This is a genomic window from Klebsiella indica (genome assembly GCF_005860775.1).
Classification (GTDB): Bacteria; Pseudomonadota; Gammaproteobacteria; order Enterobacterales; family Enterobacteriaceae; genus Klebsiella; species Klebsiella indica.
On sequence record NZ_VCHQ01000026.1, the window covers coordinates 1 to 57,671 of the forward strand.

Annotated in this window: 52 protein-coding genes and 2 pseudogenes (1 of these 54 running past the window's edge); 25 read left to right on the forward strand and 29 right to left on the reverse strand. The window is 53.7% G+C overall.

Annotated features, from left to right (window positions below; translation table 11 throughout):
* A partial coding sequence (locus FE839_RS17895; RefSeq protein WP_171034911.1) for a fumarate hydratase occupies nucleotides 1-539 on the reverse strand: 539 nt, incomplete at its 3' end.
* A gap of 54 nt (nucleotides 540-593) precedes the next feature.
* Nucleotides 594-2,099, reverse strand: a complete 1,506-nt coding sequence (locus FE839_RS17900) for an anion permease (RefSeq protein ID WP_138362134.1) — start codon at nucleotides 2,097-2,099, stop codon at nucleotides 594-596.
* A 627-nt stretch (nucleotides 2,100-2,726) separates the two neighbouring features.
* Here FE839_RS17900 and FE839_RS17905 point away from each other — a divergent pair.
* Both FE839_RS17905 and FE839_RS17910 read left to right on the forward strand, forming a co-directional pair.
* Nucleotides 2,727-5,504 carry a flavocytochrome c gene (locus FE839_RS17905; RefSeq protein WP_138362135.1) on the forward strand — a complete coding sequence of 926 codons (2,778 nt, stop codon included), beginning with the start codon at nucleotides 2,727-2,729 and terminating at the stop codon, nucleotides 5,502-5,504.
* Between the two features lie 70 nt (nucleotides 5,505-5,574).
* Complete coding sequence (locus FE839_RS17910; RefSeq protein WP_138362136.1) at nucleotides 5,575-6,525, forward strand: FAD:protein FMN transferase; 951 nt, start codon at nucleotides 5,575-5,577, stop codon at nucleotides 6,523-6,525.
* On the opposite strand, the gene dcuR is transcribed toward FE839_RS17910, so the two are convergent.
* The 3 genes from dcuR to FE839_RS17925 form a co-directional block, all read right to left on the reverse strand.
* Entirely contained in the window at nucleotides 6,506-7,225 is a 720-nt protein-coding gene (gene dcuR / locus FE839_RS17915; protein ID WP_138362137.1) for a two-component system response regulator DcuR, read from the reverse strand. The genes FE839_RS17910 and dcuR overlap by 20 nt on opposite strands.
* Nucleotides 7,222-8,835 carry a sensor histidine kinase gene (locus FE839_RS17920; protein ID WP_138362138.1) on the reverse strand — a complete coding sequence of 538 codons (1,614 nt, stop codon included), beginning with the start codon at nucleotides 8,833-8,835 and terminating at the stop codon, nucleotides 7,222-7,224. The genes dcuR and FE839_RS17920 overlap by 4 nt, the downstream gene beginning before the upstream one ends.
* 194 nt (nucleotides 8,836-9,029) lie before the next feature.
* Nucleotides 9,030-9,917, reverse strand: a complete 888-nt coding sequence (locus FE839_RS17925) for a LysR family transcriptional regulator (RefSeq protein WP_138362139.1) — start codon at nucleotides 9,915-9,917, stop codon at nucleotides 9,030-9,032.
* A 210-nt stretch (nucleotides 9,918-10,127) separates the two neighbouring features.
* Between FE839_RS17925 and FE839_RS17930 the strand changes: the two are divergent.
* The 4 genes and pseudogenes from FE839_RS17930 to FE839_RS17945 all read left to right on the forward strand — a co-directional run.
* Nucleotides 10,128-10,379: pseudogene (locus FE839_RS17930) on the forward strand (SDR family oxidoreductase); the annotation flags it as partial.
* Between the two features lie 410 nt (nucleotides 10,380-10,789).
* Nucleotides 10,790-11,695, forward strand: coding sequence for an N-acetylmuramic acid 6-phosphate etherase (locus tag FE839_RS17935; protein WP_138362140.1), 906 nt, complete (start codon nucleotides 10,790-10,792; stop codon nucleotides 11,693-11,695).
* Nucleotides 11,696-12,131: 436 nt separating this feature from the next.
* Nucleotides 12,132-13,787 (forward strand): malate dehydrogenase (quinone), encoded by a 1,656-nt coding sequence (gene mqo / locus FE839_RS17940; protein ID WP_138362141.1) that lies wholly within the window; start codon nucleotides 12,132-12,134, stop codon nucleotides 13,785-13,787.
* A 414-nt stretch (nucleotides 13,788-14,201) separates the two neighbouring features.
* Entirely contained in the window at nucleotides 14,202-15,137 is a 936-nt protein-coding gene (locus tag FE839_RS17945) for a LysR family transcriptional regulator (RefSeq protein ID WP_138362142.1), read from the forward strand.
* Here FE839_RS17945 and mdcH read toward each other — a convergent pair.
* The 9 genes from mdcH to FE839_RS17990 form a co-directional block, all read right to left on the reverse strand.
* Entirely contained in the window at nucleotides 15,118-16,020 is a 903-nt protein-coding gene (mdcH, locus tag FE839_RS17950) for a malonate decarboxylase subunit epsilon (protein WP_138362143.1), read from the reverse strand. The two genes, FE839_RS17945 and mdcH, sit on opposite strands and share 20 nt — an antisense overlap.
* On the reverse strand, nucleotides 16,017-16,637 hold the full coding sequence (locus FE839_RS17955) for a malonate decarboxylase holo-ACP synthase (RefSeq protein ID WP_138362144.1): 621 nt from the start codon (nucleotides 16,635-16,637) through the stop codon (nucleotides 16,017-16,019). The genes mdcH and FE839_RS17955 overlap by 4 nt, the downstream gene beginning before the upstream one ends.
* A 2-nt stretch (nucleotides 16,638-16,639) precedes the next feature.
* Nucleotides 16,640-17,599: an AEC family transporter gene (locus FE839_RS17960; RefSeq protein WP_138362145.1), complete on the reverse strand. Its 960-nt coding sequence runs from the start codon at nucleotides 17,597-17,599 to the stop codon at nucleotides 16,640-16,642.
* Between the two features lie 127 nt (nucleotides 17,600-17,726).
* Nucleotides 17,727-18,527, reverse strand: coding sequence for a biotin-independent malonate decarboxylase subunit gamma (gene mdcE / locus FE839_RS17965; RefSeq protein WP_138362146.1), 801 nt, complete (start codon nucleotides 18,525-18,527; stop codon nucleotides 17,727-17,729).
* Nucleotides 18,527-19,360, reverse strand: coding sequence for a biotin-independent malonate decarboxylase subunit beta (locus FE839_RS17970; protein ID WP_138362147.1), 834 nt, complete (start codon nucleotides 19,358-19,360; stop codon nucleotides 18,527-18,529). The genes mdcE and FE839_RS17970 overlap by 1 nt, the downstream gene beginning before the upstream one ends.
* Nucleotides 19,353-19,652: a malonate decarboxylase acyl carrier protein gene (gene mdcC / locus FE839_RS17975; protein WP_138362148.1), complete on the reverse strand. Its 300-nt coding sequence runs from the start codon at nucleotides 19,650-19,652 to the stop codon at nucleotides 19,353-19,355. The genes FE839_RS17970 and mdcC overlap by 8 nt, the downstream gene beginning before the upstream one ends.
* Nucleotides 19,653-19,669: 17 nt before the next feature.
* Complete coding sequence (locus tag FE839_RS17980; RefSeq protein WP_138362149.1) at nucleotides 19,670-20,512, reverse strand: triphosphoribosyl-dephospho-CoA synthase; 843 nt, start codon at nucleotides 20,510-20,512, stop codon at nucleotides 19,670-19,672.
* A complete protein-coding gene (gene mdcA / locus FE839_RS17985; RefSeq protein WP_138362150.1) occupies nucleotides 20,512-22,167 on the reverse strand; it encodes a malonate decarboxylase subunit alpha in 1,656 nt (551 codons plus the stop codon). The genes FE839_RS17980 and mdcA overlap by 1 nt, the downstream gene beginning before the upstream one ends.
* 292 nt (nucleotides 22,168-22,459) lie before the next feature.
* On the reverse strand, nucleotides 22,460-23,494 hold the full coding sequence (locus tag FE839_RS17990) for an AI-2E family transporter (protein ID WP_138362151.1): 1,035 nt from the start codon (nucleotides 23,492-23,494) through the stop codon (nucleotides 22,460-22,462).
* Between the two features lie 229 nt (nucleotides 23,495-23,723).
* On the opposite strand from FE839_RS17990, the gene FE839_RS24910 reads away from it, so the two are divergent.
* From FE839_RS24910 to mdtI, 3 genes are all read left to right on the forward strand, one after another.
* The gene (locus FE839_RS24910) at nucleotides 23,724-23,909 is read left to right on the forward strand and encodes a protein YdgV (RefSeq protein WP_241675643.1); all 186 of its coding nucleotides are present in this window, start codon (nucleotides 23,724-23,726) and stop codon (nucleotides 23,907-23,909) included.
* Nucleotides 23,910-24,026: 117 nt separating this feature from the next.
* Entirely contained in the window at nucleotides 24,027-24,392 is a 366-nt protein-coding gene (gene mdtJ / locus FE839_RS18000) for a multidrug/spermidine efflux SMR transporter subunit MdtJ (protein ID WP_138362152.1), read from the forward strand.
* Nucleotides 24,376-24,708 (forward strand): multidrug/spermidine efflux SMR transporter subunit MdtI, encoded by a 333-nt coding sequence (gene mdtI / locus FE839_RS18005; RefSeq protein WP_138362153.1) that lies wholly within the window; start codon nucleotides 24,376-24,378, stop codon nucleotides 24,706-24,708. The genes mdtJ and mdtI overlap by 17 nt, the downstream gene beginning before the upstream one ends.
* A 118-nt stretch (nucleotides 24,709-24,826) precedes the next feature.
* On the opposite strand, the gene FE839_RS18010 is transcribed toward mdtI, so the two are convergent.
* The 5 genes and pseudogenes from FE839_RS18010 to FE839_RS18025 form a co-directional block, all read right to left on the reverse strand.
* The gene (locus FE839_RS18010) at nucleotides 24,827-25,639 is read right to left on the reverse strand and encodes a trypsin-like serine peptidase (protein WP_171034912.1); all 813 of its coding nucleotides are present in this window, start codon (nucleotides 25,637-25,639) and stop codon (nucleotides 24,827-24,829) included.
* 694 nt (nucleotides 25,640-26,333) lie between these two features.
* The gene (gene ydgU, locus FE839_RS25195; protein ID WP_455551179.1) at nucleotides 26,334-26,417 is read right to left on the reverse strand and encodes a small membrane protein YdgU; all 84 of its coding nucleotides are present in this window, start codon (nucleotides 26,415-26,417) and stop codon (nucleotides 26,334-26,336) included.
* An 86-nt stretch (nucleotides 26,418-26,503) separates the two neighbouring features.
* Nucleotides 26,504-26,812, reverse strand: a pseudogene (asr, locus tag FE839_RS18015) (acid resistance repetitive basic protein Asr); the annotation flags it as partial.
* A gap of 175 nt (nucleotides 26,813-26,987) precedes the next feature.
* Nucleotides 26,988-28,475 carry a carboxypeptidase M32 gene (locus FE839_RS18020; RefSeq protein ID WP_138362155.1) on the reverse strand — a complete coding sequence of 496 codons (1,488 nt, stop codon included), beginning with the start codon at nucleotides 28,473-28,475 and terminating at the stop codon, nucleotides 26,988-26,990.
* A gap of 276 nt (nucleotides 28,476-28,751) precedes the next feature.
* A complete protein-coding gene (locus FE839_RS18025) occupies nucleotides 28,752-30,002 on the reverse strand; it encodes an MFS transporter (protein ID WP_138362156.1) in 1,251 nt (416 codons plus the stop codon).
* Between the two features lie 118 nt (nucleotides 30,003-30,120).
* On the opposite strand from FE839_RS18025, the gene FE839_RS18030 reads away from it, so the two are divergent.
* The 3 genes from FE839_RS18030 to bioD all read left to right on the forward strand — a co-directional run bounded on the left by FE839_RS18030 (nucleotide 30,121) and on the right by bioD (nucleotide 33,191).
* Entirely contained in the window at nucleotides 30,121-31,014 is an 894-nt protein-coding gene (locus FE839_RS18030; protein ID WP_138362157.1) for a LysR family transcriptional regulator, read from the forward strand.
* A gap of 133 nt (nucleotides 31,015-31,147) precedes the next feature.
* Entirely contained in the window at nucleotides 31,148-32,368 is a 1,221-nt protein-coding gene (gene mlc / locus FE839_RS18035; RefSeq protein WP_138362158.1) for a sugar metabolism global transcriptional regulator Mlc, read from the forward strand.
* Nucleotides 32,369-32,495: 127 nt separating this feature from the next.
* A complete protein-coding gene (bioD, locus tag FE839_RS18040; RefSeq protein ID WP_138362159.1) occupies nucleotides 32,496-33,191 on the forward strand; it encodes a dethiobiotin synthase in 696 nt (231 codons plus the stop codon).
* Here the strand turns inward: bioD and clcB are convergent.
* From clcB to FE839_RS18070, 6 genes are all read right to left on the reverse strand, one after another.
* Nucleotides 33,144-34,439 carry a voltage-gated ClC-type chloride channel ClcB gene (gene clcB / locus FE839_RS18045; protein WP_138362160.1) on the reverse strand — a complete coding sequence of 432 codons (1,296 nt, stop codon included), beginning with the start codon at nucleotides 34,437-34,439 and terminating at the stop codon, nucleotides 33,144-33,146. The genes bioD and clcB overlap by 48 nt on opposite strands.
* A 151-nt stretch (nucleotides 34,440-34,590) precedes the next feature.
* Nucleotides 34,591-35,196, reverse strand: a complete 606-nt coding sequence (gene dmsD / locus FE839_RS18050; RefSeq protein WP_138362161.1) for a Tat proofreading chaperone DmsD — start codon at nucleotides 35,194-35,196, stop codon at nucleotides 34,591-34,593.
* 34 nt (nucleotides 35,197-35,230) lie between these two features.
* Entirely contained in the window at nucleotides 35,231-36,088 is an 858-nt protein-coding gene (locus FE839_RS18055; RefSeq protein ID WP_138362162.1) for a DmsC/YnfH family molybdoenzyme membrane anchor subunit, read from the reverse strand.
* Nucleotide 36,089: 1 nt separating this feature from the next.
* Nucleotides 36,090-36,707 (reverse strand): DMSO/selenate family reductase complex B subunit, encoded by a 618-nt coding sequence (locus tag FE839_RS18060; protein ID WP_138362163.1) that lies wholly within the window; start codon nucleotides 36,705-36,707, stop codon nucleotides 36,090-36,092.
* Nucleotides 36,708-36,717: 10 nt separating this feature from the next.
* On the reverse strand, nucleotides 36,718-39,153 hold the full coding sequence (ynfE, locus tag FE839_RS18065) for a selenate/tellurate reductase subunit YnfE (protein WP_138362164.1): 2,436 nt from the start codon (nucleotides 39,151-39,153) through the stop codon (nucleotides 36,718-36,720).
* Between the two features lie 272 nt (nucleotides 39,154-39,425).
* On the reverse strand, nucleotides 39,426-39,677 hold the full coding sequence (locus FE839_RS18070) for a DUF1161 domain-containing protein (protein ID WP_138362165.1): 252 nt from the start codon (nucleotides 39,675-39,677) through the stop codon (nucleotides 39,426-39,428).
* Between the two features lie 127 nt (nucleotides 39,678-39,804).
* Between FE839_RS18070 and FE839_RS18075 the strand changes: the two genes are divergently transcribed.
* Nucleotides 39,805-40,491: a YnfC family lipoprotein gene (locus FE839_RS18075; protein WP_374043519.1), complete on the forward strand. Its 687-nt coding sequence runs from the start codon at nucleotides 39,805-39,807 to the stop codon at nucleotides 40,489-40,491.
* Here the strand turns inward: FE839_RS18075 and speG are convergent.
* Nucleotides 40,485-41,045, reverse strand: a complete 561-nt coding sequence (gene speG, locus FE839_RS18080) for a spermidine N1-acetyltransferase (RefSeq protein ID WP_138362167.1) — start codon at nucleotides 41,043-41,045, stop codon at nucleotides 40,485-40,487. The two genes, FE839_RS18075 and speG, sit on opposite strands and share 7 nt — an antisense overlap.
* Before the next feature lie 56 nt (nucleotides 41,046-41,101).
* On the reverse strand, nucleotides 41,102-41,443 hold the full coding sequence (locus FE839_RS18085; protein ID WP_138362168.1) for a DUF1283 family protein: 342 nt from the start codon (nucleotides 41,441-41,443) through the stop codon (nucleotides 41,102-41,104).
* A gap of 136 nt (nucleotides 41,444-41,579) precedes the next feature.
* Here FE839_RS18085 and FE839_RS18090 point away from each other — a divergent pair, with 136 nt between their 5' ends.
* The 8 genes from FE839_RS18090 (at nucleotide 41,580) to FE839_RS18125 (ending at nucleotide 49,871) form a co-directional block, all read left to right on the forward strand.
* On the forward strand, nucleotides 41,580-41,906 hold the full coding sequence (locus FE839_RS18090; protein ID WP_138362169.1) for a YnfA family protein: 327 nt from the start codon (nucleotides 41,580-41,582) through the stop codon (nucleotides 41,904-41,906).
* 241 nt (nucleotides 41,907-42,147) lie between these two features.
* Entirely contained in the window at nucleotides 42,148-43,362 is a 1,215-nt protein-coding gene (gene manD, locus FE839_RS18095) for a D-mannonate dehydratase ManD (protein ID WP_138362170.1), read from the forward strand.
* A gap of 11 nt (nucleotides 43,363-43,373) precedes the next feature.
* The gene (locus tag FE839_RS18100; RefSeq protein ID WP_138362171.1) at nucleotides 43,374-44,393 is read left to right on the forward strand and encodes a Zn-dependent oxidoreductase; all 1,020 of its coding nucleotides are present in this window, start codon (nucleotides 43,374-43,376) and stop codon (nucleotides 44,391-44,393) included.
* 64 nt (nucleotides 44,394-44,457) lie between these two features.
* Nucleotides 44,458-45,987: an MFS transporter gene (locus FE839_RS18105; RefSeq protein WP_138362172.1), complete on the forward strand. Its 1,530-nt coding sequence runs from the start codon at nucleotides 44,458-44,460 to the stop codon at nucleotides 45,985-45,987.
* A 24-nt stretch (nucleotides 45,988-46,011) separates the two neighbouring features.
* Nucleotides 46,012-47,028: a 3-dehydro-L-gulonate 2-dehydrogenase gene (gene yiaK, locus FE839_RS18110; RefSeq protein WP_138362173.1), complete on the forward strand. Its 1,017-nt coding sequence runs from the start codon at nucleotides 46,012-46,014 to the stop codon at nucleotides 47,026-47,028.
* Nucleotides 47,029-47,033: 5 nt separating this feature from the next.
* Nucleotides 47,034-47,495, forward strand: coding sequence for a NanQ anomerase/TabA/YiaL family protein (locus tag FE839_RS18115; RefSeq protein WP_138362174.1), 462 nt, complete (start codon nucleotides 47,034-47,036; stop codon nucleotides 47,493-47,495).
* A 201-nt stretch (nucleotides 47,496-47,696) separates the two neighbouring features.
* Complete coding sequence (locus FE839_RS18120; protein ID WP_138362175.1) at nucleotides 47,697-49,160, forward strand: mannitol dehydrogenase family protein; 1,464 nt, start codon at nucleotides 47,697-47,699, stop codon at nucleotides 49,158-49,160.
* A 279-nt stretch (nucleotides 49,161-49,439) separates the two neighbouring features.
* Nucleotides 49,440-49,871, forward strand: coding sequence for a universal stress protein (locus FE839_RS18125; protein ID WP_138362176.1), 432 nt, complete (start codon nucleotides 49,440-49,442; stop codon nucleotides 49,869-49,871).
* Nucleotides 49,872-49,933: 62 nt separating this feature from the next.
* Here the strand turns inward: FE839_RS18125 and FE839_RS18130 are convergent, their stop codons facing one another.
* Nucleotides 49,934-50,620, reverse strand: coding sequence for a GntR family transcriptional regulator (locus FE839_RS18130; RefSeq protein WP_138362177.1), 687 nt, complete (start codon nucleotides 50,618-50,620; stop codon nucleotides 49,934-49,936).
* Between the two features lie 90 nt (nucleotides 50,621-50,710).
* Nucleotides 50,711-51,460 (reverse strand): bifunctional NADP-dependent 3-hydroxy acid dehydrogenase/3-hydroxypropionate dehydrogenase YdfG, encoded by a 750-nt coding sequence (gene ydfG / locus FE839_RS18135; RefSeq protein ID WP_138362178.1) that lies wholly within the window; start codon nucleotides 51,458-51,460, stop codon nucleotides 50,711-50,713.
* Nucleotides 51,461-51,632: 172 nt separating this feature from the next.
* Here ydfG and dcp point away from each other — a divergent pair, with 172 nt between their 5' ends.
* From dcp to FE839_RS18155, 4 genes are all read left to right on the forward strand, one after another.
* On the forward strand, nucleotides 51,633-53,678 hold the full coding sequence (dcp, locus tag FE839_RS18140) for a peptidyl-dipeptidase Dcp (RefSeq protein ID WP_138362386.1): 2,046 nt from the start codon (nucleotides 51,633-51,635) through the stop codon (nucleotides 53,676-53,678).
* Between the two features lie 608 nt (nucleotides 53,679-54,286).
* Entirely contained in the window at nucleotides 54,287-55,180 is an 894-nt protein-coding gene (locus FE839_RS18145; protein WP_138362179.1) for a LysR family transcriptional regulator, read from the forward strand.
* 851 nt (nucleotides 55,181-56,031) lie between these two features.
* Entirely contained in the window at nucleotides 56,032-56,535 is a 504-nt protein-coding gene (locus tag FE839_RS18150) for a (2Fe-2S)-binding protein (RefSeq protein WP_138362180.1), read from the forward strand.
* A protein-coding gene (locus tag FE839_RS18155) for a xanthine dehydrogenase family protein molybdopterin-binding subunit (protein ID WP_138362181.1) crosses the window boundary here: on the forward strand, nucleotides 56,536-57,671 show its beginning. It continues 1,180 nt past the right edge of the window; only the first 1,136 of its 2,316 coding nucleotides appear in the window; its start codon is at nucleotides 56,536-56,538; the stop codon falls past the right edge of the window.

Here is a 57,671-nt window from a genome sequence, read left to right on the forward strand (position 1 = left end):
AACCTGTACTCGTCGCCATCAACGCTGTAGAGGTCGATTTGCGCCGGCAGGTTGGTGCCGGTATTGACCTCTTTATACATATCCAGCGGCGCGTTCTGCGAATAGCGCAGGTTGTCCTCGGTATAGGTGTTATAAACCCCCTGCGCCAGGGCGGCCTCATCGCCGCCGCCGGTCCATACGCGCTGGCCTTTCTTGCCCATAATAATCGCGGTGCCGGTATCCTGGCAGGTCGGCAGCACGCCTTTAGCGGCGATATCCGAGTTGCGCAGGAACTGCAGGGCCACGTATTTATCGTTTTCGCTGGCTTGCGGGTCGTTAAGGATATCGGCAACCTGCTGCTGATGAGCGGGGCGAAGCATAAAGGAGGCGTCGTGGAAAGCGTGTTGTGCCAGTAGCGTTAGCGCCTGAGGTTCAACTTTCAGAATCTCCTGGCCTGCAAATTCGGCGACGGAGACGTAATCACTGCTGAGAAGATAATACTCGGTATCGTCCTTTTCCAGTGGAAAAGGATCCTGATATACAAATGGTTTAGTTGACATTGCTATGCTCCCTAAGAGTAAAACCGCCGGGAGTTAGATCCCGGCGGTTATGAATCAGAACATCATGGACATCCACGGATAGCCAATCAGCAGCAGGGCGGCCAGGAAGATCGCGCCGAAGATAGTGCCAAGACGCCAGTAGTCTTTGGTCGGCAGATAGCCGCTGCCATAGTAGATTGGGCTGGGGCCGGTACCGTACGGCGTGATAATCCCCATCACGCCGAGCGAGGTCACCATCAGCAGAACGAATACCTGCATGTTCATGCCCGGAATCGTCGCGGCGATGGTCAGCATCGCGGGCAGCAGGGCGGTAGTGTGCGCGGTGGTGCTGGCAAACAAGTAGTGCAGCAGATAGAACGCCAGCAGCAGTACGACAGTCGCCACGCCGGGGGAGATACCGTTCATCAACGCGCCGCCTTCTTTACCCAGCCAGGCGATAAAGCCGGTGGAGGAGAGGCCGTCGGCCAGCGCCACAAGGGTGGCGAACCAGGCAAAGGTGTTCCATGCCGCTTTGTTGCTGGTGATATCGTTCCAGGAGAGCACGCCAGTCCACAGCATCAGCACGATAACCAGCAGGGCGGCCAGCGCCGGTTCAATCCACTGGGCGGCAAAGATCCACATCATCAGCGCACAGCAGACAAAGACCAGCAGCAGAATTTCATTACGCGACAGGCGACCGAGTTTTTCCAGCTCGCGGGCGGCCCACAGCGGCACTTCATCGTTGACCTTCACTTCCGGCGGATAGAACCAGTAGGCTAGCAGCGGCATGACCAGGATCAGCAGAATACCCAGCGGCAGGAAGGCGATAAACCAGGTGCCCCAGGAGATATTAATGCCGACGATGCTTTTTACCAGCGCCAGCGCCAGCAGGTTCGGCGCCAGCGCGGAGAGGAACATGGAACTGGTGATACAGGCGGCGGTGATCGCCACCCACATCAGGTAAGAGCCAATGCGGCGCGCGCTCGGGTCGTTGGGTTTAGAGCCGTACAGCGGCGGCAGGTTAGCGATAATCGGGTAGATGGTGCCGCCGCTGCGCGCGGTGTTGGACGGTGTAAACGGCGCCAGCAGCAGGTCGGCGAAAGTGATGGCGTAGCCCAGCGTCAGGCTGCGGCGGCCAAGATATTTCACCAGAATCAGCGCCAGGCGGCGACCGAACTGGGTTTTATCGTAGCCTGCGGCAAACATAAAAGCGCCGAAAATAAGCCATACGGTGGAGTTACCGAAGCCGCTCACCGCCCATTTAAAGGAGGCGCTGGCCAGTTTGAAGTTCGGCGCGGCCACCTGTTCCGGGCTGAACAGCAGCCACTGGCTGCACAGGGCAATCACCACCACCCCGGTGAGTCCAATAACCGCGCCAGGCAGCGGTTCGAAGATCAGGCCGACGATAACGCCGACAAAAATTGCAAAATAGTGCCAGGCATAAGGAGGCAGGCCATCAGGCACCGGGATAAACAGCAGGAGGACGGCGACGATAATGGGCATTGCCATCATCAGCAGACGTTTATAAGCAGCATTGGTGGCTGCACCGGCAGGCGGTATGGTTGTCTTTTTCTCTTTCATAATGCGTATCTGCAAGTAGTTAAAAATAGATTCTGGTTACCGGGAAAACGACCAATTTCTTTAGTTGCAAAACTTTCTTTAATTATTAATTGTTGGTTTTGGTCATTACGGTGATAGCTATTTAGCGCTGTTTAATTGAGCAATAAATTAAAATTCATGGTTATTTATATATTGCGCCTTCATGCTACATTGCAATTGATTGAGATCAAGAAAAACGGATTATTGGTTACTTTTTTATTATTTATAATAACCCTATATGATGATGTGGTTATTTTGTATAAAATATAGTTAGATGTTAAATAATAAAACAGATAAAAATTGAACTTCATTATAACACATTGATAATTATGTGTTTTATTGCTTATTTGTTTTTCTGATGCTATTAACAAAAGTTTCTGTTTTGTTATCATTCCTTGCAATCGTGTGAATGAATTATTTTTTATTAATAATACAATCGAGGTATTGGTGTTATTGCTGGTATTAAATAGTTTTTTAACTAATGTAATTGCTTTAGTAACTAAAAATGGCGCTATATTATGAGCATGACTTAAGGGGTTACCAAATAAAAATAAAAACGATTCCGTCACTCAATTTTGAATTTTTAATATTTAAATCTGGAGCGTCATTATGACCAGTAACCAACGAATTCTGCATCCTTTTACTTTACCGAACGGCACTGAACTTAAAAACCGCCTGTTAATGGCGCCGATGACGACCTGTACTGGTTATTTTGATGGTACCGTCACCAGCGAACTGGTGGAGTACTATCGTGCGCGTGCCGGAAGCATCGGCGCCATTATTGTTGAATGCTGCTTTGTTGATGATTTCGGTCTGGCATTTCCAGGCGCCATCGGTATTGATAATGATGAAAAGGTGGCCGGTCTGGCAAAAATCGCCGCTGCCATTAAAGCGGAAGGATCAAAAGCGATTCTGCAGATTTATCACGGTGGCCGGATGGTTGACCCGCAGCTTATCGGCGGACGCCAGCCCGTGGCGCCCAGCGCGATTGCCGCGCCGCGTGAGGGCGCAGCGACGCCGCGCGCGCTGAGCGCTGAAGAAGTGGAAGGCATGATCGCTAAGTTCGGCGAAGGCGTGCGCCGTGCGATCCAGGCCGGTTTCGACGGCGTAGAAATTCACGGCGCGAACACCTACCTGATCCAGCAGTTCTACTCGCCAAATTCCAACCAGCGCGACGATGAATGGGGCGGCAGCCGCGACAACCGCGCCAGATTCCCGCTGGCGGTGCTGGATATTACCCATAAAATGGTCCGCCAATACGCTGACGACGCCTTTATCATCGGCTATCGCTTCTCGCCGGAAGAGATGGAAGTCCCTGGCATTCGCTTCGACGACACCATGTATCTGCTGGAAAAGCTGGCTGCTCGCGGCGTGGATTATCTGCACTTTTCGGTTGGCGCAACTCTGCGTCCGTCGATTGTTGACACCAGCGATCCGACACCGCTGATTGAAAAGTATTGCGCCATGCGCTCGGAAACGCTGGCTCAGGTGCCGGTGATGGGGGTGGGCGGCGTGGTTAACGCCGCCGATGCGGAACAGGGGCTGGATCACGGCTACGATCTGATGGCGGTAGGGCGTGCCTGTATCGCTTATCCTGACTGGGCGGCGCGAATTGCCGCCGGCGAAGAGCTGGAGTTGTTTATCGACAGTACCCGGCGAGAAGCGCTGACCATTCCGGAACCGCTGTGGCGTTTTTCGCTGGTAGAGGCGATGATCCGCGATATGAGCATGGGCGACGCGAAATTCAAACCAGGGGTGTTCGTTGAAACCGTTCAGGACGATGTCAATGAACTGGTTATTAATGTCAGTCTGGAAAACGATCGCATTGCCGATATCGAACTGGCTGCCAGCCCGCGACAGACCGTCGAGTTCACCACCAGTTTTGAAGAAATCCGCGAGCGTATTCTGACCGCCAATACGCCGCACGTTGATGCCATTTCCGGCGCGACCAGCCAGAGCGAGGCGGTGAAAAAAGCCGTCTCCAAAGCGATGCTGAAATCGAGTAAAGCGTTGGCCGCTGAAGAGGGCGAAGGCGTGGTAACGCCGAAAAGCTACGATGTTGTGGTCGTCGGTAGCGGCGGGGCCGGACTGGCGGCGGCTATTCAGGCGCACGATGAAGGGGCCAGCGTGCTGATCGTCGAGAAAATGCCGACCATCGGCGGCAACACCATTAAGGCCTCAGCCGGGATGAACGCGGCGGAGACCCGCTTCCAGCGCGTGAAAGGTATTAAAGACAGCAAAGAACTGTTTTACCAGGAAACGCTGAAGGGCGGTAAAAACAAAAACAACCCGCAACTGCTGCGTTGCTTTGTGGAGAATGCGCCGGAAGCCATCGAATGGCTGGCACGGCGCGGCATTATGCTTAACGATATCACCACCACTGGCGGCATGAGCATTGACCGTACCCACCGTCCGCGCGACGGATCGGCGGTTGGCGGCTATCTGATCAGCGGCCTGCTGCGCAATATCACTAAACGCGGTATTGATGTTCTGCTGGACACTTCGGTGGAAGAGATCCTGATGACCGACGGTGCGGTGAACGGCGTGCGCCTGATCAACGATGAACAGGAAACGGTGTCGGTTCAGACGAAGAGTATTGTCGTCGCCACCGGTGGTTTCAGCGCCAACAGCGCGATGGTGGTGAAATACCGCCCGGATCTGGCGGGCTTTGTGACCACCAACCACAAAGGCGCCACTGGCGGTGGGATTGCGCTGTTAGAGCGCATCGGCGCGGGCACGGTGGATATGGGGGAAATCCAGATTCACCCGACGGTGGAGCAGCAAACCTCGTACCTGATTTCCGAATCAATTCGCGGCGGCGGGGCGATTCTGGTGAACCAGCAGGGCAACCGTTTCTTCAACGAGATGGAGACCCGCGATAAAGTTTCAGCGTCGATTATCGCGCTGCCGGAAAACTTTGCGTACATCGTGTTCGACGAGCACGTCAGGGCGAAAAACAGAGCCGCCGATGAATATATCGCCAAAGGCTTTGTTACCAGCGCCAGCTCGCCCCGCGAACTGGCAGAGAAACTGGGGATGGATTATCACGCTTTCCTTGCTACCCTGGAACGCTACAATGGCTTTGTTGAAAAACAGCATGATGATGATTTTGGTCGCACTACCGCACTGCGGGCGCCGATTAATGAAGGCCCGTACCACGCGATTCGCATCGCACCGGGGGTTCACCACACCATGGGCGGCGTGACCATCAACAGCGAAACTGCGGTGCTGAACGATGAGCATCAGCCGATCCCAGGGGCGTATGCGGCAGGCGAAGTGGTTGGCGGCATACACGGCGGTAACCGCATCGGCGGTAACGCGGTGGCGGATATTATTATCTTCGGCACTCTCGCGGGCCATCATGCGGCGAAATGTGCCAGAGGGTAATGTGTAAAGCGACACCGGCCGGGCAGGCAAATATGCGGCCCGGCTTATTACCTCTCTCAGGGAGTGTATTATGTCCGACAACCGCATCTACAGTTATTCCGCTGTTCTGATGGGATCTCCCATTCTGCTTAAGCTCTATGTTCATGATGAAGCCCTCGCGTCACGCGTCTTTCAGTTGATTAAAGGCTATGAAGATCTGCTTACCGTTAACCGCGCCCGGTCGCAGGTGATGGATATTAACCATGCCGCCGGGCGTCACCCCGTCACCGTAAGTCGGCCGGTCTATACGCTGATTAAATGCGCTAAAGCCGCCAGCATGGTGCGGGACAGTGCGTTCAATCTGGCGATAGGCCCGCTGGTGAAACTGTGGCGTATTGGTTTTCAGGGCCATCGTGTGCCTGCGGCGCAGGATATCGCCGCCCGACTGGCGTTAACGCGCCCGCAGGATGTGATCCTTGATGATGCTGCCGGCAGCGTCTATCTCGCACAGGCGGGAATGGAGATCGATCTTGGGGCCATCGCCAAAGGCTATATCGCCGATCGGGTGCGAGATTATTTGCAACAGCAGCGGGTGAGTGACGCGCTGATTAACCTCGGTGGTAACGTGCATACCCTTGGAAGATGGTCGATAGGGCTGAAAAAACCCTTCTCAACAACGGATGCGCTGATTGGCAGTATTGCGGTGACGGGGCAGTCGGTGGTGACATCAGGGATTTATGAGCGCTATTTTGAGCAGGATGGTCAACGCTGGCACCATATTCTCGACCCGCGTAGCGGCTATCCGCTGGATAACGAACTGGAAAGCGTGACGATTATTGCCACAAACTCTCTCGATGGCGATATCTGGACTACCCTGATTTACGGTCTTGGGGTGGAGAAAGGCTGCGCGGCCCTGCGTCAGCGTGAGGATATCGACGCGATTTTCGTCACTAAAAATCGCGACGTTATCCTCTCTTCACAGCGCGGTTTCCGCTTCCAGTTGCTGGATGATGGCTACCGGCTTATTGACTGTACTGCTTAAGCAGGCCGTACTGCTCGGCGATCAGATGATAGCGGTACACCGGGCGACCGGTGGCGCCATAGTGAATGTTGGTATACAGAATATTAATTTGTGCCAGCCAAATCAGGTATTTACGGCACGATACGCGGGAGATGTTCACCGCCGCCGCCAGTTCGTCGGTGGAAAATTCAACGTCCGGGTGAGCATCGATCCACTGGCACAGGGTGCGCAATGTCTGAGCGGTCAGGCCTTTTGGTAGTTTGCGCGCATCGGTGGCTTCCGCGACGCCGCCGTGCAGCAGTCGGTCAACATCCGCTTGCTCATAGTAAGGCTGGCCAATCATCAGTTTACGTTTTTCCCGCCAGGCGGTCAGCGCTTCTTCAAAGCGCGGAAACTGGAAAGGTTTGATCAGATAGTCGACCACACCATAGTGCATTGATGCCTGCACCGTTGCGGCGTCCGCGGCGGAAGTAATCATAATGACATCGATGGCGCGCCCGGAAGCGCGGATCGTGGGCAGCAGATCCAGACCGCTATCCTGCTGCATATAGACGTCGAGCAGCACCAGGTCTATCTCCAGCGTCTTGTCGTTAATCATCTCCCTGGCTTTACTCAGCGTAGATGCCGTGGCGATACAGCGAAAACCACTGACTCGCGCCACGTAGAGGCGGTTCAGTTCGGCGACCATGGCATCATCGTCAACAATTAATACATTTATCACGCACTGTTCCTTTTACTGTCCCAGGGAAGGTGAACAAAAAATTGAGTAAAAACGCCGGGTTCGGATTCGACAGCCAGCGATCCGCCCAGATCGTGAAGCTGCTGACTGGCAAGAAATAGCCCGACGCCGCGATTCTCGCCCTTGGTGGAGAAGCCTTTATTAAAGATATCTTCGATGAACGCTTCCGGGATCCCGGGGCCATCATCGCTGACCTCGCCGCTTAGCCAGCCATTCTGATAGTGCAGCAGCAGGCTGATTTCACCTTCGGCCTGGCCGTTCATGGCATCCAGCGCATTCTCGATCAAATTACCCAGTACGGTGACCAGCACGGTCACCTGTTTTTCATTCGGGCAGTCTGGTACCAGACTTTCGTCGGCGAGGGTCAGGGTAAACCCGCACTCTTTCGCGCGTTGAATTTTGCCAATTAAAAAACCGGCGACCACCGGTGATTTAATACGGTGCTGGATTTCACCAATATCCGCCTGATAAGTATGGGCGGTTTGCAGTACGTACTCTTCCAGCTTGTCGTAACGTTTCATATTCAGCAGGCCAAGAATCACGTGCAGTTTATTCATAAACTCATGTGAAGTGGTACGCAGCGCATCCACATAGTTTACCATCCCGTCCAGCCGTTGCAGTAGCTGGCTGACTTCGGTCTTATCACGGAAGGTGCTAATCGCGCCGACCACATCATTTTGGCTGCGGACGGGAACCGTGTTGCTGAGCAGTAAAAAGCCGTTACATCCCAGTTCCCGATCGTAAATAGGCTGTCCGGTTTGCAGAACTGCCTGCAGGTCCGCCAGCAGAGGCGTCTGAGAGATATCATTATCGGGGCCGCTAAACAGAATATTCCGTGCGGCAGGGTTAATCAGCGTCACCTGGCCGTCAGCATCCACCGCCACCACGCCCTCTTTTAGCGAATGCAGCATCGCCTGGCGCTGCTGGAACTGCGTTGAGATCTCTTGCGGCTCAAGCCCCAGCAGAACGCGTTTCAGGCCGCGGACCAGGCACCAGGTCCCCATCGCGCAAACCAGCGCGCTGAACAGCACGGTTAAAATCACATCCCAACGGCTGGCGGCGATTTGCTGGTCTACTTTGCTCAGTGAAATACCAATCGCCACCACGCCGATTTGCCGGTGGTTATCGTCAAAGACCGGCGTGAATACCCGCAACGCCGGGGCCAGGACACCGTGGTTGACGGCGACGTTTTCTCGGCCTTTCAGCGTTGGCAGGATATCATCGCCGATAAAGGGGTGACCGATCATCTGGCTATCGGGATGCGAATAGCGGATGCCGTCCATATTGGTGACCACGGCAAACAGCAGGCCATTGCGTCTGGCGGCGGCCAGCGCCAGTGGCTGAATGATGCCGCTGTCCGGCGACCGCGTAAGGCCGCGCTTTACTTCCGGCGTGTCAGCCAGCGTCCGCGCCACCGCAAGCGCCGTATCTTTTACACCGTCGCGGGTGGCATCGCCAATCTGCATAAACCACAGGATATAGACCAGGATCAGCACTGAACCGATCACGCTGCCAATCATTAAGGTGACGGCGGTACTCAGCTTCATACTCATTGAGCGTTTGCGTGCCGTCTGCTGTGCCAGTTCACTCATACCAACCCCATGGCAAAACGTATAGATGCGTATTATCGCTGAACGGGGGGCTTTCATAAAGCTGTGTAAAAAAACGAAATAAGATGGATGACAAAACTGTTTTACCTGTTGTCCTCGTTCTTTACCGGCCAGGCGGCGTCAAGGAAACCTGAGTTCGACAACCCGCGGATAATTCTCTCCGCTGCGTTTTTATCTCAGGTTCTCAGCAGAGAGTCGACAAATGCCCGCAGTGGTGTCGCCATGTGTTTTCGACTGGGGTAGTAGAGATAAAAGCCGGGGAAAGCAGGCGTCCATGTTTTGAGTAACTGAACCAGTTGACCTGTTTCCAGCCAGGGATCAACCTGATGGGCGAACTGATATGCGATGCCCACGCCCGCGAGCGCTAATGGCGTAAGCATGGCTGGTTCATCCACGATGATTGGCCCATTGACCGCAATCTCGCAGCGTTCGTCATGGCGCTGAAACTCCCATCGATAAACGCTGCCGTCGCTTGGTCGTCGATAAGTCAGGCAGGGGTGCTGCAACAAATCCTGTGGTTTGCGGGGAGGCGTCGCCTGCGCCAGATAGTGCGGCGATGCCACGACTTTCATCTCAAGATCGCCGCTTAGCCTGACGGCAATCATATCCTGATGAAGCTTCTCGCCCAGACGAATTCCCGCATCAAACCCTGACGATACGATATCAATCAGAGCATCATCGGTAATGATATCCAGCGTAATGTTAGGGTAGCGTTGCATAAAATCGCCCAGCATCGGGGCCAGATAATGAATAGCGGCGACGCGTGATACATTGAGCCGCAAACGCCCTGCGGGGGCGTGAGTCGTTTGTGCCTCGGTAACCGCGTCTTCCAGCGCAGTCAGTGCGGGGCCCAGCTGTTGCATCATACGTATCCCGGCCTCGCTGGGCGCGACGCTGCGCGTGGTGCGGTGCAGTAAACGCACGCCGATACGCGCTTCGAGCCGACGAATGGTTGCGCTTAATGTGGAGGTCGTAACACCAAGATGCGCGGCAGCACGGGTGAAACTGCCTTGCTCAACCACCATGGCAAAGGCGCGTAATTCAGCAAAATCACTTCCACGCATTATATCTATTTTCCCAAACAGTTCTGTTGATAATAGTAATATTATCAAATAGTCCTTCGCTGGTTACCATCTTGATGGATTTCATTAATTGACCACCAATGATCATCAGGGTAACGACAATGGCAAGATTTACTGCAAAAAACATTCTTATCACCGGCGCGACAAGCGGTATTGGGCTTGCCGGGGCAAAGATCATTGACCGCGAGGGCGGCGTCCGCGCTGGGCGCGAAAAATATTCGGGTTAACACGTTAGTTCCGGGACCGATTGATACCGATTTTCGCCATTTTATGCGTGAAGATGTTCGTCGCGAATTTGAAGCATCGGTGGTCAGTCGTCTGGCGCTTATCCGTCAGGGGACGGCGGTTGAAGCCGCGGAAGTGGCGCTTTTTCTTTTATCCGATGCCGCGTCATATGTCAGCGGAAGCCAGTACTTTGTTGATGGCGGCCTGACGCTGCGCTAATGATGCTATTGCATCTGAGGCTGATGACAAACCTGATTTAGATATTGTGCTCACATTTCTGCCGGGTGGCGGCTATCGCCTTACCTGGCATATAAAACGAATAATATCATTATGTTATGGGTTTTTCGTAGGCCCGCGCAAGCGAAGCGCCGCCGGGCAATTCCGGAAAAACGCACTTTGTCAGCAATCTGTGATGCTATTGCATCTTATCTCAATGCCATTGCCACTGGCTGGAAAACAGACAATCGACAGATGGAAAATTTCATCGGCGATAAAACTGTGACTACCGTGGAATTAAGCATGTCAGGAATGCTTTACACTTCCATTTATAACCATGGTTAATGAAAGGGTTTGCCCCAGGTTCTCACTTTCGCCCCTGTAAGTTGTTTCTGTGTTAAATGGAGGTTTTTATGAGCAGTAAGCCAACCGCTTCAATGATGGAACGACGCCACCCTGAAACCACCCATATTGATACGCTTGCCACACTCGATATGCTGGCGATGCTGGATAAGGATAATAAGCAGATTGTCGACGCTGTTGCGGCCTGTTTGCCGGAGATTGCCCGTCTGATTGATAACGCCACGGCGGCGTTGAGCCGGGGAGGGCGACTGGTTATTGTCGGGGCTGGCGCATCCGGGCGTGCCGCCGTGCAAACGGTAAATGAATTTGCGCCTGAGGGAAAACATGCTCTGGTTGCGCTGATCGCCGGAGGCGCGGCAGCCGCGCTCCAGGAGATGGAAACCGCCGCGAATGATTACGATCTTGGCGCCTTTGAGCTACAGGCCATACAGTTCAGCAACCAGGATATGTTGCTGGCGCTGACGGTAAGCGGCAAAACTCCGTGGGTGTGGGGAGCGATGCGTCACGCCTGGTCGCTCGGCGCGCCCATTGCGGTTGTGACGCAGGAAGCCGACAGTGAAGCCGCACAACTGGCGGATATCATTATTGCCCCGCAAACCGGGCCAGAGGCGGTAGCGGGTTTTGGTAATCCGAAAGCGCAAATCGCGCAGCGGCAGATCCTCAATATGCTGACCACCGGGCTGGCGATTCGCGAGGGGCGAGTCTACGAAAACCTGCGTGTCGATCTCCAGGCCAGTACACCGCGCTGGGCCGAGCGCCAGATTGCTATTGTGATGGCGGCAACGGCCTGTTCGCGCAGCGAAGCGAAAGCGGCGCTGACCAGTTGCAATCAGCACTGCCGGACGGCGATATTGATGATCATCAGCGGGCTTGATGCCTGGCAGGCGCGTGAACTGCTGGCAGAGAATAACGGTCATTTGCGCATTGCGCTGCGTGCGATGCAGCCGGTCGCGTAAACTCAGTCATCGGGCGTGTATTTTCGCGATACACGCCGAATGAATGAAAATAATCTTTTTCAGGGGGATATTATATCCACACGGTTGGTCTGTGCTTAGAGCCTATCCCATTAGGGCTATTTTGCTTGTCATTTTGAACCTGGGCAGTGCTCAGAATCCTCACGTACTAGGTGTACGCTCCGGTTCTTCCGCGCTGGCCGTGTTCAATCTGTCTGCGCCAATAACGCCTGGTGGGATAGGCTCTTATTCCGTTATTGTCTGGCCGCCCGCGAATTCCCCTGTCCCGTAATTTTTGTCATTATTTTACTTTTTTAAGTTAAAAAACCAGAATAATAATCATGACTGCGAGTGAATGTGTAAATGGCATTTTAAAATAAAGTAAAACTGCGTTAATATGCACATCCTTATTACACTTGTGCTATGTGATATTTTTATTATGCCTGCAATTAAAAAAACGATTATATCGATGACCGCATTAGCGATGCTGGTTAGCCCGATCGCTTTCGCCAATGACAATACCTCAAATAAAACCGATTTCCTGTTGATTGGCGGCGGCATTATGAGCGCGTCGCTGGGGACCTGGCTGCAAGAATTACAGCCGGAGTGGAAACAGGTGATGGTCGAAAAACTGGATGGCGTGGCGCTGGAGTCCTCGAACGGCTGGAATAATGCCGGTACCGGGCACTCCGCCAATATGGAACTGAACTATACGCCGCAACGCCCGGATGGGTCTATTGATATCAGCAAGGCGCTGAATATTAACGAACAGTTTATGATCTCCCGCCAGTTCTGGACGGCGCAGGTCAAACGCGGCATTTTGCACGATCCGCACTCGTTTATTAACTCCACCCCACATATGAGTTTTGTCTGGGGCGATAATGTGGATTATCTGCAAAAACGTTATGCCGCATTGCAACAAACCACTCTATTCCAGGGAATGAAATTTTCCACCGATCACGCGCAAATAAAACAGTGGGCGCCGCTGGTGATGGAAGGCCGCGATCCGCAGCAAAGCGTGGCGGCGACATGGACGCCGGTTGGTACCGACGTTAACTATGGGGAAATAACCCGTCAGTTAATCGGTAGTCTGAAAAAAAATAATAACTTCACGCTGCAAACTTCTTCCGAAGTCACCGATTTTAAACGTAATGCGGATAATTCCTGGCATGTGACGGTCAAAAACGTTAATAGCGGCGAAGAGCAGGCGATCGATGCAAAATACGTATTTATCGGCGCGGGCGGCGGGGCGCTGAAATTACTGCAAAAAACCGGCATCCCGGAAGCGGATAATTATGCCGGTTTCCCGGTTGGCGGCTCCTTCCTGATGACTGAAAACCCGGCAGTGACCAACGAGCACCGACAGAAAGTGTACGGTCAGGCCTCGGTTGGCGCGCCACCGATGTCGGTACCGCATCTTGATGCGCGTTTCATTGACGGTAAGCGGGTGGTGCTGTTTGGGCCATTTGCCACCTTCTCAACGAAGTTCCTTAAAAATGGCTCGTTCTTTGATCTGCTGAGCACAACCACCACCAGTAACGTGCTACCGATGACACAGGTTGGTCTGGATAACTTTGATCTGGTGAAATATCTTATTAGCCAGGTCATGCTGAGCGACGACGACCGTTTTGCGGCGCTGAAAGCGTATTATCCGGACGCGCGCAAAGAGGACTGGAAGTTGATTCAGGCCGGACAGCGTGTACAGATCATCAAAAAAGATGCGGAGAAGGGTGGCGTCCTGAAACTGGGCACCGAAGTGGTGGTCGATCAGCAGAAAACGCTCTCCGCACTGCTGGGGGCATCACCAGGGGCTTCCACCGCCGCGCCGATCACCCTGAATGTGCTTAAGCAAATGTTCCCGGAGCAGTTTAATTCACCGCAATGGCAAAGCCGCATTCGCGATATCGTGCCGAGCTACGGCCAGACGCTGAACGGCAATGTCGCGCTCACTCAGCAGGTCTGGGATGATACGGCGGCGGCGCTGCAGTTAACCAAACCGCCGGTGATTGAGATGAACGCGACCGCGCCGGTTATGACCGCCAAACCGGCAGCGCCGCAGGCGGAAACGTCACCGCAGCACGATATGGCGCTGTAAGTCCGTTTCGTTGAAATGCCCGGTGGCGTCTTACCGGGCCTACGGGATGGGTGTTGCAGGTCTGGCAAGGCGCCAGCCTCCGCCCGACAGCAATGCGAGCGTCATAGCCAAACGGTTGTTCGCCAGCCTCAGACCCCGCAAGTCGGGGTTTTTCTTTGCCCGCTTCGCTATGGATTAATTTGCGCTATCCGGCATCGGTCGTGAATGAATAAATCCTGCTCATTGCCGCAATCCTTTTACCCGGGATTATCTCCTCGCGACTGCCAGCCGGGCGAAACCGCTAAATTGCAATAAGTTATGTCTCTGCAGGCATATCCCGGTTCCGGCTAATTTTTTAATCGTCCATTGTGGTTATACTGTATTGAAATCACACATAAAAAAGATACTGAAGACGGAAACGTGGAGCGCAGGGCAATGAAAGACGATATTAACCAGGAGATCACTTTCCGCAAACTGTCGGTATTTATGGTGTTTATGGCGAAGGGCAATATCGCCAGAACCGCAGAGGCCATGCAACTGAGCGGCGTCAGCGTTCACCGGGCGTTGCATACCCTGGAAGAGGGCGTTGGCTGCCCGCTGTTTAGCCATAAAGGACGCAATCTGCTGCCGCTCCCGGCGGCATGGACGCTGCTGGAGTACTGCCAGGATGTGATAAATCTGATGAACCGCGGGCTGGAAGCGACACGTAAAGTCGCTGGTATCGGGCAGGGGCGACTGCGCATCGGCACGCTTTACTCACTGACTCTGGAAACCGTACCGCGCATTATCATGGGCATGAAGCTACGGCGTCCTGCGCTGGAATTAGATCTCACAATGGGGTCGAATCAGATGCTGCTGGATATGCTGGAAGATGACGCGCTGGATGCGATTCTGATTGCCACCAACGAAGGCGAGTACAGCCAGGCGGATTTTGATGTGGTCCCGCTGTTTGAGGATGATATTTTCCTCGCAGCCCCTGCGACGGAGCATCTGAATACCGCCGGGCCTGCTGAATTGCGCGATTATGCCGACCGTAAATTTGTTTCGCTGGCAGAAGGGTTCGCAACCTATGCGGGTTTTCAGGAGGCGTTTCAGGTAGCCGGATTTGAACCTGAAATCGTCACCCGGGTTAACGATATCTTTTCGATGATTAGCCTGGTGCAGGCGGGCGTGGGGTTTGCGCTGCTGCCAGGGCGAATGAAAAAAGTCTATGAAAATGACGTGCAGTTGTTAAAGCTGGCTGAGTGTTATCAGATGCGCCAGTCGATCTCGATTGTCTATTCACATCATCGCGAGCGTGACGCCGATCTGCTGGCGCTGGCGGCTGAAGGGAGAATGTATGCCCGCAGCCTCAGTCACTCAGCCGGGTAACCCGGTGACGCGCAACGCTGACGCCATTGTGCTCCAGCGAAATACACTCTCCTTGCCAGCCTGCCTGGCGGGTGAGGCCGGTCAGCACGCCGCCCGGCGGCATCTCGATCGCCAGACGCGCCTCCCGTTCATCAGCGGCAACCATCGCGTCCTGCCAGCGCACGGTTCGCGCCATATTTAGCGCCAGATCGTCAGCAATCTTTAACGGATCCCATAAAACGCGCGCCGTGGAGCCGCTTAAATACGCGCAGCGCGGTCGTCGGAGCGAGACGTCAGCGAAGGCCTTCGCCAGCGCTGACGCCGGTTTATCCAGTAGCGCGCAGTGTGAAGGGACGCTGACCGCCAGGCGCTGCGCTTTGGTTGCGCCCGCTTTCAGCGCCAGTTGGGCGACTCGCGCCATCTCTTCGTCACGTCCGGCAATCACAATCTGCGTTTCGGCATTCAGATTGGCGATATAGAGTTCGCTGGCGGCGATCAGTTTTTCTATGCGATCGACAGGCAGCCCCATAATAGCGGTGAGCCCGTAGCCGTGCGGCCAGGCCTGCTCCATTAAATCGCCGCGTAGCGCCACCAGCCGCAGGGCATCGGCGAAATCCAGCGCGTCGGCAATGACCGCCGCAGGGAAAGCGCCTATCGACAGGCCGCAGACTATATCCGGGTGCACACCTTCACGCTGAAGTTCTCGCGCCCAGGCGACGCCCGTAATCAGCAGGCAGAGCTGCACCGCGCGGGTGTGTTTTAATGCGGCGGCGCTATCCAGATGATCGACTTCCTCGCCGAGCACGGCCCGCGCGACGGTGAGAATATTCTGGCGATCGGGGATCGTGGCGAGCATACCCGGTCGCTGGCTTCCCTGACCGGGAAAGGTAAAGAGAATTTTCATACATCCTCCCTGGCCCATGGCGCAGTGGTCAGATATGCGCCGCGGGACGTTTTCAGCAGCGCTCGCCCCTCGCGCAGCCATTCATTGAGCGCGAAAGCCCCTTCAGGCGTTTCGACCTGAGTATCTACCCGGCAGGGGAGTTGCGCGACGCAGGATTGCCACGTGAGCAGTTCCGCGCGGGCGACGGGGAGCGGCGCGCGGATCAGCAGATCAAGATCGCTGGTCGCGTGTATAACGGGGATTTCGGTAGCCAGGGCATAGCCGGTACTGCCGGTAATGCCCCAGCACCATGGCCAGTGATGCCGAGTCAGGGTAACAGCCGCCTGTACCGGCGGCTGGGAGACAAATGGTGAACGCAGAAGCCGTTGCCGTTCGGCGAGCATTTCCGGACTGACAATGCGGATGATATTTTCTTCCTGTACCCAGCCGGCGGCACGCTGATCGCGTTTCATGCCCCTTACCCCCACAGGAATACGGGCGTTGGCGTCAACGTCGCGTCGCACCACCACCGGCAGGCTGATACGCCAGTGCTGTGCAACCCACAGTTCCTCAATTGCTTCCAGCGCGGCGGTATGATTCAACCAGACTAAATCGTGAGGACGCGGCGTTAATGACATTGTTAGATCCCTGACGTTAAAGTGATAAACAGCGGCAGTGACAGGATACACAGAACCGAGCTTAACAGCAGCACCGCTTCCGCATCCGGCGACTGTACGCCAAAACGGTTACCGAAGACCACGCCGAAGAAACCCGCCGCAAGGGCAATCATCAGAATGGCGGTAATGGCAATAGAACCCTGCAGACCCAGTATCATCACCAGACCCCAGGCGATAAAGGGTTGCACCAGCAGTTTAACGATGGTGGATGTGGCGATCAGCGTGTTGAGCTGCAGTTTACGTGCTGACAGAATCACCCCGGTCAGGAACAGCGCTGCGGCGGTGGCCGCCAGCCCCAGTGGTTTAATGGATGCCAGCAGGAGGTCCGGCATTTTGATTCCAATGGCGGAAAGCACCACGCCCAACAGCGGCCCCCAGACAATCGGTTTTTTCACCGAACGCCACATCAGCACCGGCAGCATCGCCAGCGTCGAACCGCTGTTTTCTCCTGCGGCGCATGCTTTTTCGCGTTCCAGGATCAGCAGGCAGAAGGGCGTCATCAGTACCGAACCGCAGGCGATGGAGACGGCGACCGAAAGCGATGTTGACGCGCCTTCGCCAAGTACGCTACCCAGAATGGGCAGACCAAGGGCAGCGTAGTTAGGCAACGCTACGGTAAGGGTCAGTACGGCAGCGTCCTGCGGCGTACGTTTAAAGACGCGGGTGGCAAGAAAATAGATAACCGCGTAGGTGATCCACATGGCCCCGGTGAGCACCAGGATCAGCGGCGATTGGGCGACAATACCGCGCCACGGCGTTTGAACTGTGGCGCTGAACAGTGCGGCGGGTAGGGCGAAATCCATCACGAAGATGTTGAGTAGCGAGACGTTTTTGTTGTCAACCATTTTGGCCTTACCGGCCCAGAAGCCCAGCAGCATGATGACAAAAATCGGCGCGAGGGCATGAATAATCACATAAGTCATAAATCACCTGTAGAGAGAATAAGGTACTGGCGCGATTGTTATATTTTCTAAAAGCAGCCTCTTTCTGAGGCACTCACCGAGTGCCTCAGACGACCGCTTCCGGCAGGTTTTTCTATTTATGAACTGACTACCAGCTGGCGCGCATACGATCGCGTACCTGTCGGGAACACCGGCGGTTCTCCGCGCCAAGTCGGCACTTCAGAGAGGCATCCTGACGCGCGTCAGCGATGGCGTCGCGCAGGGTGGCGGTGACCAGCGTCAGATCGCTGGCGGCCGGGGCATCCGGGTTACTGATGTCAAGCAGTGCGGAGAGCAGGCCAAGCGTCGCGTAGTTGCTGACGTCATAGGCCATTGGCGGGATGGTCGCCGCCAGTTTCTCCAGCGCGTCAACGGTACGCAGGGTGATGCGCGCAGCCGAGGCTTTGCCCATCGCGTGGACCTGTACGCCGCGATCGTTGAAGGCAATCAGACGGTTGGCCTGGTAACCGTGGGCCAGAAAAGCGCCGGACATGGCTTTGCCGACGATCAGGCCAATCACCGGATGCCCGGCAAGGCGTGCCTTTGCATACGCGCCTGCGGCACCGGCCAGCGCCTGATGAATTCCGAAGGCTTCTTCGCGGCGACCATAGGCCTGACTTGGCACATCAATAATTGCAATAATCGGGCGTTTCACCGCGTTATCCCCGTCAGCGTCAATGGTCTCATTGACCACTTTTGCCAGCGTCCAGCCTTCAAGCAGGCCGACTTCGCCTTTAGCGGCGCGCGGATAGTGGTTGTCAGCATCCGGCACCACGGCGATAAAACGCACGGTTTCGCCGTTCAAATCGGCGTCGGCAACCTGTACCGATGGGCACAGGCCGGCCATAAGCGGGGTATCCGACGCCAGCTGGTTTAGCCACAGCGCGGCACGGTTAGTGAACTGACGCATTATTTTTCCTCCCGGGCGAATAGCTGTTTGATCTGTGCGGCGTCTGCCTGCTGGCGGGTATCGAAGCGGGTCAGACGGCTCAGGAAATCATCATATTTGTCGCTGCGATGTTGGGCCGGTACGCCTTTGGCAATTGCCTCGTTCATGGCCGTTTTCACCGCATTGACGCCGTCAGCCACCAGGGCATCCACCAGGCCGCTGGCATAGCGAATTTCACCGCCGGTCATGCTCCAGATAAATGGCCGGTCGCGGGAGTCGTACTCTTCAATCCCGGCCTCCTGTTCGATAACCTGTGGCCCGTTGAGACCGAGGCGGGCTTCGCGGGTGACGATCAGGTAGCTGCACAGCGCCGCGGCGATGGACATGCCGCCGAAGCAGCCGACGGTGCCGGCGACAATACCGACCACCGGGGTATAGCGACGCAGGTCGACAATCGCGGCATGAATATCGGCGATGGCGGCAAGCCCCAGATTGGCTTCCTGCAGGCGCACGCCGCCGGTTTCCAGACACAGTACCGCCAGGGTGGGAATGCCGTTGCGGTTATCTTCCGCCGCCAGTTCAAGGGCGGCGGCCATTTTGGCGCCGGAAACTTCGCCCATGCTCCCGCCCTGAAAGGTTCCCTCGATGGCGACAACGACCGCCGGTCGGCCGTTAATGGTGCCTTTTGCCACCACCATGCCGTCGTCGGACTGCGGGACGATACCCTGCGCGCCAAGCCATGGCGACATAATGCCTTCGAACGGGTCCAGCAGTTCGCGATAGCTGCCGTCATCCAGCAGAGTACGGGCGCGTTCGCGGGCGCGCAGTTCAATGAAACTGCGATCGTTACGCATAAGTCACCTCCTCAAAAACCTGTTCAATACGGATCCGTGCGACGCCGGGGGTGGCGCCAAAGTCGTGGATGACCAGTTGTCCGCCGGGCAGGCCGTTAATCAGGTTCAGCCGTTCGAACAATGCGTGCCAGCGGGCCTGGCTGTTATCCACGGAGGTGGTGATCTCGATGTCGAGCGTATCGCTCTCTCCGGCGGTATAGAGCACTTCCATATCGCCAGAGCCTACAATGCCTGCCAGCGCTTTGCCGCTGAGGGCGCGGTTGGCAGGAAGTGAAAATTTAATCTGTTCCATAACATCCTCTGAATGCGTTAGGCGGAAACCCGATCGAGAAACAGGGTGGCGGCAAGGAGATCGGCCGCGCCACCCGGTGAGGCGTTCTGCGCCAGCATCTGCGCATCAAGACGCGCCAGCGCGGCCCGACCCGACGCCGTCGCACATCCTCCGGCGGCCAGCACTTCGCCCGCGCCGTACCGCATGGCTTCAAGGCCCGCCATTCCGGCGCGGGAGAGCACGCAGGTATCGCTAAGCGAAGTCATAATCGCCATCAGCGCGTCAAGCCGGGCCTGTGGCTCACTGGCCCCCTGAGCACGGCTGCGCAATAACTGCGGCAGCGCCAGGGTGGTGATGTGCGGAAACGCGCGCTGTGCTTCTTCCCGCGCGCCGGGTACCTGCCAGCGGCGGCTGGCGCGCAGACCCTTACTGAAGGTTTTTGGCGCGCAGACGTCCGGCAAACGGGCGAGGGCGGCGGCGGTTTCCGCTATCCTCTGTGCATGAGCGTCTCCCCCCAGCATGGCCGTGGCGCTGACCAGCAGACCGAGCGCCCAGATCGCGCCCCGATGGGTATTTACCCCCGACGTTACCTGCATCATTCGGGCTTCACCTTCGCGCCCCAGGCGACCAATCGTCTCGCGCAGGGCGACATCGGCCGGACGCAGCCAGCTTTGTTGGGCCAGGGCGTGAAACGTTGGTTTCAGACTACGGGCCGAGCGTTCCATCAGCGCCAGATTCAGATCCTGATGGGCACCGCTGCCGCGCCGATCGACCAGACCGGGTTTCGGACTCAGGCGGGCTTCGGCGACCAGACAGGCGCTGGCGGTATGCGCCAGCCAGCGGGTCCGCGATTCGGCGAATTGGGGAGAGAGTTTTTTCATTACCAGCTCCGGAATTTTGCCGGTGGGTTGTAAAGGCCGTCAGACCACTCCACCAGGTCGGCCACGCTACCGGCCGCGAGTAGCGAGCGGGTGGCATCACTGCGACGAATCGCGATATCTTCCGGATAGACGACTTTGCCGCTACGGCGCAGCCCGGCCACGCGTCTGGCGTCGACCCCGAGGCCGATATCGGTGATACCCGCGACGGCCGCAACCATTGCCCGGCGCTCTTCAAGGCTTTCCGCGCGATAGAGATAGGCAATGCCTTCCTCGGTCAGAACGTGGGTGACGTCATCGCCGTAAATCATTACCGGCGCCAGCGGCATTCCGGCGCTTCTGGCGACGTCAACGGCGTCGAGTTTTTCCACGAAGGTGGGTTTGACGCCCGCCTGGAAGGTTTCCACCATCTGTACGACCAGCTTTTTACCCCGCTGCATCGGGTCCGGTTCGGTGATCATGTTTAACCATGCCGGCGTGGCGTGGCGGCGGCCGTGCGGGTCGTGGCCCATATTCGGCGCGCCGCCGAAGCCGGAGAGGCGCCCGCGAGTCACGGTTGATGAATTGGCGTAGCCATCAATTTGCAGCGTGGAACCGATAAACATATCTACCGCGTACTGGCCCGCCAACTGGCAGAAGGCGCGGTTGGAGCGCATGGAGCCATCGGCGCCGGTGAAGAAGATATCCGGCCGCGCGCGAATATACTCTTCCATGCCCAGTTCGCCGCCGAAGCAGTGCACGCTTTCTACCCAACCGCTTTCGATGGCCGGGATAAGGGTGGGATGCGGATTCAGCGTCCAGTGTTTACAGATTTTACCCTTCAGACCGAGCTGTTCGCCGTAAGTAGGCAGCAGCAGTTCGATAGCGGCGGTGTTAAAGCCGATACCGTGGTTCAGCGACTGCACCTGATGTTCGGCATAGATGCCTTTAATCGCCATCATCGCCATCAGGATATGTTCTTGCTTGATCAGGCGCGGGTCGCGGGTAAACAACGGTTCGATAAAGAACGGTTTATCGGCGACAACGACGTAATCAATCCACGAGCCGGGAATGTCCACCCGCGGCAGGTCGCATTCGTCATCCACCAGTTCATTAACCTGCGCAATGACGATACCGTCATGGAAAGCGGCGGCTTCAACCAGCGCGGGGGTATCTTCGGTGCTCGGCCCGGTGTAAAGATTGCCTTTGCGATCGGCTTTATAACCGGCGATCAGCGCCACGTTTGGCGACAGGTCGACATACAGACGCGAGTAGAGTTCGATGTAGGTGTGGATCGCGCCGATTTCCAGTAAGCCATCTTCCAGCAGTTGTGAAATCCGCAGACTCTGGGTACCGGAGAAGGAGAAATCGAGCTTACGGGCGATACCTTTTTCAAAGAGATCCAGGTGCTCGCTGCGCCCGACGCTTGGCATAATCATATGCAGGTCATGGATTTTTTGCGGGTTGACTTCCGCCAGCATCCGGGAGAGGAAATCCGCTTGTTTCTGGTTGTTGCCTTCCAGCACCACCCGATCCCCGGGGGCCAGCAGATGTTCCAGTACGGCAACCAGCCGATCGCCGGGGATCACCTTGCCTGAGATCCCGGCCTCGGTCAGTCGCCGCTGTTTTTCCGTACGGCGGCGGTTCCAGACTCGCCCCGTCGTTTGTTCGGCATTCATTATTAACCTCCTGATTCGACAAATCGTTTTGATTGCCTGCTGTGGAAGTTAGTGTGCGTCCCGGCGCGGCACGCATCAATTAAGGCTCGCAGCAAATTATTAGCCTGAGAGTAATAATTAGCAGGCGAAAGATGTGAGGGAGATCAATAATGAGGGAGAAGCGTTGCTCTACGGGCCGGGCGGCCCGTAGAGAGAAAATGGAGAGGGAATTTTTGCGTAGCTCACGCAGGCCGGACAGCATTAGCCGTCATCCGGCGGAATATGCGCCAGGTGTTAACCATTTGTTTTCGAATTAATCTTTGCTCAAATCGCTTAGCAGGTAGGCGATGCCTTGCCCGGCTACCGTCTGTTCGAGGGCGATTTTGACGATAATCGTTAGCGGTACTGAGAGCAGCATACCAACAGGGCCTAACAGCCAGCCCCAGAAGATCAATGACAGGAAGACCACCAGCGTCGACAGTCCCAGCCCGCGTCCCATAATTCTCGGTTCGAGGATGTTGCCGAACACCAGGTTAATGACGAGGTAGCCCGCCAGCACCACCAGCGCGTCGTACAGGCCGCCAAACACCAGTACCTGTAAAATTGGCGGGATCGCCGCGAGAACGGAACCAATATTGGGAATATAGTTGAGCGCAAAAGCCAGCAGCCCCCACATAAAGGCGAAACGGACGTCCAGCAGCACCAGCATTCCCCAGACCACCAGACCGGTGACCAGGCTGATGGCCGTTTTTAATACCAGATAGTGGGAGACGCTATCCAGCGCGCGCTGAATCGCCCCCATACCTTCCACCGGTCGCGACATCAGCTGTTGCAGCTTGGCGGGAAGCTGTGGCACTTCCAGCAGCATAAACACCACCGTCAGCAGCAGCAGAAAGATAGAGGACATGGCATTGGAAAGCTGGGTAAGCAGACTGGTAACCAGCGTCATGACCGCATTCGGGTCAATATACTTATTAAGCTCAACCACAGAAACAGTAAAACCGAAACGCTGTAACCACGGCGCAACGGTCTGCATCGGTTCATAGAGATAATTGCGATATTGCGGCAGGGTACGCGCCAGTTCATTTAGCGACGTGCCGAGCGAAGCCAGCAGCACCACCGCCAGCAGGACAATCACGCCCACCAGCAGCGAAATAGCCAGCACCCGCGGCACCCGGCAGCGCACCATCAACTGGACCAGGGGATTAATCACCACCGCCAGAAAGAGCGCCAGGACGAAGGGCACGATGATATCCGCCGCGAAGCGAATGCCGGTGAGGATGATAACCAGCATGCCGAGCATGATGACTATTTTTAAGCCGTTAAGCGTGATGATGGGTTTCGCCATACCGTTCCCTGCGCGAGAAAAATGGAGTTTAATATGAGCCATTGTAGACGTTACTAAAGTCAGTGTCTCAATGCTTTTGCTGCCTAATTCGCCTGTGCTCCCTCAAAAAGCCGCCTGTAATAAATAATCGATGGGGTGCCATCATAATGGCAGGCGACAAGAGAAAAACTAATCAAAATCAAATATCCGCAGTAAAGAACTGCAAAGACTTTGAGTTAAATGTGACATTATGGTACAAATCTCCGGGTGTATAACGACTGAGGACAATTTCCATCCGCAAATGACGAGAAGCAATCCCGCGGATAATTGTAATTTTATGGACAATCAGTTCAGGATGTATATTTCCCATCACCCTGTAGTTTCCCTCTTTAACGCCTGTTTTTCTGGCGAACAGCACTGGCGCTCGGCGCTTTAGTCTTCTTCTTTCTGCCTGAGCTGGCGCTTCGCGCACGGCTAAAATAACGTCGATATTTTTCCGGTTTACGACGCCGTAAACCGCAACGAATTATATTCTCAAGCAGGAGAAGGGATCATGTTTTATTGGCTTTTATTAGCGCTTGCCATCGTTGCTGAAATTACCGGCACCTTGTCGATGAAATGGGCGGGTGTCAGCGGTGGTCATTCGGGATTTATTTTAATGCTGGTGATGATCACGCTTTCTTATATTTTTCTGGCTTTCGCGGTGAAAAAAATCGCCCTCGGCGTGGCTTATGCCTTATGGGAAGGGACAGGTATTTTACTGATCACTATTTTCAGCGTTCTGCTGTTTGATGAGGCACTGTCAACAATAAAAATCGCCGGTTTGATCACGCTGATTGCCGGAATTGTATTGATTAAATCCGGGACGCAGAAAGCCGTGAGTCCGTGTAAGGAGTGCCGTCATGCCACAACAGTTTGAGTGGGTTCACGCCGCCTGGCTGGCGCTGGCTGTTGTACTGGAAATTATTGCCAACGTGTTTCTGAAGTTTTCTGATGGCTTTCGCCGCAAATTGTACGGCATGATGTCGCTGGCGGCAGTCCTCGGTGCCTTTAGCGCACTTTCGCAGGCGGTCAAAGGGATTGATTTGTCGGTAGCCTACGCGCTGTGGGGCGGTTTTGGTATCGCAGTAACCATCGCCGCCGGGTGGATACTGTTTGGCCAGCGTCTGAACAGGAAAGGCTGGATCGGTTTAATCCTGCTGGTGGCGGGCATGGTCTTAATTAAACTTGCCTGACGAGCGGCTATAGAGAACCTGAAATGACAGGCCCGAGCCTGGTGGAAAACCGGACTCAGGCTCAGGCCGCACGGTTATGCGCTGATATCGCCGATGCGCCAACGGCGGGGCTGGCGACCTATCGGGCGGCCAGCGCTTCCAGTTTGTCGCGAAAACCGGTAACGGCGATGGCGCGGTTATCGGCTCGCCATCGATCTTTTGCGCCAGGCGCTGAGCTCTGTACCGCAATGACCTGCCAGCCGTTAGCCGTTTTTAGCAACAGCGGCGAGCCACTGTCCCCCGGCAGGGTATCGCATTGATGGGAGAGGACCGAACTCTGTGCCCAGCCGGTCACCACGCAATCCTCATGCGCGTAAAGGTTATCCAGATGATCTTCCGGATAGCCTGCCTGAGTCACTTTACGTTCTGCGGTTTTCAGCGCGGCGGTCAGCTCGGCTTTCGTGCCGCTAAAAATCGGCACCGGCGTAATCCCGGACGGCGCATAGCGGATCATGATAAGGCCGAAGTCCCAGGGCGCCGCTGTCGTTGGCACTATCCAGCCGTCGCCATCGGCTTTAAGCCGCTTTGCCAGTGATGGCGTAACGCGGCCTTCAATCCCGTGAATTTCGTAAACCCAGCGCCCCTTGTGAGAGATAAAGCGCAACGCGACAGGTTTATCCGGTTTACCTTTGGGTGGAGTAAGCAGGCAGTGTCCGGCGGTGAGGGCCAGATGAGGAGAGATAAGCGTGGCGGTGCAGAGATTGCCGCTGGCGGTTTCCAGTTGCCCAATGGCATCCCAGGGATCATCAGCCGGCGTGCTTACCGGTTTACGGTCATCGTGACCGAAAAATAACGTTTTAATATCTTTTGCACTCATGCCATCGTCGTCAGCCAGGACCCACGAAGGCAGCAGGCAAATTGAACACAGTAATAACAGTACGTCTCTACGCATATCACTCTCAGGGGAGATAATTCTGTATATTGAAAGTAGCAGCAGATTTAAGTTTATGAAAGTTAAGAATAATTCCAATCAAGCCGAACGGCAGGAAAAATCAGCAAAAGTCGCCGGTGACAATCAGGCGAATGGCGTGATTTCAATAGTTTAACGTCGATTTCCGTTAGCGCTATTTCCGCAGAAAAAGGAAGTGGAAGCAATATAAATCGTGTATCCGAACGTACGAGAGTCCGTGAGAAATAACGCAATATCAATATGCGCGTTCTCTGAGCGCCGGTTAGTGTAACCATTGCGAAAAAAGAGATAACTTTAGCGGAAAAGAGCATTTCTTTACGTGTTTATGAATGACGTTAAAAGCGAAACATTTTCTCACCGTAAACAGTGTGATTGCGACGACCTTGTTGAGCAAACAGTGATGTTAGCCCGGCGATGATACCGGCAATTTCTTATATCCGTTGTACGGGAGGATCGATGTCTAAACAAGGTATTCGCGCATTAGTCTATGTTTCGCTGGCGTCTGCGATGATCTGGGGCGCTACCGGTTATCTACTGGTTAAGGCCGTTCACGTTCTGTAATCAGGCTTTGATCCGCGAGGGAGGGGACGTTGAGGACATGTGACCGTTGCGGATGCAACCCGAACGTTTAACAGCGACCGGGGATTTTCTGGTTGCTTCTGGCAGGTATCAGTATTTAGTCGAGAAAAAAACGGCTGGCGACCAGCGCGCAGATAATCAGCAGGATCAGGATGAGCTCAAAACGATAGCGCTGCAGCATGGGTGCTCTCCAGAAAAAACGGCGCTGAAGGAGACAGCGCCGATCTGATGTCAACCAACCTAACAACCTAACCGTGGAGATTAAGCAGCCGGTTGTGTCGCCGGTTTAGCGGCGTGATGCTTGGTGATTTTTTTGTGTTTTTTAGCAGCCTGCGCTTTCTGGGTTGCAGCAGGTTTAGCTTTTACTTTTTTGTGTTTTTTAGCAGCCTGTGCTTTCTGCTCTGCTGCCGGTTTAACCGCTTTTTTGTGTTTCTTGTGGTGAACCACTTTAGCGGTGGTGCTGTGAGTTGCAGCAGCCGGAGCCGTGGTGGTGGTGGTGGTGGCCGCGTCGGCAGCGAAAGCAGCAGATGACAGACCCATAGCAGCGGCAACGACCAGAGCTAATACTTTATTCATTCTGATATCCTCGAAAAGGTTTCTTCATTTCAACCCCACTGCGGGGCCGTTGAAATAACTATATGCTTGTCTTTTCGGGGTTTCCGTGAGTGTTTGGTATCGGCGTGTAACGGTATGTACAATCTCGTGCGACAAAGAGAGACACGGCGTCAGGCTGAGCCCGACGCCGGAGAAATTAAAGATAGCGCGCGATGAGGTGCTGGCGGAAAAAGTCGCTGTTAAGGTCTTCCCCGGTAGCATGTTGAATCAACTGTGAGGTGCTGAAACGGCTACCGTGCTGCCAGATATTCTGCCGCAGCCAGTCGAAAAGGGCGCTAAGGTTGCCGCTGGCGATGTCGCTTTCTAACTTCGGCAGGGCGCGTTTGGCCGATGCCATCAGTTGAGCGGCGTACATTGCCCCTAAGGTATAAGACGGGAAGTAGCCAAAGCCGCCGTCAGTCCAGTGGATATCCTGCATACAACCATCGCGGTAGTTGCCGTTGGTGGACAGCCCGAGCCAGTGCTGCATTTTTTCATCCCATAAAGCCGGAATATCATCGACCTCGATTTCGCCATCAATCAATGGGCGTTCGATTTCGTAACGCAGAATAATATGTGCCGGGTAGCTCACTTCATCGGCATCGACGCGGATAAAGCCTGGTTTGACGCGCTGATTCCAGGCAATGAAGTTCTGCTGATTAAAGGCCGGTTGATCGCCGAAGTACTGGCGTACCGTAGGCAGCAGGCGCTGCAGGAAGGGGGTGCTGCGGCCAAGTTGCATTTCAAAAAACAGGCTTTGCGACTCGTGGATTGCCGTCGAACGGGCATGGGCGATGGGCTGACCGAGCCAGTTACGCGGCAGATTTTGTTCATAGCGCGCGTGGCCGGTTTCATGAATCACGCCAAACAGGGCGCTGAGCAGGTCATTTTCATTGTAACGGGTGGTGATGCGGACATCCTGCGGCACGCCGCCGCAGAACGGATGGGCGCTGATATCCAGGCGCCCGCTGTCAAAATCAAACCCCAGTACGCGCATCGTTTCCAGCCCCAGTTCACGCTGGTCGGCAATCGGGAACGGCCCCTCTGGCGCGATGAGCGGCGTATGCGCCTGCTTCTCCACAACCTGTGCCAGCAGCGAGGGAAGCCAGGATTTAAGATCGGCGAACAGGACGTCAAGCCGCGCGCTGGTCATATCTGGCTCAAAGATATCCAGCAGCGCATCATAGCGGGAACAGCCTTTTGCTGCGGCCCGGATTTGCGCCTCTTCGCGGCTGAGCCTGACCACTTCACGCAGGTTTTCGGCAAACCCTGACCAGTCATTGGCCGGGCGCTGGCTGCGCCAGGCGTGCTCGCAGCGGCTTCCCGCCAGCGATCTGGCTTCAACCAGACTTTCCGGCAGCAGCGCCGCCTGCTCATACTGGCGGGTCATTTCGCGCAGATTGGCCTGTTCGACATCGTTCAGATCTTCCTGAAGCGCGTTGTTCAGCCATTCCCCTACTTTTTTATCGGTCAGAATCTGATGCTGCAAAACGCCGAGTTCCGCTAACGCTTCGCTGCGGGCCGCGCTGCCGCCAGGCGGCATCATCGTGAACATATCCCAGCCGGCAATGGCGGAGAGGTGCGAAAAGCGTGAAAGGCGCTGGAAGGTGTGAGTAAGCAGATGATAGTTTTCGTTTTTTGTCATAGTTACACTCTGGGATGTTGCTAATGAAAAGTAAATGATTCGTTGGCTTCTACACTATCCTGATACCATCGTCAGGTCGAGGGATGCGAGAACTTCCTGCCTAAATCTTGCGGACAATCAGAGAAGAGTATGAGCAATAACGGGCCGGTGCTGCGGCAGCAGCCCATAACGAGGTGGGAGGCGCGTGGCTGATGGTTTACCCTCAGCGCTTTTACGCCGTAGAGCACTGAGGCGAGAGGTGAGTCACGTGACCAGTTCAGGCCACGTGAACAAATGCTATTTCAGACGATTGTGCAAACACCAGCCGGTCAGCAGGGCCACCATCAGCATCAGGGTGATAAACCCTCCCACGCCATTCCAGCCGTAGTTATGCCAGAAGATGCCGCCCAGCGTGCCCGCGACGCTGGAACCTACATAGTAGCTGAATAAATAGAGCGATGATGCCTGACCGCGGGCGCGGCGCGCACGCGGGCCAATCCAGCTACTGGCTACCGAGTGAGCAGCGAAAAAACCGGCCGAGAACAGCAGCATACCGATAAAAATCAGCCAGAGTGAAGAGAACAACGTGAGCAGCAGGCCGATGAGCATCACCGCGATAAAGAACAGCATCACCGGGCCGCGACCGTAGCGGACCGACATGGCGCCGGCTTTTGGCGAACTCCAGGTGCCGGTCAAATAGACCACTGATAACAGGCCAACAACGGCCTGGCTCAGCGACCACGGCGAGAGCATCAGTCGATAACCGATATAGTTAAACAGGGTGACAAACGACCCCATTAACAGAAAACCTTCGAGGAACAACAACGGCAATCCGCGATCGCGCCAGTGCAGGCGAAAGTTGATTAGCAACGATTTAGGCCGCAGCGAGGTCGGGCGGAAGTGACGCGACTCCGGCAGGATACGCCAGAACATAATTGCCGCCGCCAGGGCGAAACCGCTGATTACCGCCAGCGCAATGCGCCAGCCAAAGAAATCGGTAAACACCCCGGTCAACAGACGCCCGCTCATACCGCCAATAGAGTTACCGCTGATATAAAGCCCCATCGAGAAGGCGACGACGCTGGGGTGAATCTCTTCACTTAGATAGGTCATACCGACCGCCGCGACGCCGCTCAGCGACAGGCCAATTAGCGCGCGCATTATCAGGATCCCATGCCAGCCGGACATCATTGTGGACAGCAGGGAGCAGCAGGAGGCCAGCACCAGCGCGGTCACCATCACCTGCTTGCGGCCAATGGCGTCGGAAAGCGGGCCGGTAAACAGCAGCCCAATCGCCAGCATGGCGGTGGAAATCGACAGCGAGATACTGCTGCTGGCCGGTGAGATACCGAATTCGCGGGAGAGCACCGGCAGGATCGGCTGTACGCAATAGAGCAGCGCAAAGGTTGCCAGTCCGGCGGAAAAGAGAGCGAGGGTGACACGAATAAATTGGGGGGTACCGCGTTTAATAAACTGATTTGGCTGAGGAACGATAATGTCGCTGACATCGCTTGCCGGGACGGTGTCAACGGTAGTTGTACGACTCACGGAAAAATCCTTGGTGATAAACAGTGTGTTAAGTGCCAGACGCTGCACGTATTTAAGGGTATGAAAAGCAAAATATTCTGTCTAATATATTAATAATCTCAAATAAGACGTTTTAAATATGAATATCGAGCTGCGTCATTTGCGTTACTTTATCGCGGTGGCTGAAGAGCTGCATTTTGGCCATGCCGCCGCGCGGTTAAACATTTCCCAGCCGCCCCTTAGCCAGCAGATTCAAATTCTCGAACAGCAAATTGGCGCACGTCTTTTTGCCCGCACTAACCGTAGCGTGAGCCTGACGGAGGCCGGAAAACAGTTTCTGGCCGACAGCCGACAAATCCTCTCTCAGGTAGATGATGCCGCCGCGCGGGCCGCCCGTCTGCATCATGGCGAAACCGGCGAATTGCGCATTGGTTTTACCTCTTCAGCGCCGTTGATTAAGACGGTATCCGACACCCTGTCGACTTTCCGCCGCCGCTACCCTGATGTTCATATCCAGACCCGGGAAACCAATACCCGCGAACAAATTGTGCCGCTTAACGAAGGCGGGCTCGATCTCGGGCTGATGCGTAATACGCAACTGCCGGATACGCTGGTCTGGGAACGAATTTTGCGTGAACCGCTCCTGGCAATGGTCCCTTGCGATCATCCGCTGGCCAGCCAGCCCGGCGTGAGTTTGCGGGAGCTGGCGCGGGAACCGTTCGTGTTTTTCGATCCCCATGTAGGCACCGGGCTGTACGACGATATTCTGGGGTTAATGCGCCGCTATGGCCTGTCGCCGGTTATTACCCAGGAGGTGGGGGAGGCGATGACCATTATCGGACTGGTTGCCGCCGGGCTTGGGGTGTCCATTTTACCTGCTTCGTTTAAGCGAGTTCAGTTGCCGGAAATGCGCTGGTTGCCGATTAAAGAACAGGATGCGGTCTCGGAAATGTGGCTAGTCTGGTCGAAACATCACGAACAGGGGCTGGCGGCTCAGCGCTTACGCGAATCGCTTCTTGCCAGCGCCGAATGATTTTTTTAAGACAAAAATCGCTTAAAAATGTGCAGTAAATCACAAGGCTAAGCAAAAATTTGACGAGTGACGTTGAAGTGCTTCACCATAGCCCAGATTTTATTTCGAAGCGCGAAAATAAAGGGAGTCAACGGTGGTAGCGGACAGTCAGCCAGGGCATATCGATCAAATTAAGCAGACCAATGCGGGCGCTGTTTACCGCCTGATTGATCAGCTTGGCCCGGTTTCGCGTATCGATCTTTCGCGCTTTGCGCAACTGGCGCCTGCCAGTATCACGAAAATCGTGCGCGAAATGCTGGAAGCGCACCTGGTGCAGGAGACGGAAATCCAGGAGCCGGGAAGCCGGGGGCGCCCTGCGGTGGGGCTGATGGTGGAAACGGAGGCCTGGCACTATCTTTCCATCCGTATTAATCGCGGTGAAATCCACCTTGCGCTGCGGGATTTAAGCAGTGCGCTGGTGGTGGAAGAACAACTGGAACTGGCATTGCAACACGTGCAACCTTTTGCGACGCGATTACTTGATCATGTTGACCAGTTTTTTATACGCCATCAGAAAAAACTGGAGCGTTTAACCGCTATCGCCATCACCATGCCGGGAATTATTGACACCGAGAATGGCATCATCCACCGGATGCCTTTTTATGATGACGTTAAGGATATGCCGCTTGGGGAAATACTGGCTAATCATACCGGGGTGTCGGTCTACATTCAGCACGATATCAGCGCCTGGACGATGGCGGAATCGCTGTTTGGCGCATCGCGAGGGGCGCGGGATGTGATTCAGGTGGTTATCGATCATAATGTCGGCGCAGGCGTGATCACCGACGGTCGCCTGCTGCATGCCGGCAGCAGCAGCCTGGTGGAAATCGGTCATACCCAGGTCGATCCTTACGGTAAGCGCTGCTATTGCGGCAACCACGGCTGTCTGGAAACCATCGCCAGCGTGGAGAGCGTGCTGGAGTTAGCCCGGGTGAGAATGGCGAAATCGATGAGTTCGATGCTGCATCAGCAGCCGTTAAGCGTGGAGTGGCTATGTCAGGCGGCATTGCAGGGGGATCTACTGGCGCGGGACATTATCAGCGGCGTCGGGAACCATGTCGGACGGATCCTGGCGATTATGGTCAATCTCTTTAATCCGCAAAAAATCCTTATTGGTTCCCCCTTTAACCAGGCGTCAGATATCCTGTTTCCGGCGATATCTGATTGTATTCGGCAGCAGTCGTTACCGGCGTACAGTCGCCATATCGCGGTAGAAAGCACCCAGTTCTCTAACCGGGGTACGATGGCTGGCGCGGCGCTGGTCAAGGATGCCCTCTATAACGGATCGTTGTTGATACGACTGTTACAGGGTTAACATTTTTTCATATTCACACCAAAAATTGCGCTATCTCAAGCTGACCTCATATGGCATCGCGTAGACTTTTTCCACCGTTGATTATTTCTCTCCTGTATATTTCATCAAAATAACTGTGGGGTTAGTGATGTTTAAGCGTTTCTTCATAACAGGTACTGACACCGCTGTCGGGAAGACAGTGGTTTCCCGTGCGCTGTTACAGGCTCTGGCGGCCAGCGGCAAAAGCGTCGCCGGGTACAAGCCTGTGGCGAAGAGTAGCAAAGAGACGCCGGACGGATTGCGCAACAAAGACGCGCTGGTGTTACAGAGTGTGTCGTCGTTGACGTTACCGTATGATGCTGTCAATCCCATCGCATTAAGCGAAGATGAAAGCAGCGTGGCGCATAGTTTCCCGATCAACTACGGCCTGCTGTCGGATGGGCTGCAGCGTCTGAGCAGTCAGGTCGAGCACGTGGTCGTCGAAGGGACCGGCGGCTGGCGCAGCCTGATGAACGATCTGCGTCCGCTCTCGGAATGGGTAGTACAGGAGCAACTGCCGGTATTAATGGTGGTGGGGATTCAGGAAGGGTGTATTAATCATGCCTTACTGACTGCGCAGGCTATTGCCAATGACGGTTTGCCGCTGATTGGCTGGGTCGCTAACCGCATCAATCCCGGTCTGGCGCATTATGCCGAAATTATCGACGTGCTGAGCAAGAAACTGCCTGCGCCGCTGATCGGCGAACTGCCTTATTTGCCACGAGCCGAACAGCGCGAACTGGGCCGGTATATTGATCTATCGATGCTCGGCGAGGTGATGGCGATAGATAGAATCTCGGCATAGCGTCCGCGACAGCACTGATGCCAGTACGCTGGCAATCAATAAACCGGGCAGTAAAACGTATTGTCCGGTCATTTCGCATATCATCAGCGTTGACATAATCGGCGCGTGAGTAGTGGCCGCCAGGAACGCCGCCATGCCGGTTAAACCCATCATGATCGCCATTTCGGCGCCGCCCTGTAGCCAGATCCCTGTCAGGCTGGCAAACAACATACCAATGCCCAGGCCGACAAAGAGTGTCGGCGTAAAAATCCCGCCCGGCGCGCCGGAACCGCTGCTGGCCAGCACCGCAAACAGTTTGCAGACGAATACCATCAGCATCACGCCGAAGAGCGGTGGCGCCAGGAGATAGCGCTGCACCACACTGTAGCCGTTGCCCCAGACGGCGGGCGCGACCAGCGACAACAGGCCGACGATAATGCCGCCCAGCGCCAGTTGCCACGGCGGTGAAAGGCGTAGCCGGACGAAACAGTGATGGCTAAACCCCATCAGCCTGATGAACAGAGGGCCGCACAGTCCGGCCAGCAACCCGGTAGCCAGCATCAGTGCATATTGTGTCGCCCCCATGTTTTGATGGAATTCAACCTGATACAACGGCGCCGCGCTACCGTTCATCAGATTCGTCAGTAGCAGGGCGATCACGGCGGCAATCACCACCGGGCCCAGCGACGCCAGCATCAGCGTGCCAAATAAGATCTCAGCGATAAACAGGCTGCCAGCTAACGGCGCGTGATAAGCGCTGGCCATCCCGGCGGCGGCACCACAGGCGACCCACAGTTTCCATTCTTCTTTGGGGGTAAAACGGCGCGCGAACAGCGAGGCCGCCAGGGCCGCCAGCAGGATCATCGCCCCCTCGCGGCCAATGGCGCTGCCGGTGGTCACCACCAGCAGGGAGGCCAGCGACTTCACCAGGCTGGCTGGCGTATCAAACACGCCGTCACCTGTCTCAAGGGCTTCCATATAATCGGTCGGCGCATGCGGCCGATCGACCGTCCGGCGTTGCCAGAGCCAAAGCAGAATGCCTGCGCCCAGGCCGCCAAGCGCCGGAGTTAACATCCGACGCCACCAGGGAAGCGCCTTTGCGGCATTGACCAGGCTGCCGCTGTCATTGTCCAGAAACAGGTCTTCCAGTCCGACCATCGCATGGCGAAACAGGGCGACCGCCAGCGCGGCAAAGGCGCCGACTAACATGGCAAACAATAAGCGACGGAACATCACCTGAAGATCAGGATAGCTATGGAGACGTTGCATCAGTGGATACGATTAACAGGAAACAGAGGCTTATTGTGCTGGGAAATAAGAATATACGCAAAAGCTATAAGCATGGATAAACGTGTATAAATGTGAATACGTGACATTGTCACAAAAACATCATGCCTGCCTGACAGGCATGATGCACGGTTTAACGGTAGAGGGGTTTTTCAGCCACCGCGCAGGACAGTTGCGTCTGCCAGTGTGCCAGCGTTTCTTGCGCCAACATGCCCAGCGCCTGATAAAAAGCGTTTCCCGCGTCGGCGACAAATACGCTTAAAAAGCGGCCTGACCACGGAAGCAGGTGCCAGGCAAGAAGCTGGGAGAAGGTTTCATCCTGACCGGACTCGCAGAGCCAGGCGGCCAGCAGCAGCAGCGTCCCGAAGTGGTCTTCAGGTTCTGTGCGTTGCGCCGCCAGACTGATGCCGTTCGCCCGCATCCACTCACGCAACTCCAGCGTTGAGTCGCCGAACAACACGCTCTCTTTATCCAGCCAGACCGAGCCCCACGGCGGCGCGGGCAAAGCCCACGGGCCGATAAACAACCGTTGCCAGGCCTCGGGCAACGGTTCCTCGTCGACAACAGCGAACTGCGCCGCCAGAATGTCCGGGACCGACCAGGGCCACTGACTTCGCCAGCTGCCATCGCGCAGGGCGGCCACTAAGGGGGCCGCCTGCTCGCTATCCGGAGCAAAAGTAAACAACGCGCCCAGCGTACGGGCGCTTAAAGAGATTGCGTTACGGTCATCGGAATGCATGGTTCTATTGTTCCTTAGCAGGTGACTCAGTTGCTTAACCGGCAATGGCTGTGCCGACCGTCATATGCAGGCCATAAAACAGGCCGCGGCCGATAAACTCGCCGAGTAATACCAGTATCAGGCCGGACAGTAAGCTGACGATCTGTGGCGTTTTCCGCCTTGCCAGCGGGCAGATCCAGCAGCCAAGACCCAGCGTCAACAGGACGAAGCGTAATGTTTGCAGCCAGCCATAATCTGGCAACAGCTTGCTGGCCTGTTGCACGGAACTGTGAATGCTCGCCAGTTCGCTACTTTGCAAAATGACAACCGCGAGGCTTGCCAGCAGTGCAAAAGTGCTGATGGAGGCGAACGCTGTACCGTTGAACGTCACGTTGGCCATGCGCAACAGCAGGGCGGCAAACAGCGGCCCGCAGAGTAGCATCGTCAGGAAGAATGCGGCGGTGGTATAGCCATTATACCAGGTGGGAACGGTATCGATTTGGTACACCAGGGTCATTGCAAGGACGAACAGGCAGCCGAGCAGCATGGTGATCAGGAGCCAGGTTTTTGCCAACATCCGCGGCATTTTTCCGAGAAAGCTGAGTAGCCACCAGATTCCGCCTGCCGCGAAGAAGAGCGCCCCAGCGGCAATTTCATTACTTAATGCCGATGACCCGATGCGGTTAAGGGAATTAAATGCCCGGAACGGTGAACCGAGATGAAGGACTGACGCCAGAAAACCCACTCCCATCAACAGCCAGATAAAAAACATGCTGCGCACCAGGCGCTGGCGGGCGTCGGTGTTATTATTCAGCGATAGCCAGCCAGGCCCGGCCACGATCATTGCGCCGGCAACGCTTTGCCCCAGTACCGTAAAGAGCACCAGCGGCCATTCATGCCATCCATTTCCCATTTTAAACCTCCTCTGGATTGGCCAGATAGCCGGTGGTATCGCCGCAAGGGCGCGCATTAACGTTTGGCCTGATGACAATACTCGGCCTGGTGAAGTGCGCAGATGGCAGCGGCGCGACGGCGGAAAGCGGGCCGTATTTTTCACGTAGCGCATCGATCGGGCCAAAGTCGAGCGCCCGCAGCGGGCAGGACTCGACGCAAATCGGCTTTTTACCTTCGGCGACTCTGTCGTAGCAGCCGTCGCATTTTGTCATATGGCCTTTTGTCGCATTGTACTGCGGTGCGCCGTACGGACAGGCCATATGGCAGTAGCGGCAGCCGATACAGACCGCTTCATCCACCACCACAAAACCGTCATCGCGTTTATGCATTGCTCCGCTGGGACACACTTTCGTGCAGGCCGGGTCTTCGCAGTGGTTACAGGCGATGGAGAGGTAATAGGCGAAGACGTTTTGATTCCAGACGCCGTTATCTTCCAGCCAGTCGCCGCCGGCATACTCATAGATGCGGCGAAAGCTGACGTCAGGGGTTAAGTTTTTATAATCCTTACAGGCCAGCTCGCAGGTTTTACAACCGGTACAGCGGGCGGAATCGATAAAAAATCCATATTGAACGCTCATGGTTTACTCCTTAAACCTTCTCGATTTCGACCAGATTGGTGTGCTGCGGATTGCCTTTCGCCAGCGGTGAAGGACGCTGAGTGGTCAGCGTATTGATACAGGAGCCGTAATCGACGCGATCGCCGTTCATATTGGCGTCATGCCAGGCTCCCTGGCCCATTGCCGACACGCCGGGCATGATCCGCGGGGTGACTTTAGCCGGGATGCGTAACTCGCCGCGGGTGTTGAATACGCGCACCATATCGCCGTTTTTGATCCCGCGTTTTTCAGCATCCAGCGGGTTAATCCACACTTCCTGGCGGCAGGCGGCCTGGAGCACATCAACGTTGCCATAGCTGGAGTGGGTGCGTGCTTTATAGTGGAAGCCAAACAGTTGCAGCGGAAACTTATCGCGCAACGGGTCATCCCAGCCTTCGAAGGTGGCGGCGTAGATCGGCAGCGGGCTGATGGTCTCGTCCTTTTCCAGTTGCCATGTCGCGGCAATGTCCGCCAGGCGGCTGGCGTAAATTTCGATTTTACCCGAGGGGGTTTTTAACGGGTTGGCAATGGGGTCTGCGCGGAAATCACGATAGGCAACAAAATGACCGTTGGGATCTTTACGTTTGTAAATCCCCATTTTTTTCAGTTCGTCATAGCCCGGCAGCGCGGGATCTCTGGCCAGCATTTTTGTATACAGATAGCGTAGCCACTGCTCCTGGGTGCGGCCTTCGGTAAATTTCTGATAGATATCATCGCCAAGACGTTTCGCCACTTCGCTGAGGATCCAGTAGATTGGCTTGCGTTCGAATTTGGCAGAGGTGACCGGTTGACTGAAAATAAGATAACCCATGTTACCGGCATAATCGTTAGGGATGATATCTTCTTGCTCCACGGTCATCAGGTCCGGCAGCAGGATGTCGGCGTATTTTGCCGATGAGGTCATAAAGTTTTCGATAACCACGATCATCTCGCATTTGCTCTCATCCTGCAGGATCGTGTGAGTCTTATTAATATCGGAGTGCTGGTTGGTGATGGTGTTACCGGCGTAGTTCCAGAGGAATTTAATCGGCACATCCAGCTTATCCTTACCGCGCACGCCGTCGCGGGTGGCGGTCATTTCCGGGCCGCGCGCGATGGCGTCGGTCCAGCTAAAGCAGGAGATAGCGGTTTTCACCGGATTTTCCAGCACCGGTAGCCGTTCAATGGTGATGGTATACGTGGATTCGCGCGCGCCGCTGTTGCCGCCGCTAATGCCAACGTTGCCGGTGAGTATGGGTAACATGGCGATGGCGCGGGCGGTCAGCTCACCGTTAGCCTGGCGCTGAGGCCCCCATCCCTGGCAAATATAGGCAGGCTTAGCGCTGCCGATTTCCCGGGCCAGTTTGACAATGCGGTCGGCAGGGATGCCGGTGATGCGTGAGGCCCATTGCGGGGTTTTGGCAATGCCATCATCACCGTCGCCAAGGATATATGCCTTGTAATGCCCGTTCGCCGGGGCATCAGCCGGCAGTGTTTTTTCATCGTAACCGATGCAATAGTGGTCGAGGAACGGCTGATCAACCAGGTTTTCATTAATCAGAACCCAGGCGAGCCCCGCTACCAGCGCGGCGTCGGTGCCGGGACGGATTGGCAGCCACTCATCCTCCCGCCCGGCGGCGGTGTCGGTATAACGGGGATCGATAACAATCATTCGCGCGTTTGAACGCGCGCGCGCCTGTTCTAAGTAATAAGTGATACCACCGCCGCTCATGCGGGTTTCCGCCGGGTTATTGCCAAACATCACCACCAGTTTGCTGTTTTCAATATCGGAGGTGCTGTTGCCAAGGTTGCTGCCGTAAGTGTAGGGCATGGCGCAGGCAATTTGCGCGGTGCTATAGGTACCATACTGATTTAGCGAACCGCCATAGCAGTTCATCAGGCGCCTTACGGTGGAGGCCGATGGTGAGGAACGGGTTATATTGCCGCCAACGATCCCGGAGGTGTAGTTAATATAGACCGCTTCGTTACCGTAATCCTGAACGATTCTTTTGAGATTGTCGGCAATCGTATCCAGCGCCTCATCCCAACTGATACGCGCAAACTTGCCTTCGCCGCGTTTGCCAATGCGTTTCATTGGGTAATTGAGACGGTCCGGGTGGTTGATGCGTCGGCGAATAGAGCGGCCACGCAGACAGGCGCGCACCTGATGATCGCCATAAATATCCGTGCCGGTGTTATCCGTTTCGACCCAGATAACTTCGTCATCGCGCACATGCGAACGCAGGGCGCAGCGGCTACCGCAGTTGACCGAACAGGCGCCCCAGACAATGCGTTCCTCGCCGCGCGTGGCGTCCTGTACGGCAGCGGCGGCGTTGCGCAAACTGAAAGGCAACGACAGGCCGCCAGCCGCAAGGGCCAGGGAACCAAGAGCCGATGATTTAATTAGCGTTCGACGGCTAACCCCGCCGTGATTTTCATGATTAGACATTTCTCACTCCATGATCTTGTTATAATGCGCATGCAACGACACTGCTGCTGTTCAGCATGTAGAGTGAGAAATCATACTTAAAAGGGGTCAGGCAGATCTTATCCCCGGTCAACCGAGGGATAAGACCTTTATACCCGTCATACTTCAAGTTGCTTGTGCGTTGGCTACGTTCGTACACCCCAGTCACTTACTCCTGTAAGCTCCTGGGGATTCTCTCACTTGCCGCCTTCACGCAACTCAAATTATTTTGGGTATACAACAAAACGGCGGGGTTACTGCGCGTCGCTGTCGCGAGTGTAGATGATTTTAAAGGTATCATTGGCGCAATGGCCAACAACTTGCGCCCCGGGCTGATCGGGTTGATCGCTCGGCACAATCGTCAGGCTGAAGCCAGAGGCGGGAACGCCGTTATTGATGATTTTTTGCTGAATCTCGTTTTTAACCCGTTCGCATGAGTTCGGCGCAGCCAAAGCGGATGCCGAACCCAGCAGCAGTGCCGCGCATAGCCAGGGGGAACGTTTCATCACAAACTCCTGATTGATATTATCCAGATTTTAAGCATAGCAGAAGTCAGGTAAACAATTGTATTTGCTAATATGATTGTATGATGCAAAAAAGGAATCGCAGGTGAAAATACGATTTTTTCTGCTAATGGCAATATGGGCACTCAGCGGCTGTGATGAAAAAGCGCCGCCGCAGGCGTTTACGCCGGAAATGGCCAGCTTTTCCAATGAGTTTGAATTCGATCCGCTACGCGGGCCAGTGAAAGCGTTTAGCCAGAAACTGTATAATCAACACGATGAAGAAGTGAAGTGGGTGAAAGGGCGCCTGTCCCGTGAAGGCTGTTTCGATCTGCTGGCGTTTCAGGATCGGGAGAATCGCACCGGCGCGGTTTTAGTCCTTGACGCTAACTACTATCTTGATGCGCAAAGTCATGAAAAGCGCCTGCGTTTGCAGGGGAAATGCCAACTGGCGGAGATGCCATCGGCGGGCGTGTTGTGGGAAACCGATGATAACGGGTTCGTCGCCACCGCCCGTGCCGGGGCGAGCGTCACGACATACCGCTACGATAGCGAAGGCTATCCGTTAGGTAAAACGACGGTTGCTAACGATGATCGTTTGACGGTGAGCTCAACCCCATCCGCCGATCCGCGGAAAAAACTGGACTATACCGCAGTAAGCATATTCAACCATCGCACGTTGGGCCACGTGAGTCAGAGCTGTGATTACGATAGCCATGACAACCCGGTCAGTTGCGAGCTTCAGGTCATTGATGACAGCGTACAGCCGTCGGTAACACGCCGTTATACCATCAAAAATAGCATTGAGTATTACTGAGCCGTTGGCTTCAGCAGCGTCTGGCCCGGCGTTTTATGCTCTGCCAGGTACTGGTGCTGGAACAGGCACATGCGGATGGTGTTGCGGTATTCACCGTTAATAAAGAATTCGTGAATCAGTTCGCCTTCCACCATAAAACCGAGTTTGCGGTAGATATGGATCGCTTTTTCATTCTCTTTATCCACGATGAGGTACAGCTTATAGAGGTTGAGCACCATAAAACCGTAGTCCATCGCCAGTTTCGCCGCGCGGGTGGCCAGGCCTTTTCCCTGATAATCCGGGGAGATAATTATCTGGAATTCAGCGCGGCGGTGAACATGGTTTATTTCCACCAGTTCAACCAGACCAGCCTTCTGTTCGTCGCATTCAATAACAAAGCGGCGCTCACTTTGATCGTGGATATGTTTATCATACAGGTCAGAAAGCTCTACAAAGGCTTCATAGGGTTCTTCAAACCAGTAGCGCATGACGCTGGCGTTGTTGTCGAGCTGATGGACGAAACGCAGGTCTTCGCGTTCTAGCGGGCGGAGTTTGACGTGATAAGCGTCAGTCATGGGAATTCCTGTGCGTTTGTGCGGGGATGAATGATGGCGCCCGCAGGCGCCAGATATTACGGCGTGATAACGCGGCCAGTACGACGATCAAGGCAGCGCAGGGTATTAGGTTCCCAGTAGGCGTTAACGTTCGCGCTCTTCTGGCAATTGTCCTGGGCATCAAAAGCCACGTCGGCTTTGTCCCACTCTTTCTCTACGCGTTTGTTGACCTTCTGGCGTAACGAACGGGTATCGTTCCACTGCTCTTTTTCCATTGCGGCCTGCTGGCGGCTTTGGGCGCTATCGCCGGACTCAATCACCAGCGTGTCGGTTTTGGCAAATGACGATGCGGTAAAGACCATCGCGCTCATTGCCAGCAGGGCGGTCAGGCACCAGCGTTTGTTCAGTGTCATATTCATCACGATTTCCTTTAAGTGATCCCCTTCGACTCAGTTTACTATATCTCTTTTCGGCAGCATATCCGACAAAACAGAGTAACCTGCGGTTATTATTGCGTAGAATGTGTTAACGATTATTAAACTCATGAATCTTTGAATGTTAAAAACGACGCTGCTTTTCTTTGCTACTGCGCTGTGTGAAATCATTGGTTGTTATCTCCCCTGGTTATGGTTAAAACGCGGGGCGACCTCCTGGTTGCTGCTGCCGACCGGCGTGGCGCTGACGCTGTTTGTCTGGCTTCTCACGCTTCACCCGGAAGCCAGCGGCCGTGTATATGCTGCTTACGGCGGGGTTTATGTTTGCACCGCGCTGCTGTGGTTGCGTTTCGTCGATGGCGTAAAACTCAGCCATTATGACTGGGCTGGCGCGCTGATTGCGCTGTGCGGGATGCTGATCATTGTCGCGGGCTGGGGGCGCGCATAGTGCGTCTGGGGGCGCGCATAGTGCGTTTTCGCGGTTAAGACGAGGGGCAGAAGATACTGTCCCGGTTGCTTTTATTGTTATGTTTTTCCTCAACGGGCTGCTTGATTTTTTCTTTTTTCTTCTTTTTTTGCCTTACGAGATAACGTGATCGGCAGCATGTTTTTTGATCGTTATACTTGTATGGTAGTAGGTCTGATGATTTAATTTTCTCTACTAACCGCACAGAAGTAAGGAATAAGAAATGAAGATCGTTGCCGCTGAAGTTTTCGTCACCTGTCCGGGACGTAACTTTGTCACTCTTAAGATCACCACGGATGATGGCATCGTCGGCTTAGGTGACGCCACGCTGAACGGCCGCGAGCTGTCCGTTGCATCGTATTTACGGGATCACCTTTGTCCGCAACTGGTGGGGCGTGATGCGCACCGTATTGAAGATATCTGGCAGTTTTTCTACAAGGGCGCTTACTGGCGTCGTGGGCCGGTAACGGTGTCGGCGATTTCCGCCATCGATATGGCGCTGTGGGATATTAAGGCCAAAGCGGCGGGCATGCCGTTGTATCAATTGCTGGGGGGGGCATCGCGGGAAGGCGTGATGGTTTACTGCCATACCACCGGTCATTCGATTGATGAAGTGCTTGATGATTATGCGCGTCATAAAGAGATGGGGTTCAAGGCCATTCGCGTACAGTGCGGGGTGCCGGGTATGAAAACCACCTACGGGATGGCGAAAGGCAAAGGCCAGGCCTACGAACCTGCGACCAAAGGCCAGTGGCCGGAAGAACAGCTATGGTCAACAGAAAAATACCTTGATTTTACGCCGCAGCTGTTTGCCGCCGTGCGGGAAAAATTTGGCTTCAACGAGCACTTACTTCATGACATGCATCACCGCCTGACGCCGATTGAAGCGGCCCGTTTTGGTAAGAGCATCGAAGATTACCGTCTGTTCTGGATGGAAGATCCCACTCCGGCGGAGAATCAGGCATGTTTCCGCTTAATTCGTCAGCACACCGTCACGCCAATTGCGGTAGGGGAAGTGTTTAACAGCATCTGGGATTGTAAGCAGCTGATTGAAGAGCAACTGATTGACTACATTCGTACGACCATCACTCACGCGGGCGGGATCACGGGGATGCGCCGCATCGCCGATTTTGCGTCGCTTTATCAGGTGCGTACCGGTTCACATGGTCCGTCCGATCTGTCACCAATTTGCATGGCCGCCGCGCTGCATTTCGACTTGTCGGTGCCGAATTTTGGCGTTCAGGAGTATATGGGCTATTCGGCACAAATGCTGGAAGTCTTCCCACATAGCTGGACGTTTGATAACGGTTATATGCATCCGGGCGAAAAACCGGGCCTGGGTATTGAGTTCGATGAAAAGCTGGCGGCGAAATATCCCTATGAACCGGCTTATTTACCGGTCGCCCGCCTGGAAGATGGCACGCTGTGGAACTGGTAAGGGGAGAAGAAATGAAAAGTATTGTAATTCGTCAGCCTAATGAATTGGTGATTGAGGAGCGTCCTCTTGCGCAACCGGCTGCGGGGGAGGTGCGGGTAAAAGTGAAACTGGCAGGAATATGTGGTTCCGATAGCCATATATTTCGTGGGCATAATCCGTTTGCCAAATATCCGCGGGTGATTGGTCATGAGTTTTTTGGCGTGATTGACGCTGTGGGTGAGGGGGTAGAACCGTCACGTGTGGGGGAGCGCGTTTCTGTTGATCCGGTGATCAGTTGTGGGCATTGCTATCCGTGCTCAGTGGGAAAGCCGAATGTTTGTACCTCTTTGGTGGTGCTTGGCGTGCATCGGGACGGCGGATTTAGCGAATACGTGGCGGTTCCCGCGCACAATGCATGGAAAATTCCGGACGCTATAAATGATGAACATGCTGTAATGGTAGAACCGTTTACTATAGCGGCCAACGCTACCGGGCAGCTAAATCCACGTGAAGATGATATTGCGTTGATCTATGGTGCCGGTCCGATGGGACTAACCACCGTTCAGGCGCTTAAAGGAGTATATAAAGTAAGTCAGGTGATTGTTGCTGATCGTATTGATGAGCGTCTTGATATGGCTAAACGCAGCGGCGCCGATATTGTGCTCAACAATACTGACCGTAGTCTGAAAGAGATTCTCATGGAGAAAAGAATAAAGCCTACTTTGATTGTAGATGCCGCATGCCATCCGACTATTTTACAGGAGGCGATTGAACTGGCATCACCGGCTGCTCGAATTGTGATTATGGGGTTCTCCTCTACGCCCAGCCAAATCATTCAACAAGGAATTACTGGTAAGGAGATTTCAATTTTTTCTACACGATTGAATGCGAATAAATTCCCGGTTGTTATTGATTGGCTTGCTAAAGGGTTAATTGACCCAAATAAATTAGTTACACATAAGTTTGATTACCAGCACGTTGCAGATGCAATTGAGCTTTTTGAAAAGGATCAAAAGCATTGCTGCAAGGTGCTTTTGAAATTCAACGAGTAGTATCCGTTGTTAGGGCGAAAGTGTTACATCTTACCTCTAAAAAATACATTCATGAGGATGTAAAATGATTAATCGTGAAATGGATAAGCCAATAAAGCTAAAAAATATGCTGGCTTATGGTGGTGGTGATTTCTTTGGCGGTGGTAGTTTTGCAGTACTTGGCTTATGGTTAATGTTCTTTTATACAACCTATGCCGGTTTAAGCCCAGCTCAGGCTGGCGCGGTTATTGCTATTGCTCGTCTTCTTGACGCATTCTTTGACCCGTTAATGGGTTATGTTACTGATAATTTTTACAGAACAAAGGTTGGCCAGAAATTTGGACGAAGAGGTTTTTTCTTTTTGTTTGGCGGGCCACTGGTAATGTTTACCTACATTATCATGTGGATTGACGGGATGGGGTTCTTCTATTATCTTTCCACATATATTCTTTTTTATGCTGCTTATACTTTAGTGATTGTTCCTTATGAAACATTAGCCGCAGAGATGACTAATGATTTCAAAGAGCGCTCTAAGTTGACCGGGGTTAGGATGTTCTTTTCTACCGGTGCAGGGATTCTCGCTGCGTGGCTTCCTGGGCGGATCATCGGCTTTCTAGGGGATAGCAACCCATCCTCATTCCTGTATATGGGGGTTATCTTTGGCGTATTGTTCGCTGTAGTTATCATATGCTTGTACCTGTTTACATGGGAACGAGCTATAGCTTTTGACCCTGATTCTCCGAAAAAGAATTTCACTGAGGATATGAAGCAGTTGTTTCGCTCGCTGGTGTCTACATTCCACTTAAGAACATTCAGGCAGCATGTCGGTATGTACCTTGGCGCCTATGTGGCACTTGATGTCCTCGGAGCTATTCTAGCCTACTACATTATTTTTGTTCTTGGTGAGAACGCAGTTAATGCTTCAAATGCGTTAACGTTTATGACTATCGTTCAATTCTTGTGTGTAGCGTTGTTTATTACCCTTTGTATTAAGTTTGGTAACGGTAAGTCATATAAAATCGCTCAAGGTTTTATGTTGTTAAGCGTAGCCTTGTTTTTATGCATTCATTTGTTTTCTCTGCCATATAGTTCGTGGCTGGTATATGTCGCGGCATTACTGATGGGAGTGGGTCGCTCTGGAACCTATTATGTTTGCTGGAATATTTATAGTTTTATTCCTGATGTTGATGAAATGCTTACTGGAAAACGGCGGGAAGGTATTTTTGCTGGTGTAATGACATTTGTTCGTAAGGCTGTTCAGGCTCTGGCACTATTTCTGGTTGGTGTGATTCTACAAGAGTATGGGTTTGTCGCAAAGAGCGCTACACAAAGCCCTGAAACAATTCATGGTATTGTAATGGTCTTTGGTATCGGGTCTGTTGCATTCCTCATCTTCGGAATCCTTTGTTCATTGAAGTTCAAACTCACTCAGAAAAACCATTCTGTACTTGTTGCTGAAATCAGTCGACTAAAAAATAGTGGTAGTAAGAAAAATGTAACACCAGAAGCAAAAGAAGTGGCCGAATTATTGACCGGCTGGGACTACGAATACCTGTGGGGGAACAACAAAGTTTCTCGTGAGGGTAATGCTTTATCCAGAGCATCAGAAAGTTAATACTGAATATATAAAGGATATATTATGTCATTAGTAAAATTTGATGAGATGAAACAAACTGTTAAGCAAGCATTTCTGAATGCTGGTTTAAATGAAAAACAAGCAGATGTTTGTGCTCAGATTCATACTGAAGCGAGTTGTGATGGTATTTTTTCTCATGGTCTGAATCGTGTTGCTCGTTTCGTTGATTACGTTAAAAAAGGCTGGGTTGATGTAAAAGCCGAGCCTAAACAGGTAAAAGCCCTGGGCAGTATGGCTGTTTACGATGGTCAGAGAGGTATTGGTATTACCAACGCACTGTTTGCGATTGACAGAGCGATGGAGCTTGCCAGCGAATTTGGTATCGGTATCGTTGGTATGCGCAATACCACCCATTGGATGCGTGGTGGTACCTACGGGTGGAAAGCAGCCGAGAAAGGTTATGCTGCTATTTGCTGGACAAATACAGAATCCTGTATGCCAGCATGGGGTGCCAGAAATCCGCGCCTGGGTAATAACCCCTATGTCATGGCAGTGCCGATGAAAGAAGGCTCGCTTGTTCTTGATATGGCAATGTCCCAGTACGCTTATGGCAAGTTACAGGTGACTCGCCTTAAAGGTGAGAAATTACCGTTCCCTGGTGGATTTGATAAAGATGGCAACCTGACAGATGAACCGGGGCCAATCGAAGAATCTATGCGTATTCTGCCAACTGGATACTGGAAAGGTTCTGGCATGGCAGTTCTGCTGGATGCAATGGCTGCCTTCCTTACCGCAGGTGCTCCGACTAACGAGATCGACAAAATCCAGGAAGGTAGTTGTACCGGGGCCAGCCAGGTATTTATGGTGTTTGATCCTAAACACTTCGGCGGTAAAGAGTTCAGTGAAAATATGGCAACGAGCGTCGCTGAATATGTGAAGACTTCTACACCAGCTGAAGGTCAGCGAGATGTGTTCTACCCTGGCGAAATGGAACTGGCTAATCGTGCTAATTTTAGCGCAAATGGTATCCCGGCTGATGATGGTGTCTGGGCTGAAGTACAACAACTCGCGAAACGGTAATTATTATGATTACAGGTAATATTGAACAGATAAATAAATCTCAGGTCGAACTACCTTGTGTTATTTATGAGGTGCTCAGTGCAATTAAAGCACTGGATTTTTCAGTACATTTGAATGGCCAGAATGAAATAAACGGCGTTATTTTTAAGACGTTTACAGTTGATACCGATCTTCCTGAGAACCGTACTCCTGAAACTCATAAAAACTTTATTGATGTGCAGTTTGTTATTTCTGGTGACGAATGGATTGAATTCGGTTGTCTTGGCGATACGAAGCCCTGTGTGGAAAAACCAGAAGACGATAACTATTTCTATGACCGCGCAACGCTTAAGCTGAATGACGTAAAACTGACTGATGGTGATTTTATTATCTTCTTCCCATGGGATATACATTCACCTTTATGTCACAAAAATAGCAGTAGTAAAGTCAGAAAAATAGTCGCTAAAGTCCCTATCTCTGCGTTGTAAGAATTAGTCTCAGCCGGGCTTTGAGCCCGGCGTTTTTCTATCTCTGAATCCCTGTGTGCTGAAACTATCATCATTCACATCTTCTTGTATGGTAGTTGATGAAAATCAAAGTTGTTATACCAATTGCGTGAGATGGTTTTACATCACAAAGGCCTTCTCACTGAGAATGAAAAATCCTGAAATCATAATATGAGAGTCACCATGGAAAACATGCTTTTAACAGCTAACGCCACGCTGCCGTCTTACGACCGGAGCCGCCTGGTTCCGCGTATCGTTCATCTGGGCTTTGGGGCATTTCATCGCGCCCATCAGGCCGTCTATGCCGATATTCTCGCAACTGAGCACAACAGCGACTGGGGCTATACGGAGGTCAATCTGATTGGCGGCGAACAGCAGATCGCCGACCTGCAACAGCAGGATTTACTCTACACCGTCGCTGAAATGTCAGCAGATGCCTGGACCGCCCGAGTTGTTGGCGTCGTTAAACAGGCAATGCACGTCCAGGTTGATGGTCTGGAAAGCGTGCTGGCGAAAATGTGTGAGCCACAGGTTGCTATTGTCTCATTGACCATCACCGAAAAAGGTTACTGTCACTCGCCGGCCAGCGGAGAGCTACAGCTGGATCACCCGCTGATTGCCGCTGACTTACAACATCCTCATCAGCCAAAATCGGCGCCGGGGGTAGTGGTTGAAGCGCTGGCGCGACGCAAAGCGGCAGGGCTGGCGGGGTTCAGCGTGATGTCCTGCGACAATATGCCCGAGAATGGTCATGTGATGCGTAATGTGGTCTGCGCCTACGCCCGGGCGATTGACGCCGATCTGGCCGAGTGGATTGTGCATAACGTCACCTTTCCATCGACAATGGTTGACCGTATCGTCCCGGCGGTGACCGCAGAGACGCTGGATAAAATTGAGCAGCTTACCGGTGTTCGCGATCCGGCTGCCGTCGCCTGCGAGCCGTTCCGTCAGTGGGTCATTGAAGATAATTTTGTCGCGGGTCGTCCTGAATGGGAAAAAGCGGGTGCTGAGCTGGTTTCTGATGTCCTGCCGTTTGAAGAGATGAAACTGCGTATGTTAAACGGCAGCCACTCCTTCCTCGCTTATCTGGGGTATCTGGCCGGGTATCAGCACATCAATGACTGTATGCTTGACGATAACTATCGCCGGGCTGCCCATGCGCTGATGCTGGATGAACAGGCACCGACCCTGAAAGTGCAGGGCGTTGATCTGGCGCGTTATGCCGGGTTACTTATTGACCGCTATAGTAATCCCGCGCTGAAGCACCGTACCTGGCAGATCGCGATGGACGGCAGCCAGAAGCTACCGCAGCGTATGCTGGATTCGGTTCGCTGGCATCTGGAGCGGGGCAGTGACTTTAGACTGCTGGCGATGGGAGTTGCTGGCTGGATGCGCTATGTTAGCGGCGTTGACGACCAGGGACAGGCGATTGAGATTTCTGACCCACTCTTACCGGTCATTCAGCATGCGGTACAACACAGTACAGACGGTGAAGACCGGGTAAAGGCGCTGCTGGCGATAGACGCTATTTTTGGCCAACGCCTGAGCCAGTCGCCTCGCTTCGTTGACGAGGTCATCGGCGCCTATATGTCACTGCAAAAGTATGGCGCAAAAGCGACAGTGGCAGCCTGGGCGCAGGCTAACTAACTGTCGATCTGGTGCCGCCGGTTTCGGCGGCATTGTTATCATTTAGGCTCTCTTGCCGGTATTGCCGCCAGTATCAGTCAAGTCTGTTGTTATTAATGGTAAATATTGATCCAGATCGTTGAAAATACATAACTTTAGCTAACAATAACTAAATATAAATAATTGATATTTATTTTAATGGATTAAATATTTATTTTGCTGATTAATCGTTCTCTTACTGAAATAGATATGTCATGATGAGCTAACTCACTAAGTTTGTTCAGAAAAGGAGAACGGGCAATGTACAAAAAAATATTGTTACCCGTAGATGTTTTTGAAATGGATTTAAGCGATAAAGCCGTTCGTCATGCACAGTTTTTGGCCTCAGCGGATGACGGGGAGATAACCTTGCTTAACGTTCTGCCGAACAGCAGTCGTTCTATTCTGCGGGGCTTTGCGGCCGATATTCGTAAGTTTGAAGTTTATATGCGTGAAGAGTCAGAGAAAAAAATGCAGACGCTGGTCCGTCTGTTTTCCATTCCTGCGGAGCGAATTCACTCCCGGGTGGTGTTTGGCAACGTACGTGATGAAATTTTAGCGATGAGTAACGCCGGAGACTTTGACGTCATCGTGATTGGCTCGCGTAAACCCGGTATTTCTACCCATCTGTTGGGCTCTAACGCTGAGTCTGTTTTGCGTCACGCCAGCATTCCGGTGCTGGTGGTGAGATAATATCGGTACCATAAACCTGTGGCGGCAGAGATAAAATCTGCCGCTGTTTTTAGTCCTGGCTTTTAATCATCGCTGAACCAGTCGCTATTTTCCTGACGAATAAGTAAAACCGATTCGCTGATTTCCTGCAAATGCAAACTCATCGCTTTTTCCACCGCCTCCGCATCGTGGACCTGCAGCGGCTGGAAAATATCATAATGCTGGCGCAGCAACATTTCCGGGGAAGAAATATGATCGAGGCTCATATAACGAACCCGGTCAATCGTCGCTTTAATATTTTCAACAGTATCCCAGGCCAATTGACACTCAGCAATGACGGACAGCTTCTGGTGAAATTCGTCATCGAGGAGGAAAAAATCATTTAACTGTTGACGTTCGACTGCAGTACGTTGCTGATTAAGATTTTGTTCCAGTTGATACAGTTGTTTATCATTTATCATTCCGGCGGCGCGGCGAGCGACGGCACATTCAATGGCCTGGCGGACAAAGCAGCCGTTACGTACCTGGGCGAGGGAAATCTTATTCACATAACTGCCGCGCTGTGGCCGAATTTGAATCAGGCCGTTTTCCGCCAGTTTAATAAAGGCTTCACGTACCGGCTGACGAGAAACGTCAAAACGCACGGAGACTTCCTTTTCAGATAATGGGGTGCCTGGCGGAATCAGACAATGGACGATATCCCGACGAAGGATACGGTAAATTTGCTGGTTTACAGGCTGTGTCGGATTCAGTTGGGATTCTGCGGCCATTGATGATTACTTTTTTATGAGAAATATGCGCTATTTTACGCGTTTTTTGCTTTCCAGCCCAGACCCGGCCATGAGGCCGGGTAACAGGACTTAACCCTGACGGTATACGCTCAGCCCGCCGAAGCTTTGGCTGACCGGCATCATCTCCAGGGTGTTGATGTTAACGTGTTCTGGCAGCGTGGCCACCCACCAGACCGCTTCGGTCACATCTTCCGGCGTCAGCGCCTGGGTATTTTCATAGGCTTTACTGGCTTTGGTATCATCGCCCTTAAAGCGTACGTTGGAAAACTCGGTTCCACCGACCAGTCCCGGTTCGATGTCAGTGACGCGCACGGCGGTGCCATGAAGGTCGGTACGCAGATTCAGAGTGAACTGGCGCACAAACGCTTTGGTCGCACCATAGACATTACCGCCAGCATAAGGCCAGTTACCGGCCGTTGAGCCGATATTTATAATATGGCCGCGATTGCGCTCAACCATACCCGGCAGAACGGCGCGCGTCATATAGACCAGTCCTTTATTGTTGGTATCGATCATGTCTTCCCAGTCTTCCACGCTGGCTTTGTGCGCTGGTTCGAGGCCCAGCGCCAGGCCGGCATTATTGACAAGAATGTCAATCGATTGCCATTCCGTAGGTAGCCCGGCGATCATCTCTTCGATAGCCGCACGATTACGCACATCCAGTTGCGCGGTATAAACGTTACCGCCCAACTCATCCTTCAGCGTTTTCAGGCGTTCTTCGCGACGCCCGGTGGCAATCACTTTGTGGCCGTTAGCGATAAAACGGCGAGTAATACTTTCACCAAAACCTGCAGTTGCACCGGTAACCAGGATAATCATCTTACTGTTCCTCAACGCTTTTTGTGTCTTCATACCATAGCACGCGATCCCGGCGACGGGTAATGGAAATCATCTGCTAAAACGGGATATTTGCGGCGGGGCGTGGCGTAATCATTGCTGTCAATCAACGAGTTGCCTAATCTTACAGAATAATCGTGTCCAGGAGATGATGATGTTGGAAAACAATCCTTTTTTAAACGTCAGCCTGCTGCCTTATCAGGCCCCGCCTTTCGATCTGATCGACGTGAGCCATTACCGTCCGGCCTTTGACGAAGGTGTGCGGCGTCAGCGGGAAGAGATTACCTCAATTGTTAATAATCCGGCAGCGGCGGATTTTTCTAATACGCTGGTGGCGCTTGAGCAGAGCGGTCAGATGCTGGCGAGGGTGACGAATGTCTTTTTCGCCATGGCAGGTGCGAACACCAACCCGACAATTCAGGCGCTGGATGAACAGTTCTCCGCTGAACTGGCTGAGCTGAGCAATGACATCTGGCTTAATGATGCGCTGTTTCAGCGAGTGAAAACAGTATGGGAAAGGCGAGAGACGCTCTCTCTGGATGCCGAGTCCCGCCGTCTGCTGGAGGTAACCTGGCAGCGTTTTACTCTCGCGGGCGCGATGCTGGACGACGCGCAAAAAACGATGCTGCGGGGGCTGAATACCGAAGCGGCCGGGCTGCAAAGTCAGTTTCAGCAGCGTTTGCTGGCGGCGGCGAAGTCGGGCGGGCTGGTGGTCGAATATGCACACCAGCTTACGGGACTTCGTGAAGATGAGATTCTCGCCGCGGCAGAAGCGGCACAGGAAAAAGGGCTAAGCGGGGGCTGGTTTCTTTCTTTACTCAATACCACGCAACAGCCTGCGCTGCTCGCATTACAGGACAGGCAGACGCGGGAAAATCTGTTTGCAACGGGCTGGACGCGAAATCAGAAAGGCGATGCCAATGATACGCGGGAACTGGTTCTGCGACTGGCGGGGCTCCGTGCGCGTAAAGCGCAATTGCTGGGCGCTGACGATTTTGCCAGTTGGTCGATGGCGGATCAGATGGCGGGCACGCCGGCAGCGGCCTTTGCTTTTATGCGGCGAATCGCGCCGGCGGCGCGAGCCAGAGCAGAGAGGGAACTGGCCGATATTCAGCAGGTGATTGATGATGAAGGCGGTGATTTCCGCGCGGCGGCCTGGGACTGGCTCTATTATGCAGAGCAGGTGCGTCGGGCGAGATTTACTATCGACGAGGCGCAGCTAAAACCCTATTTTGCTCTTGACCGTGTCCTGCGCGATGGCGTGTTCTGGGCTGCAACCCAGCTCTTCGGCATTCGCTTCGTTGAGCGCTTTGATATTCCGGTTTATCACCCGGACGTACGGGTTTGGGAAATTTTTGACGCTAACGGGAAAGGAATTGCGCTGTTCTACGGTGACTATTTTTCGCGTGACAGCAAAAGTGGTGGGGCGTGGATGGGCGTTTTTGTCGAGCAATCCACGCTCCGTGCGCAGCGGCCGGTTATTTACAACGTCTGCAACTACCAGAAACCTAAAGCAGGTCACAGCGCATTGCTTTCCTGGGATGAGGTTATCACGTTATTCCATGAATTTGGCCATACGCTGCACGGCCTGTTTGCCAGCCAGCGGTACGCCAGTTTGTCAGGGACGAATACGCCGCGGGATTTTGTCGAGTTTCCTTCGCAGATTTATGAACACTGGGCCAGCGAGCCGCAGGTGTTTGCCCATTATGCGCGGCATCACCAGACTGGCGAGCCGATGCCTGAAGCGCTGCGCGACGGCATGTTCCGCGCGGCGAAGTTTAATAAAGGCTACGACATGAGTGAACTGCTGGCAGCCGCGCTGCTGGATATGCACTGGCACAGCGTGAAGGCAGACACGCTGCCTCTGGATGTTGATACTTTTGAAGCCGCATCCTTGCATGCGGAAAAGATGGATTTGCCTGCCGTCCCGCCACGTTATCGCAGCAGCTATTTCTCCCATATCTTCGGCGGCGGTTATGCGGCAGGCTATTACGCCTATCTGTGGACCCAGATGCTGGCGGATGACGGCTATCAGTGGTTTGTCGAACAGGGCGGTTTAACCCGTGAAAATGGCCAGCGTTTCCGTGAAGCAATTCTGTCACGCGGGAATAGCACTGATTTAGCGGAACTTTACCGCCAGTGGCGCGGGCACGATCCTGAAATTGGCCCGATGCTGGAAAATCGCGGGCTCAGCGAGTAGCGCGTTTTGTCGAGTCAAAGGAAACCGGACTTGATACCCAATGCCGGTCAGTTAAGCGAGCCATCGGCGTTTTATGCTGTTTTGTTTACTGCTCCGATGCAGTGCGAGGGCTGATGGATATCGCCTGTTTTTTCATGACATTCAGCCCCCGGCTGGCCGCTGACTGAGTGCGGCATCACCGATGGGGGTGGGGGCATCAAGGAGTGGCCGCCAGCACGGCGGCCCAGAGGGTGGAATCACTTCCCCAAATAAATTTTAAATTCTGAGAAAATCACAGGCTATCAGAGCCGTCTGGACGTGTGCGTTGGTATCGGTGCTACTGTTAGCAGTGACAGAAGGTGTGTCACTTTTAGTCGAAATTTTTCTTTTATGATGTTATTTATCATTTTGTTTTTAAAGGATTAACTCTGACGTTTTGACGTTAAAAAGCAAAGGTCAGACAAAATATAGCACGCCGCATAGACATTACTAACTGTATGGTTAATATTGATTGCAGCAGCATTGACCGTATTCTCCCTCCTACCGTCAATTATCCTGGTATTCCGGGATGACTGCGCTTGTTGCTTAGCTGCAATATCCTGTTCATTCGGCCAATGGAGTGAATAATCGTGAATAAAGTACTGCGGGACATGCCATTATTTATCGCCGTCGCCCGGCATAAAAGCTTCACCAGAGCCGCAGATACCCTCGGTATGCCTGTTTCCACGCTTTCGAGCAGAATAAGTTCTATGGAAAAACGGCTGGGAATCCCCTTGTTGGTGCGGAACTCACGGAATGTTGAGGTGACGGAAAGCGGGAAGATCTTTTTCAAGCGATGCGAGACGATCGTTGCCGAAGCCGACGATGCCTGTGAAAATCTCGCCCGCGAAGCTAACGTTGCTGCCGGGTGCGTGCGTTTCGCTGTCGCCGGGGATATCTACCACAGCTATCTTCAGGGCGTGGTGGGGAATTTCACCGCGCGATGGCCCGATATATGTTTGCATGTTACGTTTTCTTCTCGCTGGGTCGATTTGCTGTTAGAACCCTATGATTTGGACATCAGGGCTGGCATCCTGCCTGATTCCGGGCTGAGAGTGCATACACTGGCATCGCTGCAACCTTCGCTTTATTGTTCCCCTTCGTTACTGAAACGTTATCCCACCCCGCAACGCCCGGCGGATCTTGCCGGTTTACCCTGCATCGCCGTCTCCCAGCAGGGTAATGTATGGGTGATGAGTAACGGTGACAAAAAAGAAAGTACGCTCATCCACCCGGCTCACACCGTTAATAACCCCAATCTGGCACTGGAGATTGCGCTGGCGGGGAGCGGCATAACCTGGGCGGACCCGCCGATGGTCGCCGGATATTTAGCCGCAGGGCAGCTTGTTCCGGTGTTGGCGGGGTGGGTATTTCCCAGCGTGGATCTCAGCGTAGTCATGGCAAATAGCCAGTTACCGAAACGCGTCAGGCTGTTTGTCGACTTTCTGGTGGAGCACTGTAAAAAAATGAACCGCATGCTTTGACCCTCTCAGAACACGACAGGCGTCAAGGCCGATGCCATCCTTACTGATTCAGCCTGCTTATTGGTCCAGCACGTCGACACAGGGACGATCAACCCGTACATTGATGCATGGACAACCGTGTAGTATCAATGTGCAAAGCGTTTTTCGCCTCTTTCATTCCATTTTTTGAATGTAACTTTCCATTTTTCCTCTGTATCCATATTCAGAGTAGTGTTAAATTCAATTCATCCAGATAATGACCGATTGCGTTTTCATGGTTATTTATTCAGGGCTGACGGCGTCACGGCTAAGGGTAAGAAAAATAAATATATGTTGCGCATTATCTAAAAAATGTTGGGTAATTGCTGCCTCAACAGATAAGTATTCCTGTCGCTTGTTTTTAATTGTCATTTTTATTGGATTATACCCTAAATTATTCGAGTTGCAGGAAGGCGGCGACGCAGTGAATCCCCGGGAGCGTACTCCAGTACGTGACTGGGGTGAACGAGGAAAGCCAACGCACATGCAACTTGAAGTATGACGGGTATATATTAACTACACGTTTATACCCGTCATATTTCAGTAACGTCTGGGGATTGATGAGGGATACCCATGACCCTCACCAGAGATCAGCCTTTGGAGTCAGCGCTGTTCAAATCGGCTAACTGTTTGTCCTGCTGCTCGAATTAGTGTGAACACTGCCCAGGGACAAATAACAGGTGAAATAGCCCTAATGGGGCAGACGCTCAGCCAGTGAATATCGTGTCTTATTGTGGTCATATAAAGGGATAATTCTCCAGGCGCATCTTGTGTATTGAATTCAATACACAGCCTTACCTTATTCCCTTGTATTCAATCAAGGACGCATTTATATGAAAACCGAATCGATTTCCTTACATGTTAATGGACTGGAATATGACTTTTCAGTAGGAGATAAACTCGGGCAGATCCCTTGTGGAGAAACCTTATCGGAAACGTTACGCACGCGACTGGCCTTAACGGGCACAAAGGCGGCATGTGGGGAAGGCTCCTGCGGCTGCTGTACCGTCATCATGGACGGTCGGGCCGTCCTGTCCTGCATGTTGCTGACGGTCGAAGCGGACGGGAAAGACATTACCACCATTGAGGGACTGGCTGACCCCCGGACAGGGGTTCTTGACCCTGTGCAACAAGCATTTATCGACCATTACGCCTTCCAGTGCGGTTTCTGTACGCCGGGGATCATCATGTCCGCCAGGGCGTTGTTGAATAAGGAAGCGGCTCCTACGCCGGATCAGGTGAAAGACGCGCTTAGCGGTAATTTCTGCCGTTGTATCAGCCAGTACCACGTGCTTGAGGCCATGGACGCCTTCACCAGAAAAAGCGAGGAACAGTAAATGTATTCTGACGATTACAAGCCTGAAAATTACCGCTACATCGGCAAAGTCAATGTTCCTCGTAAAGATGCGCAGGGCATCGTCACCGGGAAGACGACCTTCCTCGACGATTTCAGCCTGCCGAGAATGCTGACAGGAAAATCCCTGAAGTCTCCCTATGCGCACGCCCGCATTATTTCTATTAATACGGAAAAGGCCAAAGCGTTGAAAGGCGTTGCGGCGGTATTGACATATAAAGAGGCCGATCCGACCTGGCTGCTGGGATACCCGCCGTCAAAACCTATTCTCGGGCAAGAAATGCAGTATATCGGCGATACGGTGGCCCTGGTCGCTGCGGAAAGCGCAGAAATAGCGATGGAAGCGATCGACCTGATCGAGGTTGAGTACGAGCAACTCCCGGTTATCACCAACGGCATTGATGCGGTGAAAGAGGGGGTTACGCAGTTATACAAAGAGTTTAAAAATAACATTGTGACGCCCGGCTATCCTCCCTTCCAGAAGGACGGGCCGTTCTGGCATCTCATCCGTGGGGATGTGGAAAAAGGGTTTGACGAGTGCGCGATTTGCGCTGAAGACACCGTCGAGTTTGCGAAAATGGCCGCGCCGCTCGCACCGGAACCGCCCGGCGCAATCGTCAGTTGGGATGGGGGCAACGATTACAGCATTTGGGCCACCACGCAAAGTTGCCGCATTCTGGAGGTATTCGGCGTCAGCGTCATCCCGGACTGTAATCTTCATGTCCGCAGCTTCAACGTCGGCGGCAGCTATGGCAACAAGCAAAGTATGGTGGTCCCGGTGATTTCGGCGGCCCTTCTTTCCCGGCACACGGGGCGTCCGGTCAAATTCTACCAGACGAAGGCAGAACAGTTGATCTGCTCTGAAACCCGTCTTGGCAGCCAGGTTAAAGCGAAAATCGGTATGGACAAAGAGGGCGTTGTGCGGGCTGTCAAAGCCCAGTGGTTTGTCGATACCGGCGCCTTTTGCAATACGACGCAAGGCCAGATCAGCGTGGGCATTGGCGAGGCGCAGTTAGTGATGGCTAAATGCGCCAACTGGGATCTGGACACCTATTGCATTGTTACCAATAAACAGCCGGCCGGTATTGTGCGCGGATATGGCGGCCAGGAGCTGAACAG

What these genes read in the sequence shown, in the direction of transcription:
- FE839_RS17900 (WP_138362134.1), bottom strand. Translation starts at nt 2,099, where the DNA reads ATGAAAGAGAAAAAGACAACCATACCGCCTGCCGGTGCAGCCACCAAT.
- FE839_RS17905 (WP_138362135.1), top strand. Translation starts at nt 2,727, where the DNA reads ATGACCAGTAACCAACGAATTCTGCATCCTTTTACTTTACCGAACGGC.
- FE839_RS17910 (WP_138362136.1), top strand. Translation starts at nt 5,575, where the DNA reads ATGTCCGACAACCGCATCTACAGTTATTCCGCTGTTCTGATGGGATCT.
- FE839_RS17920 (WP_138362138.1), bottom strand. Translation starts at nt 8,835, where the DNA reads ATGAGTGAACTGGCACAGCAGACGGCACGCAAACGCTCAATGAGTATG.
- FE839_RS17925 (WP_138362139.1), bottom strand. Translation starts at nt 9,917, where the DNA reads ATGCGTGGAAGTGATTTTGCTGAATTACGCGCCTTTGCCATGGTGGTT.
- FE839_RS17935 (WP_138362140.1), top strand. Translation starts at nt 10,790, where the DNA reads ATGAGCAGTAAGCCAACCGCTTCAATGATGGAACGACGCCACCCTGAA.
- mqo (WP_138362141.1), top strand. Translation starts at nt 12,132, where the DNA reads ATGCCTGCAATTAAAAAAACGATTATATCGATGACCGCATTAGCGATG.
- FE839_RS17945 (WP_138362142.1), top strand. Translation starts at nt 14,202, where the DNA reads ATGAAAGACGATATTAACCAGGAGATCACTTTCCGCAAACTGTCGGTA.
- mdcH (WP_138362143.1), bottom strand. Translation starts at nt 16,020, where the DNA reads ATGAAAATTCTCTTTACCTTTCCCGGTCAGGGAAGCCAGCGACCGGGT.
- FE839_RS17955 (WP_138362144.1), bottom strand. Translation starts at nt 16,637, where the DNA reads ATGTCATTAACGCCGCGTCCTCACGATTTAGTCTGGTTGAATCATACC.
- FE839_RS17960 (WP_138362145.1), bottom strand. Translation starts at nt 17,599, where the DNA reads ATGACTTATGTGATTATTCATGCCCTCGCGCCGATTTTTGTCATCATG.
- mdcE (WP_138362146.1), bottom strand. Translation starts at nt 18,527, where the DNA reads ATGCGTCAGTTCACTAACCGTGCCGCGCTGTGGCTAAACCAGCTGGCG.
- FE839_RS17970 (WP_138362147.1), bottom strand. Translation starts at nt 19,360, where the DNA reads ATGCGTAACGATCGCAGTTTCATTGAACTGCGCGCCCGCGAACGCGCC.
- mdcC (WP_138362148.1), bottom strand. Translation starts at nt 19,652, where the DNA reads ATGGAACAGATTAAATTTTCACTTCCTGCCAACCGCGCCCTCAGCGGC.
- FE839_RS17980 (WP_138362149.1), bottom strand. Translation starts at nt 20,512, where the DNA reads ATGAAAAAACTCTCTCCCCAATTCGCCGAATCGCGGACCCGCTGGCTG.
- mdcA (WP_138362150.1), bottom strand. Translation starts at nt 22,167, where the DNA reads ATGAATGCCGAACAAACGACGGGGCGAGTCTGGAACCGCCGCCGTACG.
- FE839_RS17990 (WP_138362151.1), bottom strand. Translation starts at nt 23,494, where the DNA reads ATGGCGAAACCCATCATCACGCTTAACGGCTTAAAAATAGTCATCATG.
- FE839_RS24910 (WP_241675643.1), top strand. Translation starts at nt 23,724, where the DNA reads ATGGTACAAATCTCCGGGTGTATAACGACTGAGGACAATTTCCATCCG.
- mdtJ (WP_138362152.1), top strand. Translation starts at nt 24,027, where the DNA reads ATGTTTTATTGGCTTTTATTAGCGCTTGCCATCGTTGCTGAAATTACC.
- mdtI (WP_138362153.1), top strand. Translation starts at nt 24,376, where the DNA reads ATGCCACAACAGTTTGAGTGGGTTCACGCCGCCTGGCTGGCGCTGGCT.
- FE839_RS18010 (WP_171034912.1), bottom strand. Translation starts at nt 25,639, where the DNA reads ATGCGTAGAGACGTACTGTTATTACTGTGTTCAATTTGCCTGCTGCCT.
- ydgU (WP_455551179.1), bottom strand. Translation starts at nt 26,417, where the DNA reads ATGCTGCAGCGCTATCGTTTTGAGCTCATCCTGATCCTGCTGATTATC.
- FE839_RS18020 (WP_138362155.1), bottom strand. Translation starts at nt 28,475, where the DNA reads ATGACAAAAAACGAAAACTATCATCTGCTTACTCACACCTTCCAGCGC.
- FE839_RS18030 (WP_138362157.1), top strand. Translation starts at nt 30,121, where the DNA reads ATGAATATCGAGCTGCGTCATTTGCGTTACTTTATCGCGGTGGCTGAA.
- bioD (WP_138362159.1), top strand. Translation starts at nt 32,496, where the DNA reads ATGTTTAAGCGTTTCTTCATAACAGGTACTGACACCGCTGTCGGGAAG.
- clcB (WP_138362160.1), bottom strand. Translation starts at nt 34,439, where the DNA reads ATGCAACGTCTCCATAGCTATCCTGATCTTCAGGTGATGTTCCGTCGC.
- dmsD (WP_138362161.1), bottom strand. Translation starts at nt 35,196, where the DNA reads ATGCATTCCGATGACCGTAACGCAATCTCTTTAAGCGCCCGTACGCTG.
- FE839_RS18055 (WP_138362162.1), bottom strand. Translation starts at nt 36,088, where the DNA reads ATGGGAAATGGATGGCATGAATGGCCGCTGGTGCTCTTTACGGTACTG.
- FE839_RS18060 (WP_138362163.1), bottom strand. Translation starts at nt 36,707, where the DNA reads ATGAGCGTTCAATATGGATTTTTTATCGATTCCGCCCGCTGTACCGGT.
- ynfE (WP_138362164.1), bottom strand. Translation starts at nt 39,153, where the DNA reads ATGTCTAATCATGAAAATCACGGCGGGGTTAGCCGTCGAACGCTAATT.
- FE839_RS18070 (WP_138362165.1), bottom strand. Translation starts at nt 39,677, where the DNA reads ATGAAACGTTCCCCCTGGCTATGCGCGGCACTGCTGCTGGGTTCGGCA.
- FE839_RS18075 (WP_374043519.1), top strand. Translation starts at nt 39,805, where the DNA reads ATGGCAATATGGGCACTCAGCGGCTGTGATGAAAAAGCGCCGCCGCAG.
- speG (WP_138362167.1), bottom strand. Translation starts at nt 41,045, where the DNA reads ATGACTGACGCTTATCACGTCAAACTCCGCCCGCTAGAACGCGAAGAC.
- FE839_RS18085 (WP_138362168.1), bottom strand. Translation starts at nt 41,443, where the DNA reads ATGAATATGACACTGAACAAACGCTGGTGCCTGACCGCCCTGCTGGCA.
- FE839_RS18090 (WP_138362169.1), top strand. Translation starts at nt 41,580, where the DNA reads ATGTTAAAAACGACGCTGCTTTTCTTTGCTACTGCGCTGTGTGAAATC.
- manD (WP_138362170.1), top strand. Translation starts at nt 42,148, where the DNA reads ATGAAGATCGTTGCCGCTGAAGTTTTCGTCACCTGTCCGGGACGTAAC.
- FE839_RS18100 (WP_138362171.1), top strand. Translation starts at nt 43,374, where the DNA reads ATGAAAAGTATTGTAATTCGTCAGCCTAATGAATTGGTGATTGAGGAG.
- FE839_RS18105 (WP_138362172.1), top strand. Translation starts at nt 44,458, where the DNA reads ATGATTAATCGTGAAATGGATAAGCCAATAAAGCTAAAAAATATGCTG.
- yiaK (WP_138362173.1), top strand. Translation starts at nt 46,012, where the DNA reads ATGTCATTAGTAAAATTTGATGAGATGAAACAAACTGTTAAGCAAGCA.
- FE839_RS18115 (WP_138362174.1), top strand. Translation starts at nt 47,034, where the DNA reads ATGATTACAGGTAATATTGAACAGATAAATAAATCTCAGGTCGAACTA.
- FE839_RS18120 (WP_138362175.1), top strand. Translation starts at nt 47,697, where the DNA reads ATGGAAAACATGCTTTTAACAGCTAACGCCACGCTGCCGTCTTACGAC.
- FE839_RS18125 (WP_138362176.1), top strand. Translation starts at nt 49,440, where the DNA reads ATGTACAAAAAAATATTGTTACCCGTAGATGTTTTTGAAATGGATTTA.
- FE839_RS18130 (WP_138362177.1), bottom strand. Translation starts at nt 50,620, where the DNA reads ATGGCCGCAGAATCCCAACTGAATCCGACACAGCCTGTAAACCAGCAA.
- ydfG (WP_138362178.1), bottom strand. Translation starts at nt 51,460, where the DNA reads ATGATTATCCTGGTTACCGGTGCAACTGCAGGTTTTGGTGAAAGTATT.
- dcp (WP_138362386.1), top strand. Translation starts at nt 51,633, where the DNA reads ATGTTGGAAAACAATCCTTTTTTAAACGTCAGCCTGCTGCCTTATCAG.
- FE839_RS18150 (WP_138362180.1), top strand. Translation starts at nt 56,032, where the DNA reads ATGAAAACCGAATCGATTTCCTTACATGTTAATGGACTGGAATATGAC.